Consider the following 55851-nt stretch of genomic DNA (forward strand, 5'->3'; position numbering starts at 1 on the left):
GGAGCGGAATCTGGCTGGACAACAACTCTTCCTCCGGAAAGAACTTCTCGCGGGAACCCGCCCGGTCCTTGGTGCAGGAGTGGACACTTCAGGGCCGGGCGGGTGGGAACAGGTCCGCGTTGGAGTGCCTCTGACCTTGGGACACCACCTCCGTTTCCCGTGGTGCAACGGGGTCTTGCTGAATCACCGCACCGGTCGTCGCGGGCGGAGTACTCGGAGCAGGAGGATCGTGAGGACCGCTCCCGCTGCGGTGACCGTGAGGATCACCCACATGTTCGGCCCCTCACCGGAGGCCAGGCTGGCGTTGATGATGCCGCCGGCGGGCTGGGGTTCCGCGAACGACGAGTCGGCCGCGAGACCAGTGCTCTCCAGCAACGTCATGTGCTTCATCACAACGTCGATGCCGGCCTGCGCGAACCCGCGGATCGTGTCGTTGCGGGTCTGCGTGCGCACCTTCGCGATGAAGTTGAAGACCTGACCGTGCGCGGCACGCAGCCGGGCGACGAAGGCGTTGTCGAACGCGTCTCCTTCGAGACCGTTCAGCTCGTCCATCCACGACTGCTGAGCCGGGTTCGGCACGTCCGGGGTGGTGAGCCCGAACTGGGCGGCCGTCTTCTTCGTCAGGTTGTCGAGCATCATGTGGTCGAGCATGATCATCTTGCCGATCTGCTTGACCCTGGCGTTCGACGCCTTGGTGGCCGTGAGCTCGCCCATGGGCATTTCCCACAGGCCGGCCTGGCGCACCTTGTTCAGCAGTTCCCGGTCGTTCGCGGTCAGCGGTCCTGTCGGGGTGTCCATCACTCCCCCGGTGTCCGCGGGCTGCGCTGCAGCCGTCACGGTCAGGCCGGAGAAGAGGAACAACATCGCCAAGACGGTGGCGAGGGCTCTGGTCATCGTCTTGATGTCCTCGTTGTTCAAGGGGAGTCGGTCGGGGGATTTCGGGGGCTCGAGCAGCAGGGCTCAGTAACCGGGCGCTGCCGTGGGTGGCCCGGACTGCGGTGTCTGGGCGCCGGGGCTGGGGGACGTGCTCGGCGTGCTGCTGCTCTTGTTGCTGTTGTTCTGGGCTTTTCCGCCGGTGATCTTGGCGCCGTTGGGGGCGGTGACCCACCAGGTCCCGCCCTTTCCCTGCCCCTTCATGTCACCGGCCGCCTTGTCCTCGGCATAGATGTACTGCGGATAACCCGCGATGGTGAGCTGCTTGGTGCCGTCCGGCCTGGTCAGGACCCCCATGGAGATCGGATCCACACCAGTCGCCATCGGCGTCTTGTCCGCGAGCACCGGCTTCCACGCCTTGAGACACTCGCCCTCGCAGTTGGACTTGGACGGCTTGGGCGTGTCCTTGTCGAAGCGGTAGAGCGGGAGCCCGTCGGCGTCGGTGACGAACCACCCCATCTGCTCGGTGTTCGCGATGAAGTACAGGTTCACATCGCCCAGATCAGCGGGTTTGGCCTTCAGGCCGCCAGGAGCGGCCTCCCCTCCAGGAGGGGTCTGGCTGCCGCACGCCGTGAGCGAGATAGCCAGTGCCGCCAGGGCGGTGATCGCTGGTCCACGTCGCATCGGCAGGTCCTTTCTCAACTGGGGTACCGAGGAGTACGGACACGATCAGGCAACGGTTCACGGGGTTCGTGAGGAATATTTGCCTCTCGACTTGAGACGGTTCTTGAGGCAAGGATGTCCCCCGTGGCGCGGCATAGACGTCAACGCGAGTTAGACGAACAATCACCAAGACCGGGGTCTCTCGAAGAAGAGTTGATCCGTCGGCTGTACGAGGAATTCGGTAGTGCCCTGCTGGGACACTGCATGAGGTTGACTGGCCATGATCGTCAATGGGCAGAGGACATCGTGCAGGAAACCCTGGTCAGGGCATGGCGCAACGCCGAAAAACTCGAGCGTGACCCGGTGCTCCTGCGGTCGTGGTTGTTCACGGTGGCAAGGCGGTTGGTCATTGACGACAGACGTAAGAGAAGCGTCCGTCCGCAGGAGTTCGAACTGACCCCTTCGGACGAGTCGCCTTCGGGCGGCGAGGAGGATCGCACCCTCGCAGCGATCGTCGTCGCCGAGGCGATGAACGGTCTCTCTGAGGAACACCGGGAGGCTATTCTCGAGACCTATCTGCGGGACCGCACCGTCGGTGAGGCCGCGGCGGCACTGGGTGTGCCACCGGGAACGGTCAAGTCGAGGGTGTACTACGCGCTCCGTGCGTTGCGGCGTGCGTTGCACGATCGGGGAGAGACGCGGTGACAACGGCACCAGATCACCTCGACGTAGCCGCCTACGTGCTCGGCATCCTCGATGCCGATGAGGTGGAGGCGTTCGAGAACCACCTGACGGAATGTCGCAGGTGTGCCCTTGACCTGCGCGACTTCGCGGTGGTGCCCGACCTCATCGACGAGGCCGACGCGGGTGGAATGCTGCGCGGAACAGCGCCGGAGCGCCCGGACGGCAAGTCGGTGCGGGTCATGCTCGACGCCGTAGCGGCGCGCAGGAAGCGCCGCCGGTGGTTCGTCGCCCAGGGTGTCGCGGCCGCCGCCGCCGGCATCGTGGCGGTGACGATAGTCGCGACGACGCTGGTCGTGCGCGGCAGCGGTGACGGCTCCAACCAGGCCGCCGGCCCGAACCCGAACACGACGACGACGTCGCAGACGCGGGTGGCGAACAACTCCACCGACTCGTCGATGAAGGTGCAGCAGCAGGATCCGAACAGCGGTGTCTTCACCAAGATCACCGCCTCGGACGAGGCGTGGGGAACCTCGATGGACATCGAGGTCAGCGGCATGTCCGGGCCCAGCCGGGGCTCGCTCGTCGCGGTCGGCCGCGCGGGCCGTGTCGCGCAGGTCACCTCGTGGTACGCACCGGAACCGGTGGCGGGCGACAAGAAGACCATTCGCCTGCAGGCGAACGTGGCCATGCGCTGGCACGAGATCGCTACGTTCCGGATCGTCGACGAGAACGGCAAGACGCTGCTCGAGGCCGTCGCTTCCTGACCCTTCCCGACACCAGCCCACTGCCCCTGCGGGATCCGTGAGATCCTGTAGGGGCAGTTGTCGTTTTGGGGAGGCAGTACACGTGGCTATAGGCCCGTCAGCGATCGAACGCTGGCTCGATCTGTCCACTGAGGAGCTGCGCGCGCAGGTCAAGCAGCTCGTGTCCGCCCGGCTACCGGACGATCACGCGGTGTGGCAGGCGATCCGGCGTCATCCGGCTCTGGTTCCACGCATCCGCGGTGTCCTCTCCGGACTCAGCGCGACGGCGGCCGGGAGCAAGGACGAGGCCATGCAGAAGGTGTGGATCTCCAAGGCGCGCGCCGCCCTGGACACGGTCACGCCGCCGCCGGTGAAAGCCGTGCGCAAGCCGAAGGTTGAAGAGGCTCCCGCCGAGGAACCCGAACCCGTGATCGAACTGCGGGAACCCGAACCGCCACAGCTCAGGCAGCCCCACAAGGCCATTCCGACGATGCTCTTCCAGGAACCGAGCTAGGGAGCGGTAGCAGATGGTCGTCTTCGGATCGCTCATCTCCCTGTCCGGCCTGCTGATCCTGTTGTTCCGCACCGCGAGCCTGGGTGGGCTCAGCCCCGCCGTCGTCGGCTGGGTGATGATCCCGCTCGGCCTGGTGTTCGTGGTGCTGGGCGTCCTGCGCAACCGGCGCAAGCGCTCGCGGAAGGGTCCCGGCCCGGTCGGCAACCCGATCCAGCGCGCGAAGGCGTTGCCGCGGCTGTGGAAGGCCTGGCGCAGCGGCAACTATCCCGAGTTGCCGCGCAGCCAGGTGGTGATGTGGGCGGTGGCGCTGGTCTACCTGGTGTCGCCGATCGACGTCCTGCCGGAGTTCCTGCCGGTGATCGGTGTGACCGACGACGCTGGTGTGCTGGTGTGGCTGCTCAGCAGCCTCTCCATCACCTCAGGCACGTTCCTGCGCTGGGAGAAGGATCATCGCGACCCGAGTCGCGGGATCGAGTCCCCTTGAGGCCTCCGCGCGCATGACTTCGGTCAGGCCGGGAGAAGTCTCGGTCACGGCGCGGAATCCCAGGCGCTCGTAGTACGGCTGGTTCCACGGCACGTCGCGGAACGTCGTCAGCGTCACCGCGCGCTCGCCGCTGGTCACGTACTCGATCAGCGCCGCGCCGATCCCCTGACGGGCGTGCGACGGATGCACACAGACCTGGTGGACGTGCGTGGCGCCGTCGACGTCGCCGACCGCGATGAACGCCACCGGCACGCCTTCCGCGCCGATGGCGACCCAGACTTCGCTGGCGGCGAGGTCCTCCAGGGACATCGGGTCGTCGTCGGCGATCTCGGGCATTCCGACGTCGCGGAACGGCTCTCCGGAGGCGATTTCGATCTCCTGGAGGTACGGCAGTTCGGCTGGTTGGGCGAGACGGATCAACACGCCCGTCATCCTGGTAGGTCGGACTCGGACCGCGCAGCCCAATAACGTTAAAGTCCGACTCGATGCGAACCAAGACCGTGCGCGTCCTCCTGGTCGAGGACGACGATGGCGACGCCGTGCTCGTCGAGGCGCTGCTCGAAGAAGCGAGCGCGCCGTTCATCCTGTCCCGCGCCGGAACGCTGGCGGAGGCGGAGCGCAAGCTCTCCGACGCCGAGTGCGTGCTGCTCGACCTCGGCCTGCCGGACTCGCAGGGGCTCGATGGCCTGCACAGGTTGCTCGGCAAACCGAACGCCCCTGCCATCCTCGTGCTGACCGGGCGCGACGACGAACGCGAAGGCATCGAGGCGGTCGCGGCGGGCGCCGAGGACTACCTGATCAAGGGGCAGGTCGACGGCGAACTGCTGCTGCGCGGCGTCCGGTACGCGGTCGAACGGCGCCGCGCGGAGGACGCCCAGCGCCGGCTGCGCGAGGCCGAACTGCTCGCCGCGGAACGGGGCCGCCTCGAACGCGGCCTGCTCCCTCCCCCGCTGCTGCAGAACTCGGACGTGAACCTCGAGGTCCGCTACCAGCCCGGCGGTCAGCGGATGCTGCTCGGCGGCGACTTCTACGACGCGGTCGGCATGCCGGACGGCACCGTCCACGCGATCATCGGCGACGTCTGCGGGCACGGCCCGGACGAGGCGGCGCTGGGCGTCTGCCTGCGCATCGCGTGGCGTGCGCTGGTGCTGGCCGGGGAGCCACCGGAGAAGGTGCTGCACACGCTCGACCAGGTGCTGGTCGCGGAACGGCACGGCGCGGGCATCTTCACCACGGCGTGCATGGTCACCGTGGCACCGGACCGCCGGTCGGCCCGCTACTTCCTGGCCGGGCACCCCGAGCCGTTGCTGATGGTGGGCAGCCAGATCGTGGACCTGCCCCAGTCGAAGATCGGCGTGCCGCTCGGCGTCCTGCCCGACTACGCGTGGACCGGTGTGGACGTGCAGCTGCCGTCCGGCTGGTCACTTGCCTGCTACACGGATGGATTGATCGAAGGCCGGGTACCTGACGACACGGACCGGCTCGGCGTCGAGCGCCTGTGCGACATCCTGCAGGGGCACCTGCGGGCCGGACCGAACTGGATGGACGCCGTCATCGCGGAGGTGACGGAGCTCAACGGAGGGGCACTCGACGACGACGTGGCCATCCTGCTGCTGAAGGACGGACATTGAACCTGCCGCAAAGGTTGCCGGCAAGCCGCCTGCTGGCCGCCATCGTCGTCGTCCTGCTGGCGATGACCGCGGTCGCCATCTCCTCCACGGTGGTCGCCCTGGACGCGCTGGGGGACTCGCGATCGCAGTCGGTCGACAAGATCGAGCCCGCCGGACGCCGCGCGAAGGACCTGAACCGCGCGCTGCTGGACGAGGAGACCGGGCTGCGCGGTTTCGTGCTGACCGGCCAGGACGACTTCCTCAAGCCGTACCTGGACGGGCGCAGCGCGGAGGTCGAGGCCTCGGAGAGCGTCCACACCCTCGTCGGCGACCTCAACGGCCGGGTGAGCCGCATCGAGGAGCTCGCGCGGCAGTGGCGCTCGCAGTACGCGGAGCCGACGATCGCGGGCATCCGGCTGTCCGGGCCCGCCATCAGTCCCACCCGCGACATCGACCGGGGCAAGGTGATCTTCGACCAGCTCCGCGCCGAGGTGGCACAGCTGCAGACCGACATCGGCGAACTCTCCCGGCAGGCGCGCGAACAGCTCGACCACGCGGCGAAAGTGGTGCGGTGGCTGGTGATCGGCATGGGCGCGCTGCTGGTCGTGGTGATCGGCGGGCTGTCCCTGCTGCTGCACCGCCTGCTGATCGCACCGCTGGCGAACGTCGCCGAACACACCCGCCAGGTCGCGTCCGGCGACTTCCAGCACGAGATCGACGCGGACGGTCCCCGCGAGATCGTCATGCTCGGCGAGGACGTGAACGCCATGCGCCGCCGGATCGTGCAGGAACTCGCGACGCTCGACGAGGCGAAGACCGAGCTGCAGCGGTCCAACTCGGAGCTGGAGCAGTTCGCCTACGTCGCCTCGCACGACCTGCAGGAGCCGCTGCGCAAGGTGGCGTCGTTCTGCCAGTTGCTGCAACGGCGCTACGGCGGCCAGCTCGACGAACGCGCCGACCAGTACATCACCTTCGCCGTGGACGGCGCGAAACGCATGCAGGTGCTGATCAACGACCTGCTGGCGTTCTCCCGCGTGGGCCGGCTGACCCGCGAGCAGACGGTGATCGACCTCAACGAGATCGTGCGCCAGGTCGTGGACAACTACTCCGAACGCATCGAGGAGACCGGCGCCCGCCTGGAGATCGCGGAACTGCCTTCCGTGCGGGGTGAGGCTTCTCTGCTCAGCGCGGTGTTCCAGAACCTGATCAGCAACGCGTTGAAGTTCAAGGGCGCGGACGAACCGGTGATCGCCGTCGAGGTCGAACGCGACGACGAGATGTGGAAGTTCACCGTGCGGGACAACGGCATCGGAATCGAGCCGGAGTACGCTGACCGGATCTTCGTCATCTTCCAGCGCCTGCACCCGAAGGACGCCTATCCGGGTACTGGCATCGGGCTGGCGATGTGCCGCAAGATCGTCGAGTACCACGGCGGCACGATCTGGCTGAGGACCGACGTGGACTCGGGAACGAGCTTCGAGTTCACCCTGCCCGCGATCCCCGCCGCACCCGAACTCGTCCCCGAAGCCGAGGAAGTACATGTCTGAGTCACCGCTGAACGTGATCGACGTCCTGCTCGTCGAGGACGATCCGGGCGACGCCCTGATGACGCAGGAAGCGTTCGAGCACCACAAGATCCGCAACACCCTGCACGTGGTGAAGGACGGCGTGGAGGCGCTGGAGTTCCTGCGCCGGCAGGGCCAGTACGAGAACGCGCCCCGGCCGGGGCTGATCCTGCTGGACCTGAACCTGCCCCGCAAGGACGGGCGCGAGGTGCTCAGCGAGGTCAAGGCCGACGCCGAACTCCGGTCGATCCCCGTCGTGGTCCTGACCACCTCGGAGGCGGAGGAGGACATCCTGCGCAGCTACAGCCTGTACGCCAACGCTTACGTCACCAAGCCGGTGGACTTCGACCGGTTCATCGAGGTCGTTCGTCAGATCGACGACTTCTTCGTCACTGTAGTGAAGCTGCCCCGCTGATCACCGCGGCGCTGAAGTCGAGGCACGACCGGCAGATCCTCGCTTCGGCGCCCTCGTGCACCGGCGCGGTCGCGCTGCAGAACGAGCAGTCGCCGACCTCGGCGACCTGAGCCTCGGTGATGCAGACGTTGCAGATCAACGCGGCGGGCCCGGCCATCATCTTGTCGACCTCGTCGGCGACGCGCCCGCAGAACCAGCACCGCTCGGTCCGCTTGGACTGCTCGACGATCTGGTGCACGCGCTGGTGGCTCATCTTGAGCGCTTCCGCGATCTCGCGCATCGAGCCCCCGGCGCGGTGCAGTCGCAGCACGCTGTGGTGGTAGACGGCCTTGGAGATGTCGGCCTGGTCCTGAGCAGCAGCAGCGAGCGTGCCCGCCTTGCGGGCCGCTGCCAGCAGTTCTTCGTCAAGCGTCATGGCGTCTAGCGTAGCTAGACGCGTCTAGGGTGTCTAGACAGTGCGGCGGATCAGTCCACGCTTCGCACGATGGCCGGGTCGTCGTCGGCCTGCACGACCCACTGCTGGGGTTCACGCGGCTCGGGGACGACCGGCGCCCAGATTCCCGTTCCGCCCGGACGGACGACGTCCTTGCTGGCAAGTACTTCCTCTAACGCAGTCATGCTTTTTGGCTACCCGTTTGCGCGGAACGTATGCCCGACAGCATGGTCGTGATGGCGTCCATGACCCGCGTCGTGGCCTCGTCCAGCACTTCCGCCGTCAACTCCAGGTCGTACAGGTCGGACAGGTCGACCGGAGCACCCGCCACGACCTCGACGTTCTTGCGCGGCAACAACCTCGGCAGGATCGTGCCCTTCGGCAGGAGGTCCTGCGTGCCCCACTCGGCGACCGGCACCACCGGCACGCGGCTCTCCAGCGCCATCCGCGCGACCCCCGACTTGCCCTTCATCGGCCAGTGGTCGGGATCGCTCGTGAAGGTGCCCTCGGGGAACACCATCACGCACTCGCCGTTCTGGAGCGCCTCCACAGCGGGCCTGAGCGCCTCCGAGGCCTTCACCGTGCCACGCTCGACCGGGATGTGACCTCCGGAGCGCATGACCCAGCCGATGACCGGTGTGCGCCACAGGGAGGCCTTCGCGAGCACCCGCGGCACCCGGTGCGACATCAGCGCGAACACCACGGCCGCAACCGTGTCGGAGTTGGACAGGTGGTTGAACGCGAGGATCACGCCGCCGTTTCCCGGCACGTGCTGCCTGCCGCGCACCTTGAGGCGCACGAACAGCACGACGATCGGCCACAACACGTCGATCGCGAGCGAGAACCAGAAGCCCCGGCCACGGCGAGGCATCTTCCACGTCCAGGCGGCCAGCTCAAGCGGTGTCACACAGCCCCCATGCGGCACTCATGGCAACCACTCCACTACGCTGCGTGCCGTGCGAACGGCGTACAAGTGCCGGGCCTACCCGACTCCCGAACAAGCCGCGATCTTGAACCGCACCTTCGGATGCGTGCGTCTGGTGTGGAACAAGACGCTGGACGAGCGGAACCTCCGCTACCGCACCACCGGAACGCGCACGTCGTACCGCGAAACCGATGCTGAACTGACCTTGTGGAAGCAGACTCAGGAGCTCGCCTTTCTTTCCGAGGTTTCCTGCGTGCCCTTGCAGCAAACGTTGCGCCACCAGCACACCGCGTTTCAGAGGTTCTTCGACGGGCATGCCCGGTACCCGAGGTTCAAGTCCCGAGCTGGTCGGCAACGCGCGCACTACACGCGCTCCGCGTTCCGGATGCGCGCAGGTGCGCTCACACTGGCGAAAATCAACACGCCTCTGCGGTTCGTCTGGTCGTTCAATGATGTCGACGTCGCCGCGCTCAGCCCGACGATGGTCGTCATCGGCCGTGAACCCGACGGACGGTGGTACGTGACGTTCGCCGCCGACGCCGAACCTCCGGCTCCCGCTGAGCCGACGCACCACGCAATCGGTGTCGACCTCGGCCTGACCGAGTATTTGGTGACAAGCGATGGCGAGCGGATCACCAATCCGAGGCACCTCGCGCGCAAAGCCAGGAACCTCGCGCGCTACCAACGCCGAATGGCCCGATGCCAGAGCGGCAGCAACAACCGCAGCAGGGCCAAGTCCAAGGTTGCTCGCTCGCACAGAAAAGTCCACAATGCCCGGCTGGACTTCTTGCATCGCACGACTACAAGACTGGTACGCGCGGCAGACCTGATAGTGATCGAGGATCTCAACATCGCCGGCATGGTTAGGAACCGCAGCCTCGCCCGCGCGATCTCCGACGCCAGTTGGGGAGAGTTCCGGCGGCAGTTGCAGTACAAGTGCTCTCGAGCAGGCCGCACGCTGGTCGTGATCGACCGCTGGTACCCGTCCAGCAAAACGTGCTCGTCCTGTGGACACCTGCTCGCTGAACTGAAACTCTCCGCCAGGCACTGGTCGTGCCCGGCCTGCCGCACCCGGCACGACCGGGACCTCAATGCGGCGAAGAACATCCTTGCGGCTGGTCGAGCCGTAGCCCGAGGCGACTCGGTCGATGCCTGCGGAGCTGATGTCAGACGGCAAGGGCCCTCCCTTCCGCAGTCGGCGTTGAAACAGGAAACCCTCGCCGTGAGACGAAGCTCCTAGGAGCTGGTCGCCGCAAGGCGGCCGGGATTCCCGCCTTCCTAGGCGGGACGAAGTCAAGTCTGGTATTCGAGCACGCCGCCGTTCTCCGTACGGGTCAATTCACCACGTTCGACCAGAACGTCGAGGTGCGCGGCCGTCTCACCGATCGCCAGCACCTGGTTGAACATGTCGAGGTCGTCGAGCCGGCGCTGACGGCGGGTCCAGCCGATCTTGCGGGCGGTCTCGAACGCGCTGCCGCTCGCGGCCTTGAGGATCTCTTCGAGGCGCTGCTCGTGGAACTGCAACAGCTCGTCGACGCGGGCGTGCGAGCTGTCGGTCACCGGGCCGTGCGCGGGCAACAGCTTGAGGTCCGGCAACGCGCGCGTGAGCCTGAGCGACGTCATGTAGTCACCCAGTGGCAGTTCGGGACGCAACGGCTCGAAGCCGATGGACGGTGTGATGTGCGGCAACACGTGGTCTCCGGAGAAGAGCACCTTCGCGGTGTGGTCGACGAACACGACGTGGCCACGGGTGTGACCTGGCGTCGGGACGACCTCCAGCCTGCGGTGTTCGAGGTCGAGGGTCGACGCCGTGAGCCACTCGTCGGGCTCCTCGTAGTCGCGCAGGGCGTCGCCGCGGTCGACGTGGTGCATGATCCTGATCCACGTCTCGGCCAGCTCGCTCGCGCCCCATTTGCGCAGGTCGTCGACGTGCTGGTCGCTCTGCCCGTGCAGCATGTGCAGCAACGACGGCTGCTCGCCCAGCCCCAGGCCGATCTTGCCGCCGAACAGCCTGCGCAGGGACACGGCCATCGTGTAGTGATCGCGGTGCACGTGCGTGACGAGGAACCGGCGGATGTCCTCGAAACCCTTGTTCAGGGTGCCGAGCGCGGCCTCCAGCTGGTCGCGGGCCTCGTCGAGCGCCCAGCCCGAGTCGACCATGACCAGGCCGTCGCCGTCCTCGATCGCGTACACGTTGACCGCGCGCAGCCCGTCGTTCGGCAACGGCAGCGGGATGCGGTGCACACCTGGTGCCACCTCGAACGCGCCCGGCTCACTCCACACGCTCGCCACCTCATTGTTAGCGACCACAACTATCTACCGGACGGTAACACGGTATTCGGGGTGCTTGTCGATGTACTTCGCCACGAACGGGCAGATCGGAGAAATCTTGACATCGCGGGCTTGTGCGTCGTCAAGAGCGAACTTGGCGAGCTGGGCTCCCAGGCCCTGCCCGGCGTAGGCCTCGTCGACCTCGGTGTGCACGAGCGCGAGGACGTCGCCGACGGTCCGGTACTCCAGGAACCCGGCGAGCGCGCCGTCGACGTGGATCTCGTAGCGGCTTTCAGCTTCGTTGTTGGTGACCACGTCAACCATCTTGCCCCGGACAGATGGAAAATGACGGCCATGGACGTCTACCTGCTGATCCTGGGAGATCACCTGCCGAACCCGTGCACGGGTGAGGAAGTGCCCCAGGCCGACCGGCTGCGCGCGATGGTCGAGCAGGCCGTGGTCGCGGAGGAGGCGGGGTTCGCGGGCGTCGCGATCGGCGAGCACCACTTCACCCGCTACATCGTGTCGGCGCCCGAACTGCTGCTGGCGGCCGTGGCGGCGCGGACGTCCACGTTGAAGCTCTCCACCGGCGTGACGCTGCTCGCCCACCGCGACCCGGTGCTCGTGGCCGAGTCGCTGGCGACGCTGGACGTGCTGTCGGACGGTCGCGCCGAGCTGATCGTGGCGCGTGGCGTCGACCAGCAGACCGACGCGGCGTTCGGGGTGCAGCCGGGTGAGCTGCGGGCGCGGTTCGAGGAGCACCTGCGGTTGCTGCTCAAGCTGCTGGAGGAGCCGTCGGTGAGCTGGGACGGCCGGTTCCGCGGCCAGCTCAGCGGGGTGACCACGACGCCACGGCCGGTGCAGACGCCGCGGCCGGTGGTGTGGATCGGGTCGGGGTCGGCGGTGTCGGCCGATCTGGGTGCCGAGCTGGGGATGCCGTTGATGCTGCCGTCGACGTTGCGGGATCCGTCGATCTACCTCGAGGTCGTGCAGCGGTACCGGGAGCGTTTTCCGTCCGGACGGGTCGGCGTGCCGAGTCACGTGTTCGTGGCACGGGACAACGCGCGCGACCGGTGGCGGCCACACCTCGCCGAGTACGCGCGGTTCGCGGATCCGTGGCGCGGGGACGGCGGCATCGACGTCGACGCGATCATGGACGGCGCGGCGGTGTGCGGGACGCCGGACGAGGTGGCACAGCGGCTGAACGCGCTGGCGGCACACCTTTCGATCGACACGCACCTCGTGATGGTGGACATCGGGGGCATGCCACACGAGTCGGTCATCGAGACGATCCGCCTGTTCGGTGCGGAAGTGCTGCCGAAACTTGTTTAACGCCGGCGCTGCCAAGGGTTAACACTGGTTCGCCAGGATGGTGTCCGTGGGCATCAACGTCATCGGAGTCACGCATCCTCGGCAGGTCGGGGCACTCCCCGGCGGCACGAACGTGCTGGTGCTGGCCGATGACGGCACGTGCGCCGACGAGTTCCTCGACACCGACTTCCGGGCGCACCAGCTGGTGGTGCGCGCACACGGGCACGGGTCGGCGTTCTTCGGGGTGGCGGACATCGCCCGTGAGTTGGGTGCGAGCAGGGTCCTCTTCGGTGGCTTCCGGGACGTTCCCCAAATGAACGTCACAGCCGAGGAGGACCCTGTGCTCGTGCTCGGCGACGTGATCGCGTTCAACTCGTCGTTCGCCCAACGGATGCACGACTGGATCCGGCCGGCGAGCGCGTACGGTGACGGCCTGGTCACCTGGCTCACCGAGAACGCGGCGAAAGCCGGTCTCCGCGTGCTGCGGCCCCAGCCGACCTGGAATCCATTGAGGACTGATGCAGTCCCGATGCGACGGAAGTTGACGGCGTAGTACTCCTAAGGCTGAAGACTCAGTGGCAGCAATGAAATAACGTTTCCTCCAACGCACCGTCGCGCGTACGCGGCGCAGCTGAGAGTTCTCTCAGCGTGGCGGCTCGGAGCGGGGGCACCGGGGTTAATCTCAGGGTCTATCTCAGTGAAGAACCTGACCCTTCGGTGTGTCCGTGTCGCCGAAGATGGTGCGCACGATGACCCACAGGAGGGGACTGCAAGTGAGCGCGTCCGATGGAGTCGCGGCCAGAGCCGTTGACGTGTGGAAGTCTTACGGGTCCGGCGATGCCGCCGTGACCGCGCTCGCGGGGGTGAGCGTCGACCTGGAGAAGTCCAGGTTCACCGCGATCATGGGCCCGTCGGGGTCGGGCAAGTCGACGTTGATGCACTGCCTCGCGGGGCTGGACGACGTCACGAGCGGTGAGGTGTGGATCGGTGACACCAAGGTCACCGGGCTGAAGGACCGCGGGCTCACCGAGCTGCGCCGCGACCAGGTCGGCTTCATCTTCCAGCAGTTCAACCTGCTGCCGACGCTGACCGCGGAGGAGAACATCACGCTGCCGCTGGCGATCGGCGGCAAGAAGGTCGACAGGGCGTGGTTCGACGTCGTCGTCGACACGGTGGGTCTGAGGGACAGGCTGACCCACCGGCCGACGCAGCTCTCGGGTGGCCAGCAGCAGCGCGTGGCGTGTGCGCGTGCGTTGGTGTCGCGCCCGGACGTCGTGTTCGCGGACGAGCCGACCGGCAACCTGGACTCGCAGTCCGGTGCCGAGGTGCTCGGGTTCCTGCAGCGGTCCGCCCGCGAGTTCGGGCAGACGGTCGTGATGGTCACGCACGACCCGAACGCCGCTTCGTACGCCGACCGCGTCATCTTCCTCAAGGACGGCCTGATCGTCCGCGAGCTGCTGTCGCCGTCGTCCGAAGAGGTCCTGGAGACCATGAAGCACCTTGACGACGTCGTGGTGCCGCATGTTTAAGGCGACTCTCAAGAGCTTGCTGTCACGCAAGCTCCGCCTGGTGCTGTCCGCGCTCGCGGTGGTGCTGGGCGTGATGTTCGTGTCCGGTTCGTTCGTGCTGACCGACACGCTGCAGCGGTCGTTCACCGACCTGTTCTCGTCGGCTTTCGCCAATGTGGACGTTTCGGTGTCGCCGAAGACGGAGAAGGGCAAGGCGCCGGAACTGCTGACGCCCCAGGCGATCTCCGACGTGAAGTCGGTGCCGGGCGTGGCGTCCGCCGTCGGCGACGTGCAGGGTTCCGCGCGGCCGATCGGCAAGAACGGCAAGGTCATGACCACGTCCGGGTCGCCGCGGTTCGGCTCCAACTGGACGGGCAACGGCCTGGAGAAGATCCGGGACGGCCGCGCGCCGCAGGCCGACGACGAGGTCGTCGTGGGCGGCTATCTCGCGTCGACCGGTGGCTTCAAGGTGGGCGACGAGATCGGGCTGCTCACGCTGGAGCCCAAGAAGACCTTCAAGATCACCGGCATCTACGAGTACGCGGGCGGCCGCGACTCGCTGGGCGGCGAGCTGTCGGTGGCGTTCACCGAGCCGGTCGCACAACAGTTGTTGCTGGGCAAGAAGGACGCCTACTCGTCGATCACCGTGACGGCGGCTCAGGGCACGACGGACGACGCGTTGCGCGACGCCGTCGCGGCCAAGCTCGGTTCCGGTTACGACGTGAAGACCGGTGCCGTGCTGGCGAAGGAACAGGCCGACCAGATCAACGAGGGCCTGAAGTTCTTCAACTACGTGCTGCTCGGGTTCGCCGGCATCGCGTTGTTCGTCGGCATCTTCATCATCCTCAACACGTTCTCCATCATCGTCGCCCAGCGCACCCGTGAGCTCGCGCTGCTGCGGTCGATGGGCGCCTCGCGCGGCCAGGTCATCGGGTCCGTGGTGCTGGAGGCGTTGGTGATCGGCCTGATCGCGTCGATCGTCGGCCTCGGGGCGGGCATCGGCGTCGGGGCGTTGCTGGCCAACATCTTCAGCTCGCTCGGCGGCGGCAACCTGCACCTGGCGGGCATCGGCGTGCCGCTGTCGGCGATCATCTCGTCGTTCGCGGTGGGCATGATCGTCACCGTCGTCGCGGCCGTCCTGCCGGCGCTGCGGGCGTCGCGGATCGCGCCGGTCGCGGCGATGCGGGAGGCGGCGACGCCGGACCGCCCGCTCACGAAGATCACGATCTTCGGCGCCGTCGTCATCGCACTGGGCGGCACGAGCCTCGGCTTCGGGTTCAAGCAGGCGTCGCTGCCGTTGATCTTCGGCGGCATCCTGGTGGCGTTCGTCGGTGTCGCGTTGCTGACGCCGTTGCTGTCCAAGCCGATGGTGTCGCTGATCGGCCGCCTGCTGTCGTGGTCGATGCCAGGCCTGCTGGGCCGCCGCAACTCCGCGCGCAACCCGCGCCGGACCGCGATCACCGCGGCCGCGCTGATGGTCGGCATCTCGCTGATCACCGGCGTGAGCGTGGTGCTGACGTCGGCGACCAAGTCGATCGAGAAGCTCGCCGCCGGGCAGATCCAGACCGACCTGATCATCTCCGGCGAGGGCCAGATGGAGGGTCAGCCGGCGACGTTCAAGCGGGACGTCCTGACGAAGGTCGAGCAGACCGACGGTGTGAGCTCGACGTTCGGCTGGGCGTCCGACGGCGTGCTCTCCGGCGAGGACCAGTTGTTCGCGGTCGGGGTCACCGACGTGCCGGCGATGAAGCAGATGTTCGGCCTCAAGCCGTTCTCCGGTGAGATCGCTCCGCTGCGGGACGACCAGCTGGCGCTGTCCGAGGGCCAGGCCGCGGAGAAGGGCTGGTCGGTCGGCTCCAAGGTGTCGCTGCAGATGGCCAAGGCGAGCGAGCCGAAGACGTTCACCGTCGCGTTCATCTGGGCCAAGACGCAGGTGTTGCAGGGCGCGCTCGTGCTGCCGGAGTCGGCGAGCAAGGACTTCCGCTCCGACCAGATCGGCCAGGCGTTCCTCCAGGTGAAGCAGGGGACGTCGGCCGCGGACGTGCAGAAGCGCATCGAGCCGTTGTTCGCGGACAACCCCGAGATCACCGTGCAGGACCGCAGCGCGTTCGTGAAGCAGACGACCTCGCAGTTCGACACGGTCCTGCTGATGATCCAGATCCTGCTGGCGCTGGCGATCCTGATCGCGGTGCTCGGCGTCATCAACACCCTGGCGCTGTCGGTGATCGAGCGGACCCGTGAGCTCGGTCTGCTGCGGGCCATCGGCATGCGGCGGTCCCAGGTGATGCGGATGATCACCGTCGAGTCGGTGGTGATCTCGGTGTTCGGCGCGGTGCTCGGCCTCGCGGTCGGCGTGGCGCTGGGACTCGCGACCGTGCAGGCGTTGAAGGACCAGGGCATCTCGGAGATCGGGTTCCCCTGGGTCACCATGGTCCAGTACCTGGTGGTGGCCGCGTTCGTCGGTGTGATCGCGGCGATCCTGCCCGCGATCCGGGCGGCCCGGCTGAACGTGCTGGACGCGATCGCCTACGAGTGAGTGCCTCCTACGAGTCGTGTCCAGGTCTCGGCCAGCCACGACTCGTAGGCCTCGACGCTCCACCCCGTGGTCTTGGTGAGCAGCAGGTAGGTCTCGGCCTGACCGAGCACCGCACCGGTCTCCGCGACCCAGTCCACGTTCTCGTTCGGCATCAGGCCATCGGCGGCCAGCTTCCGGAAGAAGCCGCCGATGGCCTGATGCGTCATCTCGCGGCCCGCCTGGGCACGGTCGGCGATCTCGGGTTCGAGCGCCTCCGCCTGCTGTGACACCTTCAGCAACGGCCCGGTGCGCCCCATCAGCTGTCCGCTGATCTCCGCCATCCGCGCGATGCGTTCCGCGGCCGTCGGTGCGTTCATCGCCTTCTGGAACCAGTCCCGGTCCGGCACGGCCACGCGATGATGGTCCCCCGCGATCGCCACGTCGAGGCACCGTTGCAGCAGCACGGCTTTCGAGTCAAACCGGACGTACACCGTGCGAGCCCCCACACTGGCCCGCTTGGCGACGTCGGCGAGCGTCGTGGCGACGTAGCCGCGTTCGATGAACAGCTCGGTCGCCGCCTCGATGATCCGGACCTCGGTGTCCGCCCGGCGCGCCGCCCGCAAATCCCTGTTGACGTCCTCTGTCACATGTTGCAGTCTAACTGCATAAATGCAGTCTCACTGCAACCAAGGGGTAACGATCATGAGCGCACCGCTGCTGGACGGCATCCACCACCTGAAGCTGCCCGTGTCCGACCTGGACAAGTCCCTGGACTGGTACACGACGAACCTCGGCTACGAGCTGATGGTGAACTTCGTCGAGCAGGGTGTGCGGATGGGGGTGTCCCTGGATCACGCCCGCGGCGGACCGCCGCTCGCGCTGCGGCTCGACCCCGATCGGGCGGCCGCGTCGGCGGGGTTCGACTACTTCTCCATCGGCGTGCCGGGCCAGGAGGCCATCGAGGCACTCGCGGCGCATCTCACCGAGCGCGGTGTCGAGCACGACGGCGTCATCAGGACGCCGGTCGGCTGGGTGCTGGTCGGGGTGCACGATCCGGACGGGCACGAGGTCCGCTTCTACACGGTCCCGCTGGAACTGCCGGAGGGCTTGCCCCGCCCGTTCACCAGAGAGTCGTAGGTGCTGTGCCAGGCCGTCGCGAGCAGGCACAGCACCCGTCAACGGTCAGGCGTGCGGACAGGTGTCGCGATACTCCGAGATGAGCGTGTTCGGCGCCGGGGCAGGACACAGGAACTGGTCGTAACGCAGGTCGTCGTCGACGAACCTCTTGAGCCACGACAACGTGTACTTGCGGACCGTCACGTTGTCACTGCGGGGCGTCGAGTGGTCGCCGCCGCGCAGTTCGAGGAACGCCTTGTCGGGTGCCGCCGTGATCGAGTTGTAGAACGGCACCGAGTGCTGTGCGTCGGGGGCGGTGGGGTCGTTCTGGCCACCGAGCAGCATGGTGGGCACCTTGACGCCCGGCCAGCTCTTGGTGGTGTGCCAGCCGGCCATCGGAATCGAGGCCTGCAGGGCGGGACGTGTCGCGGCGGCGCGCAACGCTCCGCCACCGCCCATCGAGTGGCCCATCACGGCGAGGCGCGAGGCGTCGACGCTGGGGCTGGTGCGGACCACGTAGTCGAGGGCCGCGAGCAGCTGGCGGCCCCGGCTGTCCGGGTCGTCCCAGCCGGACAGGGTGTTGATGGTGATCACCACGAACCCGTAGGACGCCAGCCGCGGACCGAAGTGCGCGACGGACGACTGCGTGGCGGTGAAGCCCGGTGAGATGGCGACAGCGCCGAACGTGAGATCACTGGTCGGGGTGTAGACCGTGCCGCCGCCGAAGTCCGACTGACGGGCGACGGTGGCCTGCGTCACGGCGAAGGTGCCGCGCGAGGCCTCGACAGATGCGGCCGTGGGTGCCGGGCCGCGTTCGTAGGGGTTGGCCGCCGCGGTGGCGACGGCGGGGGTGGTGGCCGGGATCAGCGCCAGAACTAGCGCCGCAAGCACAGGTTTGATGCGCACGACGATGTACACCTCAATTGGTTGCAGGGGAACCAAAAGCGACGGCGAGAGTCACGCTACCGCCCAGTAGCCCCGCGAGGGTTCGGCCACTCGGATGGTTGCCTGGACGTTTCGACGCCGTTCGACAGAAAGTCATCGCCCTGGCGCCGGTTACCCAACGCAGCCGACCGGGACGTTGTCGTCCGGTTCAGTCACCGCAGCGGCGGTATGCGGCCAATCAGACGGCGCACGAAGGTGATCGACGTGCCCACTCGGAGACAGTTCCTCGTTCTGAGCTCGACCGCGGCTCTCACCAGTCTGCTGTCCGAGACTCCCGCGTCCGCTGAGGCGATCGCCCAGCCGTACGCGTCCTACTGGCATCCGGCCACGATCCTCGACTGGGACCCGTCGACGGACCGGGACGCCCGGTACAACCGCGGCACCGTGCCGCTGGCGAAGCGGGTCGTCCCGGCCAGACCGGCCAACGCGCACGCCCACGCCGGCGAGGCGCGGGTGCAGGCGCTGGTGGCGTACGCGCCGACGAGCAACAACCCGGCGCAGGGCTCGCTCGACATGAACTACTACGCCACGAACTACTGGCAGTACATCGACGAACTGGTGTTCTGGGGCGGTTCCGCGTCCGAGGGCCTGATCCTCGCGCCGAACCCGACCGTCACCGACGCCGCGCACCGCAACGGTGTGCGCGTGATCGGCAACGTCTTCCTCCCGCCCACCGCGTACGGCGGCCAGATCCAGTGGGTCCGCGACTTCGTCAAGCGGGAGGGCGACAGGTTCCCCGTGGCGGACAAGATGATCCAGGTCGCGCGCCACTACGGGTTCGACGGCTGGTTCCTCAACCAGGAGACCGCCGGCGGCAACACCCAGCTCGCCGCCGACATGCGCGACTTCATCGTCTACCTGCGCAGGAGCGGGCTGCGGGTCATCTGGTACGACGCCATGACCGACTCCGGCAGCGTGTCGTGGCAGAACGCCCTGACCGCGCGGAACCAGATGTTCTTCGCGCAGTCCGACGAGATGTTCCTCAACTTCTGGTGGAGCACGCAGGGTCTGGCGAACTCGGCCGCACTCGCGAAACAGATGGGTCGCAGCCCGTACGACCTGGCGTCCGGTGTGGACGTCGAGGCGAACGGCTACAACACCAGCGTCGGCTGGGCCTCGGTGTTCCCCGAGGGCAAGCCGCACACGACCTCGCTCGGCTTCTACCGTCCGGAGTGGACGTTCAAGTCCGCGTCGAGCCCGGCCGACTTCTACGCCAGGGACAACAGGTTCTGGGTGGGCCCCAACGGTGACCCGGCGAACACCACGACGACGGCGAACTGGAAGGGCGTCGCGCACTACGTCACCGAGCTCACGCCCATCACCTCGCTGCCGTTCGTGACGAACTTCAACACCGGCCACGGCAGGAAGTTCGCGGTCAACGGCATCCTGCGGTCGTCCCAGGCGTGGAACAACCTGTCGTTGCAGGACGTGCTGCCGACCTGGCGGTGGAGCGTCACCGGCACGGGCACGAAGGTGACCCCGTCGCTCGACTGGGACGACCCGTACGACGGCGGCACCGCGCTCAAGATCACCGGCACTCCCCTGTCCTCCAACGACGTCAAGCTGTTCGCGACGTCGCTGAAGCTGACCGGCGACAGCCAGTTCGAGATCGTGCACCGCACCGGCACCGGTCCGTCACGGCTGCAGGCGGTGCTGCGGTTCGGGGCGGTGGAGAAGGTTCTCGACCTCGGCGGGGTGTCCGGGGCGTGGCGGCGCAGCGTGTTCCCGCTCGGCGAGCACTCCGGGTCGACCCTCACCGAGATCTCGCTGCGGGTGCTGCCCGGTGCCGCGATCACCGCGCTGATCGGCCGGATCGGTGTCACGAACCCGGTCCTGACGCCACCGGCGGCACCGTCGAACGTCCAGGTGGAGCAGGTGAGCCGCACCAACGCCACGACGGTGTCGGCACGGCTCACCTGGACGCGCTCGCCCGGCGCGGTCCGGCAGTACCGGGTCCACAAGTGGACCGGGACCGAACGGATCTTCCTCGGCGGCACGGCGAACGACGCGTACTTCGTGCCCGCGATCCCGCTGGCGGCCGGGGAGACCGCGCAGATCGAGATCGAGGCGGTCACCGAGGCGTTCGACGTCTCACCGCCCGCGAAGGTCTCTCTCACTGGAACACCCTGACGTGGTCGGGCACCATGTCCAGAAAACCGGGACTTCTGAACGTTTCTTGCGGATTGACGACCTGTTGCGGCCTGCGCCATGCTCGAATCTGCGTGAGAGCGCTCTCCCAATCCTGCTGCGGAGAGGAAAGCTTCAATGAGGAAGCCTGTTCTGCACTTAGCCGCCATCGTTGGACTGATAGCCGCCGCACTGAGCATTCCGGTTGCGGCGCAAGGAGAACCGGTACGGGTCGCCGAGTTCCTCGCGGAGTGTCCCATCAGCCACCGCCTGCCGGACGACCCGATCGTCCTGCCGAACCTGGCCGGTGCCTCGCACTCGCACGACTTCTTCGGCAACCACTCGACGACCGCGCGCTCGACCACCCCGCAGTCCCTGGAAGGACAGACCGGCAACTGCAACCCGGTCGCGGACATCTCGTCGTACTGGGTGCCGACCATGTACCGGGACAACACCGCGATCGCCCCGAGCGGGGTCACCTTCTACTACCTGGGCGAGGGCGTGAACAACCCGGCGGCGATCCAGCCGACGCCGTACGGGCTCAAGATCGTGGCCGGCAACGCCAAGGCCACCGGCGACAACGACAGCATCGCGCGCTGGTCGTGCCTGCACGCCGGGCACGTCAACCCGTCCAAGAACTTCGTGGAGTGCCCGGCGGGCACGATGCTGGAGACCTACCTGGACTTCCCGCAGTGCTGGGACGGCCGCAACCTCGACTCGGCCGACCACAAGTCGCACATGTCCTACCCCGTGGCCGGCGGATGCCCGTCCTCGCACCCGGTTCCCGTGCCGAAGCTGAGGATGGTCCTGCGGTATCCGGTCAACGGCAGCACGGCCGGGCTGCGCCTGGCGTCGGGCACCGGACAGACGATGCACGGTGACTTCTTCAACGTGTGGCCGCGCGCCGAGATGGAACGCCGCGTCCGCAACTGCATCAACGTGGTGATGAAATGCGATCACGCCGGCAACCACGGCTGATCGCGGTCCTGCTGGCAGGCCTTCTCGCGGCCTGCCAGCAGGAACCCCCACCTCCCCCGCCTGTCACGTCCGCCGCGAGTGGTTACGGCGCAACGGAACGCGCGTTCGTCGAGCTGGCGATCGCGACCGACGAACAGGCGTTGAAACTGGTCGAGCTCGACGGAAACAGTTCACTGGTCGAGAACCGCAGGACCGAGCTCACCGCGTTGCGGAAACTGCTCGACGCGCCGTACGTGAACAACCACGCGGGCCACGACATGCCGGGCATGCCGACGGATGCCGAGATCGAGCTCGCGTCGACCAGCCCGGACGCGCTCAGGCAGTTCGTGCACGCGCACCTCACCGAGTCGCTGGAGGTTCTGCGTTCGGCCGGTGCCGCGATCACCCACCCGCCGACCGCCGACGTGGTCAGGCTGATGGAACGCCACCGCGCCGCCGAACTCGGCGCCGGGTGACCGTCACGTCCGCACGCGAACCGGCATGGTCCGCGCGACCGCCCACGTGACGGCCATGGTGACCATCCACGCGAACAGCGACACCACGTGCCAGCCGTTGCCGAGCCATTCCGGGGCGTCCCGGAAGAAAGGCAGGTCGTCGGTGCCGGGCATGGTGACCCCCGGCACGGCCACCAACGCCAGACCGACGGGCAGGGTGAAGACCCCGGCATAACCCCACCGGTCGAACGCCGCGGTCACGAACATGCCGACCCCGCACCACACCGCGAACATCAGCACGTACCCGAGCGGCGATCCGTGCGGCGTGGTCCGCCAGCCCATCAGGTCGTAGACGACGTCCTCGACGAGGAACCCGAGCCACACCAGCAACGACATCGCGAGGGCGAAGACCGCGCTGAAACCGGTCGCCGCGCCGAGGAACTCACGGCGCGTGCGACCGTGCGCGATCGCGATCGGCAACATGTTGTGGATGGTGTACACCCCCACCCAGAGCACGAACCAGCGTGCGATCTGCACGGTGACGAGCATCCACCCGCTGAACGCGATGTGGCCGAGCCTCGAGATCACGAACGAGACGGCGAGCGTCAGCAGGAAGACGCAGGCGGCCACGATCGCCCCGTACGTCACCAGCGTCACGGTCAGGTGCCGGAAGATCTTCACAGCTTGTCTCCGACCGGTTCGGTGAGGTGGACGAACAGGTCCTGCAACGCGATCGGCCCGAGCTCCAGCCCGAGCTGACGCGCCCGGACCAGCCGCGAGTCGTCGAGAGCGCCGTAGACCATCGCGGACTTGGTGCGTCCCAGCGACTTCTCGCCAAACACGGTCAGCCCGAGGGTGAACTCGTCGACGTCCGAGGCGTTTCCGGTGACCTCCGTGCCGCGCGCCCGCAGCACGTCGACTTCTTCTTGCAGCACAAGGCGTCCGCGGTCGATGATCACGACCTCCTCCAGCAACGAGGCGAGCTCCTCGATGAGGTGGGTCGAGATGATGATCGTGCGCGGGTGGGCCATGAAGTCGTTGAGCAGCGCGTCGTAGAACGCGTACCGGGTGGGCGTGTCCATCCCGAGGTGCGACTCGTCGAGCATCGTCAGCGGCGACCGGCTGGCGAGCCCGACGACCACGCCCAGAGCGGATCGCTGCCCCAGCGACAACGCGCCCACCTTGCTCTTGAACGAAATCCCGAACAGGTCGGTCAGCTTGAGCGCGTAGTCGTTGTCCCAGGTGTCCCGCCACGCTGCCCCGCACTCGAGGACGTGCGACACCTTGTCGCCCTTGTCCGCGGCGTCGGCCGTGTGGCGCACCAGGCACACCTGGCGCATCGCGGCGGCGTTCTCGAAGACCGGCGCGCCGTCGAGCAGCACCGAGCCGATCGGCTTGCGATAGCCGGCCAGCGCGGACATCAGGCTGGTCTTGCCGGACCCGTTGCGGCCGAGCAGCCCGTAGACCTTGTTGCCGGACAACGCGAAGCTCATGTCGTCGACAGCGGTCACGTCCCCGTACCGCACCGTCAGGCCCTGCACCTCGACACGCATCACACGTCCCCCTTGTCGTGCTGCTCGATGCGGCGGATGACCTCCGCGAGCGGAATGCCGATGGCGCGCGCCTCCGCGACCATCGGGTCCACGACCTCGCCGAAGAACGTCTCCCTGCCCTGCGCCCGCAGCATGTCGCGAGCCTGCGTGCTCACGAACATCCCGATCCCCCTCTTCTTGTAGAGCACCTGCTCGTCCACGAGCTGCGCGAAGGCCTTCGCCGCCGTCGCCGGGTTGATCCGGTAGTACGCGGCGTACTGGTTGGTCGACATGACCTGCTCGTCCGCCTTCAACGCTCCGCTGAGCACATCCGCCTTGATCCGGTCGGCGATCTGGCGGTAGATCGGGCTCCGGTCGTCGAACATCGCTACTTCCTTGGTTCATTACTCATGTAATGAACCATAGCAGTGGAGAGGTAGCATTGACCACGTGGTCGGGATCGCGATTCTGTGCGCGGCGCTCGCCGCCGCGTGCAGCGCACTCGGCGCGATGTGGCAACACGCCGGCATCCGGGAACTGCCCGATCTGAAGCTGACCTCGGCCCACCGCCTGCTGTCGTCCCGCCGCTGGGTCTACGGCTTCCTGATCCTCGTCGCCTGCGCGATCCTGCAGATCATCGCCCTGGCGCTGGCCCCGGTCTCGGTGGTCGCACCCTTGAACGCACTCGCCATCCCGATCATCGCCGTGGCCAAGGCGCGCCGCGTGACCAGCCTCCTGGCGATCGCGGTACTGGTCGCCACCGCCGGAATCGTCGTCTTCGTGTCCATCACCGCGGGCGAGGCCGTACCGACCGACGTCTCACCGAAAGTGGCTCTCCAAGCGGGCCAACTGGTCGTCGCGGGCGTCCTGGTCTGCACGGTGGCGGCGACGTTCACCACCGGCGCGGTCCGCTCACTGGCATTGGCGGTGGGCGCCGGCATCCTCTACGGCCTGGTGGCCGTCCTCGTCCGAGACGTCACCACAGCCCTGCCCGTGATCGAGTGGGTGTCCCTGATCGGCCTGGTCACCGCGTTCCTCACCGGCGCCTGGTTCATCCAGCTCGGCTACGCCGCGGGCCCACCCGACCTGGTCGTGGCGGGCCAGACCGTCGTCAACCCGATCGTCGCCGCCTGGATCGGCATCAAACTCCTCGGCGAGGGCACCGGCATGAGCGGCCTGAACCAGGCCGGCCTGATCATCAGCGCGATCGCCGCGGTCTCCGGCACCGTCGTGCTCGCCTACTACCACCGTCTGAGGGTGGGGGCATGACCTTCGTAGTCACCGGCGGCACCGGCGCCCTCGGCAAACACGTGGTAGCCGCACTCCCCGGTGCCAAGCCGGTTTCCCGCTCGACCGGCACAGACCTGTTGCGCGGCACCGGCTTGAGCGCGCTGCGCGCGGACGTGATCGTGCACTGCGCAACGTCGTTCCGGCACGAGGTCGCCATGACCCGCGCGGTGCTGGCCGCCCGACCCGCGTACCTGGTCTACATCTCGATCGTCGGCTGCGACAAGGTCCCGCTCCCGTACTACAAGCAGAAGCACGCCGCCGAACGGTTGATCGCGGATTCCGGTGTGCCGTACACGATCCTGCGCGCCACCCAGTTCCACTCGTTGCTGCGCAGGATGTTCGACAACCTCTCGAAGCTGCCGCTGATGCCCGTCCCCGGCTTCGCGTTCCAGCCGATCGACGAAGCCGAGGTGGCCCTGGAACTGGCGACCCTGGCCCAGTCGGCACCTTCTGGCACCGCCCCGGAACTGGGCGGCCCAGAAATCCAGGAAGCCACCACCTTCGCCCGGACCTACCTGACCGCAACGGGAAAGGCCCGCAAACTCCTCACCCTGAAGGTCCCGGGAGCCACCTACCGCGCCTACCGCGCGGGCGGGAACCTGACCCCCACCCGCGCAGTAGGCCACCGAACCTTCGCGGACTACCTCAACGGATAGACGCCGGACGCAGGTCCGTCCAGTTCTCCTCCACGTAAGCCAGGCAGGCCTCGCGGCTCTCCTCGCCGAACACCTTGCTCCACCCGGCGGGCACCTCCGCGAAGGTCGGCCACAGCGAGTGCTGCTGTTCCCCGTTGACCAGCACGAAGAAGCGGCCCTGCGGGTCCTCGAACGGGTTGGTCATGACAATCCCTTCCTCACCACTGCTTGACTGCCTGAAGCGCCGGCACCGGCTCGGCCCCCACCACCGGCCGCCGCAGGATCGACTCGAGAATCTCCCCCACCCGCACCGCCGTGTTCGACAACAGCGACGACGTGATGCCGTGCGTGTGCTCGGTGCCGCCCTGCAGGTAGATCCCGCCCGGGACGTCCTTGCTCGTGACCACGCGGTAGTCCCGCGTGACCTTCAACCGCCCGCGCTCGTCCCGCTCACACGCGTCCGCCACCTCACCGAGCAACCCCACCGGATTCGCCGGCCGATACCCGGTCGCGTACACGATCACATCGGCATCCACCGGCAGCTGCCCACCATCGGCCAGCGACTCGATCACGCACTTGCCGTCCGGGTTCACCTCCGTGAGCCGCGAGGTGTTGTGCAGCGACAAGCGCTGCCGCCCCACCACCTTCTCCCGGTAGACCCGCCGGTACAGCTCCTCGATCAGGTCCTGGTCCACCACCCCGTAGTTCGTGTTGGCGTGGTAACCCATCAGCTTCCGCTTGACGTCCTCCGGTGCGGCGTAAAAATCATCCACCGCCGCGGGATCGAAGATCCGGTTCGCGAACGGGCTGTCGTCAGCCGGGCTGTACCCGTACCGCGCGAAGACCCCGTGCACCTCGGCCTCGGGGAACCGGTCGTGGAAGAACGCCACCGCCTCCGCCGCGCTCTGCCCTGCCCCCACCACCACGACGTGCCGCGGGTCCCGCAACCCCTCGACCCTCGTCAGCAGGTCCTTGTTGTGCCAGATCCGCTCGCCCGCCTCGATCCCCTCCGGCAGGTTCGCCTCCAGCCCGGTGGCCAGCACCAGGTTGCGAGCCCGGACCGACTCCTCCCCCGCCACGATCTCGAACCCGTCACCATCAGCCCTGACCTGACTGACCGGCACCCCGTACGACACGTGGTGGGCAACCCGCTCGGCAGCCCACTCGAAGTAGTCGTGGAACTCCTTGCGCAGCGGGAACAGGTTCTTGTGGTTGACGAAGTCGATCAACCGCCCGCGGTCCCGCAAATAGCACAGGAAGCTGAACGTGCTGGTCGGGTTGCGCAGCGTGACAAGATCCTTGAGGAACGACACCTGCATGGTCGCGTCCTCGAGCAACATCCCCCGATGCCACCCGAACCGCGCCTGCCTCTCGAAGAACCGCGCCCGGACGGGCAGCGCGTGCTCCTCCACCGCGATCGCGAGAGCGAGGTTGGACGGCCCGAAGCCGATTCCGGCCAGGTCTAACACCGGTTCCATCGCGATCCTCTCCAGGCACTCCCAGGCAGCGTAAAGTAACCCTAACTTAACTAAGGCATACCTTAGCTAGTGCTTTCGGACGTGATCTACACCGCTGGAGCGCCGTTCGACTCGTCGTCGAGCACGACCACACGAGCGTCCTGGGCGAGCAACGCGCTCGCGGTCAGCCCGAACATGTCGTGGAAGGTGTCGCTGAAGTGGCTGGGCGAGGCGAACCCCGCCGCGGCGGACGCGGTGGTCAGGTCCGCGCCTTCGCCCACCGCCGCCGCGACCCGCAGCATCCGCGCCCACAGCCGGTAGCGGCGGAACGTCGTGCCCGCGTTGGCCGAGAAGAGGTGCAGGAACCGCGACGTCGACAGGTTGATCTCGGCCGCGACCTGCGGCGCACTGAGGCCGGGGTCGGCCAGCAGAGTGGTGAGCGCGAAGCGGATCCGGTCGTCCGTGAGGCCGGGGTCCAGGTAGCGGAACAGCATGCGGCCGCCCTCCGAGACGACCTGGTGCCGGGTCCGCGCCGGGACGAGGGCGCTGCGGACCCGTCGTTCACCGGTGGCCGTGCGCAGCGTGAACGGGCCGTCGACACCCAGCACGAAGCAGTGCACGGCGCCGGAATGCGGGTCCAGCTGGAGCGAAGGCCCCAGGTAGGCGGCCTGGCCCGGCCAGAGCCAGATCGTCGCCCGTGCCCGCGCGCAGCACGTTTCCGGAAGCGGTGCCTGGTCCACCCCGCCGATGATGTCACGCGTGCAAACCACGATCATCGTCCTCGCCGGGGTGTTCTTCCTCGGCATGGGCGGGTACGCGCTCGCCGCCCCCGCCGCGCTCGCCAGGCCGTTCCGCATCGTCGTGGACGCGCCGGAGAGCCGGTCGGAGATCCGTGCGGTCTACGGCGGCTTCGGCATCGCGATCGCCGCCGTGCTGACCGCGGCCGCGTTCGACGTCGGCGGCATTCGCACGGGCGCGGTCGTCACGGTCGCGGCGGCGCTGGCCGGCATGGCTCTCGGGCGGCTGCTGTCGCGGCTCGGTGACTCGGGCACCGCGTTCTACCCGGTCTGGTTCTACTTCTGGGTCGAGGCCGTCACGGCCGCGCTGTTGTTCCTCGCGACCCGGTGATCAGGTCCCGGTACCACCGCCCGCTCTGCTTGACCGTCCGCACCTGGGTCTCGTAGTCGACCCGCACGATCCCGAACCGCTTGGCGTACCCGTACCCCCACTCGAAGTTGTCCATCAGGGACCAGGCGAGATACCCGCGCACATCCGCCCCGTCCCGGACCGCGGCGGCCACCGCCGAGATGTGCGCCGCCAGGTACTCGACCCGGTCGGCATCAGCGACGTACCCGTCCGACACGTCCAGGTCGTCGAACGCCGCCCCGTTCTCGGTGATCACCATCGGCACCCCGTAGTCCTGCTGCAACCGCACCAGCAACGAGGTGAGCCCCTCAGGCACGATCTCCCACCCCATGGCGGTGACCGGCGCTCCCTGCGACACGACCTCGGGCACGGCCGGGTCGTCAGCCGCCTTCAGAACATGCGACGTGTAGTAGTTCACCCCCAGCACGTCCAACGGCGCGGAGATGATCTCCAAATCACCGGGCTGAACCGGAATCGACGCCCCACGAGCAGCGATGTCGGCGAGAACGTCCTCCGGATATCGCCCGTGCACCAACGGATCCAGGTAGATCCGCGTGCCCAGCCCGTCAGCCCGCCGAGCCGCGTCCACATCACGAGGATCATCGGAAGCAGGTGTGTGGACCCCCATGTTCAAGGTGATCCCCGACGATCCCGCCCCACGCGACCGCAGTTCCCGAACAGCGAGCCCGTGCCCCAGCAACAGGTGGTGCACGGCCCGCATCGCCTCGTCGAAGTCCCGGCGACCAGGAGCATGCCGCCCGGTGTCGTACCCGAGCATCGCCGAGCACCACGGCTCGTTCAGCGTCGTCCAGGTGGGCACCCGGTCACCCAGCGCGTCGTGCACCAGCCCCGCGTACTCGGCGAACCGGTGGGCGGTGTCGCGGTGCGGCCACCCGCCCGCGTCCTCCAGCTCCTGCGGCAGGTCCCAGTGGTAGAGCGTCAACCACGGATCAACCCCCTGCTCCAGCAGCTCGTCGACGAGCCGGGAGTAGAAGTCGATCCCCTTGGGGTTCACCGGCCCGCGCCCACCCGGCTGCACCCGCGGCCACGACACGGAGAAGCGGTACTTGTCCACGCCCAGGCTCGCGATCAACGCGACGTCCGCGGGCATGCGGTGGTAGTGATCGCAGGCCACGTCGCCGTTCTCACCGTTCGCGACGGCACCAGGACGGCGGGCGAACGTGTCCCAGATGGACGGAGTCCTGCCGTCCTCGTCGTGCGCGCCCTCGATCTGGTACGCCGAAGTGGCGACACCCCAGAAGAAGTCGGCCGGCAGCCCGGCGGTCACCTCAGACACGCACACCCTCCAACCAGCACGCCACGAGACGACGCTCCTCGATCGGCTCCAGCGACGGCATCCGCTCCCCGCAGACGTCCATCGCCGACGGACAGCGCGGGTGGAACGGGCACCCGGACGGCATGGACCGCAGGTCAGGAGGCGAGCCGGGGATGCCGCGCAGCTCCCGGCGAGGCCCGCGCAACGCCGGGAACGACGACAACAGGCCCTGGCTGTACGGGTGCTTGGCCGCGCGGTAGATCTCGGCGGCCGGAGCCTCCTCCACCACCCGCCCGCCGTACATGATCGCGATCCGGTCGGAGAACTCGACCAGCAACGAGATGTCGTGCGTGATGAAGATGACGGAGAACCCGAGAGTCTCGCGCAGCCTCATCATCTGCCCGAGGATCTGCCGCTGCACCACCACATCCAGCGCGGTGGTCGGCTCGTCCATGATCACGATCTCGGGTTCCAGCGCCAGCGCCATCGCGATCATCACCCGCTGCCGCATGCCACCGGACAGCTGGTGCGGGTACGCCGACAACCGGTCGACCGGAATCCCCACCAGCGACAACAGCTCGCGGCCGCGCGCCGTCCGCTCGGCACGGGTCATCGAAGGCCGGTGCGTGCGCAGCACGTCGTCGATCTGCGTGCCGACCGAGATCACCGGGTTCAGGGCGTTCATCGCGCCCTGGAACACGATCGCGATCTCGTTCCACCGCAACACCCGCAGCTGCTTCTCCGAAAGACCCAGCAGATCCTGCCCCTTGAACAGCACCTCCCCGGACGGCACCCGTCCTGGCGTCTGCAGCAACCGAGTCGCCGCATAGGCCAAAGTGGACTTCCCGCTGCCGCTCTCCCCGGCCAGCCCGAGTACTTCCCCGGCACCAAGGGACAGCGAAACGTTGTGCACGGCTCGCAACGAACCGTAGTCCACCGAGAGATCGCGGATCTCCAGCACCGGGCTCATGCGCGCACCTTCCGCAGCCGGGGATTCGCGTACTCGTCGATCCCGAAGTTGATCAAAGCAAGTGCGGTGCCCAGCAAGGCGATGCACAGCCCGGCGGGGACGAACCACCACCACGCGCCCTGGCCGAGCGCCTGGTTGCTCTGCGCCCAGAACAGGATCGTGCCCCAGTTCCAGGTCGACAGCGACACGACGCCGACGAACGACAGGGTGATCTGCAGCATGACGGCGAAGATCACCGTGCCGACGAACCCGGACGCGATCACCGCCATCAGGTTCGGCAGCACCTCGAACACGATGATGCGCCAGGTCGACTCACCGGACGCCCGCGCGGCCTCCACGAAGTCGCGGCGGCGCAACGACATCGTTTGCGCGCGCAGCACCCGAGCGCCCCACGCCCACGCGGTCAGCGAGATCACCGCAGCGATCAGCACGGTGTCCGCGGACGGCAGCATCGAGGCCACGATGATGATCAGCGGCAGCGCCGGGATCACCAGGAAGACGTTGGACAGCATCGACAACGCCTCGTCGGCCGCGCCGCCCAGGAACCCGGCGGTCACTCCGACCACAATGGACAACACCGTCGCGAGCACGCCGCAGACCAGCCCGACGATCATCACTCCCCTGGTGCCGACGAGCACCTGGGAGAAGATGTCCTGCCCGGTCATGGTCGTGCCGAACCAGTGCGCGCCCGAGGGCGGCGACAGCAGGTCGTCGCCCATCGCGGACGGGTCGTACGGTGCGATCCAGTCGCCGATCACCGCGATCAGCGCGAAGAAGGCCAGGATGCCCAGGCCCAACCGAGTCTTGAAGTTCATCGCGGCTTCACCCCTCCCGCCGGGTGCGCGGGTCGAGCAGCAGGTAGCCGACGTCCGCGAGCAGGTTCGCCACCAGCACCGCCAGTGTGATCACCAGGAACACGCCCTGCATCAACGGGTAGTCCTTCGCGCCGATGCCCTGGAACAGCACGTAGCCCAGGCCGGGATAGGAGAACACCATCTCCACCAGCAGCGCGCCGCCGACGATGAAGCCCAGCGACAGCGCGAAACCGGAGATCGACGGCAGCACGGCGTTGCGCGCGGCGTAGGCGAACATGATCCGCCGCTGCGACAGGCCCTTGGCCCGTGCGACCAGCACGTAGTCCTCGGCCGCGACGGTCACCATCATGTTGCGCATGCCCAGGATCCAGCCGGCCACCGAGCTCACCACGATCGTGATGCCGGGCAGCACGGCGTGCTCCAGGACGCTGCCGACGAACTCACCGGACCACTCCGGCACCAGCCCGGCCGCGTACCCGCCGGACGCCGGGAACAGCGGCCACGTCACGGAGAACACCGAGATCGCGATCAGCCCGAGCCAGAAGTACGGGATCGACGACAGGAACGTGGTCACCGGGATCAGCGAGTCCAGCCACGAACCGCGCTTCCACCCCGCGTAGACGCCCATCAGGGTGCCCAGCAGGAACGCGATGACCGTGGTGACGCCGACCAGTCCGAGGGTCCACGGCAACGACTGCGACAGCACGTCGGCGACCGGGGTCGGGAAGAACGTGAACGACAGCCCGAGGTCACCGCGCAGCAGCGAACCCCAGTAGTCGACGTACTGTTCCCAGATCGACTTCTTGTCGTCCAGCCCGAACAGGATGTACAGCGAGGCCATCGCATCGCTGTTCAGCCGGCCGCCGAGCTTGGTGATCATCGCCTGCACCGGGTCGCCCGGCAGCAGGCGCGGCAGCAGGAAGTTCGCCGTGATCGCCGCCCACAACGTGACCAGGTAGAACAGTGCTCGGCGCACCAGGAACGTCATGCCGCCGCCTCCACGTACAACCAGCACGCCGCCCAGTGCCCGGAGGAGTCGACCTCGGTGCGCGGGGGCGCCTCGGTCCAGCACCGCTGCTGCACCTTCGGGCAGCGCGGCGCGAACTGGCAGCCGGTGGACACCGCCGCGACCTCCTCCAGCGGGGCGTCCAGCGCGACCACCGACCGTTCCGGATCGGGTGCGGACTCGATCAGCAGCTGCGTGTACGGGTGCGCCGGCCGCTGCGTCACGGACTCGCTGTCGCCGCCCTCGACGATCTGCCCGCCGTACATCACGAACGTCTCGTCCGCGAAGTAGCGCGCCGACGCGATGTCGTGCGTGATGTAGAGGACCGCGAGCTTGAGCCGTTCCTTCAGGTCCAGCAACAGGTTCAGCACGCCGAGCCGGATGGAGACGTCCAACATGGACACCGGCTCGTCGGCCAGCAGCACCTCGGGGTGTGCCGCCAGCGCTCGCGCGATCGCCACGCGCTGCCGCTGCCCGCCCGACAGCTCGTACGGGAACCGCGAGGCGAAGTCGGCGGGCAGGTTCACCCGTTCCAACAGCTCCTCCACCGTCTCCTGCCGTTGATGGATCTTCAGCGGCCGGGTCAGGTGGTAGCGGATCGTGTGGATCGGGTTGAGCGATGCGAAGGGGTCCTGGAACACCATCTGGACCTTGCGCCGGTACTCCCGGACCCTGCGCACCTTCTCGCCGTCCAGCAGGATCTCGCCGGAGGTGGGTGTCACCAGCCGCGCCAGCAGCTTCGCCACCGTCGACTTGCCCGAACCGGATTCACCGACGAGGGCGGTCACGCGCCCGCGGCGCAGGACGATGGAGACGTCCTGCACCGCGCGCACGCGCTTGTAGGTCTTGACCAGACCCTTTGCTTCCAGCGCAACCTCGTTCATCAGCTACCCGCGGGCTTCAGCTTCATGACGATCTGCAGGGCGTTCGGCAGGGTCGCCTGCGGCGGACCGTACGGGTCCTCGTCGGACGGCCAGCCGACCCAGCTCTTCGTGCTGTACTCAGCACCGATCGGGCCCGCCGAGGTCGGGATCATCGGCACCTGCTCCACCATGATCTTCTGCAGCACCGCGAGGCTCTTCGCCCGCGTCGCGTCGTCCGCCGCGTTCGCGTACTCGGCCAGCGCCGCGGTCGCCTCGGGGCTGTTGTAACGGCCGAAGTTCACCGCCGCGGTCTGCCCGACCGGCTTGATCTCCGCGCCGTCCATGATGTTCTGGTACATCTCGTACGGCGTCGCGCCGGTGTTGGTCCAGCGCAACGAGCCCTGGAACGCGCCGTTCGCGAAGTCGGTCGTCCACGCGTCCGCGGTCTGCGTGCGCACGGTCGCCTCGATGCCGATCTTCTTCAGGTCGCTCTTGATGATGTCGAGCACCGTCAGGTAGTCGGACCAGCCGGACGGGTTGGTCAGCTCGATCGTCACCGGCTTGCCACCGGGCGCCTTGAGCACCCCACCGTCCACGGTGAACCCCGCGGCGGTCAGCTTCTGCTTGGCCTTGTCGACGTCGACCTTGAACCGCGCGTCCTTGTACTCGGGTGCGAGGAACGAGTCACCGGCGGGCAACGGCATGCCGGTGGGCGACTCGAGCTTCGGGAACAGGCGGGCCTCACCGCGGACGAAGATCGTCTCGCGGTCGATCACGTCGCTCATCGCCGCGCGCAGGGCCGGGTTGTCGAACGGCGCGACCGTGGTGTTGAGCCACAGGCCGTGGATGCCGAGCCCCGCGGGGAACCACAGCTTGTGGTTCGCGGGGTCCTTGTCGACGTAGAGCTTCTGGTAGTCCGGGATGAAGACGTACGACCACTGGCTCGCGCCCGACGCCAGCGCGGTGGTCTGCGCCGTGTTGTCGTTGTACGAGGTGTACTGGATCTCCGGCACCTTGGGCAGTTCCTGCCAGTACTCGGTGCGCCGCGCGATCGTGACGGTCTGCGAGGTGAACGACTTCAGCTGGTACGGACCCGTGCCGACGGGGTTCGGGTTCGTGTAGGTCGTCGGGTCCGGGACGGTGCTCCAGACGTGCTGCGGAACCACCATCGCGCTGATGACCTTGTTGCGGTTCACGAACTGCGGCGAGGCGAACGTGACCTCGACCTTGCCGTCCGGCGTCGCCGTCGCGGTCTCGACCTTGAGCGAGTCGCGGTTGTTGAGCGCCGGCCACTTCTTCAGGATCTCGTACGAGAAGGCGACGTCAGCGGCCGTGAGCGGCTTGCCGTCGGACCACTTCACGTTCTCCCGGATCGTGAAGGTGACCTTCTTGTAGTTGTCCGTCCAGTCCCACTTCGTCGCGAGCCACGGCACCGGTTCCTGGGCCGGGCGCGTGTTGTTCACGAACGCCAGCGGCTCGTAGATCTGGTAGCGGTAGCCGAGCGAACCCGCCGCCGACGTGGGCAGGAACGGGTTGTGGTTCTCGGTCAGCGGCCCGTTGGGCATGCCCACGGTCAACACTCCGGAGGCCTTGGTAGCACCGCCGGAGGAGCAACCGGTCGCCGCGAGCGCCAGTGCCAGCGCGACGATGATTGTTCTGCGCATGGGGGAATCTCCCGATACGACGATGCATGAGAGCGCTCTCTCATGCGTACGGCGAACTCCGCCAGGCCGCGTGCGAAAGCCTGGCGGGTTCGTTTCAGTTGTGGTGGAGCGGGTGGGTCAGGGCGCGGATTCGCGCACGATCAACGAGGTGGGCAGCACCAGCGGGTGGTCGGGCATCGGCTGCCCCTCGAGCGTGGAGAGCAGCATCCGCGCGGCGGCGGCACCCATCTCCTGGCCGGGCTGGCGGATCGTCGTCAGCCGCGGTTCGGTGTGGTTCGCGACCGGGACGTCGTCGAAGCCGACCACGGACACGTCCTCGGGGACGGACCGGCCGGCCTCGCGCAGCGCCCGCAGCACGCCGACCGCCGAGAGGTCGTTGTGCGCGAACACGGCGTCGAACGGGACACCGCTCGCGATGAGCTTGTCGACGGCGACCTCACCACCCTCGGTGGTGAAGTCGCCGTCGACGATGAGGTCCGGGTGCAGCGTCAGGCCCGCTTCCGCCAAAGCGAGCCGGAACCCGTCCAGCCTCGCCTGAGTGCACCCGAAGTGCGGAGGTCCGGTGACGACGGCGAACCTGCGGCGACCAGCCGCGACGAGGTGCCTCGCGACGTCCGCGCCTCCCTGCCGGTTCGTCGTCGTCACCGAAGGGAACTCCGGGTGCGAGCCGCGATCGTCGATCATGACGACCGGCAGTCCCGCCCGGTAGAGCGTGGAGATGTAGTGCAGGGTGTCCGGCGGCTCGACCACGAGCAGGCCGTCGAAGGCGTTGGCGGACACGTGGTTCGCGAACTGGTTCAGCGACTCCGGCCCGCGGTTGATCGTGTAGAGCAGCAGCCCGTACCCGTCGGCTTCGAGCGTGTCGACGATGCCCTGCAGGACCTCGCCCATCCACGGCCAGGTGAGCGACGGCGCGAGCATGCCGACCGTGCGAGTGCGCCCCCGTGCCAGGCCGACCGCACGTGCGCTGGGCACGTACCCGATCTCGTCGATGACCTTGCGCACGCGCTGCGCGGTGGAGGCGTCCACGTCCGGCTTACCGTTCAGCACACGTGACACGGTCGCTTTGGACACCTGGGCGCGTTGGGCGACCTCTGCGATCGTGACACGCATGCCGAACTTCCTTCCGCCGCCTCTGAAACCGGTTTCGGTACCGGTTCCGACGAGGTGTGACGGAGTCAACAGCCTGACGTGAGCATTAGTCAAGACTCTTACCCGAAGTTCGTGGGAGCGTTTCCACGGCTGATCACATCACCGCAGGTGAGACCGGATCACATGGCTGTGATCGGGAAATCTTGATCGAGCCCGCGTTTCCGGTATCACTGCTCCGAACGGAGCACTGAAACGCTCCCCAGGTGATCGTGCACAATCATGGGCATGGGGGTTGTCACGGCAGTAAGCCGCAGCGAGGAGTACACGTTCACCAAGCCCGCCCGTTCGAGCATCACCCTGCTCGCGGGACTGGGCGTCGAGGGCGACGTCCACCAGGGCGTCACCGTGAAGCACCGGTCCCGGGTCGCACAGGACCCGACGCAGCCGAACCTGCGGCAGGTGCACCTGATGCACGCCGAGCTGTTCGACGAGTTGCGGGACAAGGGTCACGCGGTCGAGCCGGGTGAGATCGGCGAGAACGTCACGACGCGCGGAATCGACCTGCTCGGCCTGCCCACCGGGACGTTGCTGCACCTCGGGCCCGAGGCCGTGGTCGAGGTGACCGGCCTGCGCAATCCGTGCGTGCAGATCGACGCGTTCTCGAAGGGGCTGCTCAAGGAGGTCGTGGGCAAGGGCGCCGACGGCGAGCTGATCCGGCGCGCGGGCATCATGTCCGTGGTGCTGGTGGGCGGGGTCGTGCGCCCCGGCGACGAGATCCGGGTGGAACTGCCGGCCGAGCCGCACCGCCCGCTGGAGAAGGTCTAACCATGAACGGCGCTTTTGTGGACCTGTGGTCCACAAAAGCGCCGTTCATGGCCAGCGCCAGCGGTTAGTTGCCGAAGTGGTCGTCGAGGATCACCGAGATCGTTCTCGGCGCCTCGACGACCGCCAGGTGCGCCGCGTCCCCGACGATGTAGAGCTCCGAGTCCGGCAGGTCGTCCGCGATGTGCCGCGCGCACTCCGGTGGCGTCGAGTGGTCCTGCGCCGCCGCGACCACCACGGTCGGCACGTCGATCTTCTCCAGGTCCGGCCGCAGGTCCATGTCCCGAATCGCTTCAGCACAGGCGATGTACGACGCGACGTCGACGTTCAGCAACTCGGCGCGGAACCGGGCCACGACCGCGGGCGAGAACGCCGGCGTGAACCAGCGGGACACCACCGCGTCCGCGATCGCCGGCATCCCCCGCGAGCGCAACGCGCTGATCCGTTCGTCCCAACCGGACTTGTCCGGATACCAGGCCGTGGTGCAGACCAGTGCCAGCCGGGAGACCCGGTCGGTGTGCGCGGCGAGCCACATGCCCACCATGCCGCCGAGGGACACACCGCAGTAGTGCACCTGGCGCAGTCCCAAGTGGTCCAACAGCTCCACGACGTCCGTGGCCAGCGCCTCGATCGTGCACGTGCCGGGAACCGGCGCGCTGGAACCGTGACCTCGGTGGTCGAAGCGCAGGAGCCGGAACGGGAGCGAGAAGTCGCGCCACAGGTCGGTGCTCGTGCCGAGCGCGTTCCCGAGCACCAGCACCGGTGCGTCTTCCGGTCCGGTCAGCGTGTGATGCGGGATCACCGGGGTCACCTCCCTGCTCCGACGGTTGCGAGTCTGCAGGGAGTTTTCCCAGGCCGCACCCCGAATCCACATCGGACGGCACCGGTCGGGCTCGGCCGTAAGCGTGATGAGACGCGGACAGCTTCACGTTCTTTGACAACCACCGGCCTGGCCCCCGCCGTAACGCCGTTACGGGGAGCAGAATGAGGGCTTGCCTCCGCCACCGACCTCACCGGGAAGCCGATGAACTCCGTTGCTCCGTTCGCGCACGAGGCCCTGTTCTACCGGGACGAGGACGACTTCCTCTCCGGTACGACCAGATTCGTGGCGGACGGTGTGCACAGAGGCGAGCCCGTGCTGGTCGCTGTGCCGGAGCCGAGCATCGCTCTGCTGCGCGGACGCCTGGGCGGGCAGGCGGACCAGGTGCACTTCATCGACATGACCGAGGCCGGCCGCAATCCCGGCCGGATCATCCCCGGCGTGCTGATGGCGTTCAGCGCGAGCGCCCCGCAGAGCCGGGTGCGCATGGTGGGCGAGCCGGTGTGGCCAGGACGCACCGAACTCGAGTATCCGGCGTGCGTGCAGCACGAGGCGTTGATCAACACGGCGTTCGAGGGGCGCAGCGGCACCTTGATGTGCACCTACAACGCCGGCTCGCTGCCGGACCACGTGCTGGAGGACGCCCGGCGCACGCACCCGGTCGTGATCGACGGCGCCAAACGGATCGCGAGCGAGTGGTACACCGACCCGGCCGGCCTGGCCGACATCTACAACGTGCCGTTGCCACCGCCACCGGCGACGGCCGAGGAGCACAACTTCTCCGTCGGCACGCTCGCGCACATGCGCAAGCTCGTGTCGGCGTACGCGTCGTGGCTGCGCCGTCAGCAGGTCGAGGATCTGGTGCTCGCGGTCAACGAGCTCGCGACGAACAGCATTCTGCACGCGTCGGGCCGCGGGGTGCTGCGCATGTGGCGTGAGGGCGACACCGCCGTGTGTGAAGTGAGCGACTCGGGCAGGGGGTTTCCGCCGTCGTTCACCGGCCTGTCCGGCTTCGGAATCGTGATGGTGAACCTGTTGTGTGACCTGGTTCGCACCCACACGAGTCACAGCGGTACCACCGTTCGAGTGTACTTGGGCCGGTAGAGAGTCAGCGCCATCTCATAGAAATGCGTTCGACACGCGAACCTGGTTGCCTGACACACCTATGACAGACCACCTCTCCCCCCTCGACATCGCCTTCCTCGCCATGGAGGGCAACAGCAATCCGTTGCACCTCGGCGCGGTCGCGACCTTCGCACCCTCCACTCCGGTGCATCCGGCTCGCATCGCCGCCGTGCTGTGCGAACGGGCGCAGGAGATTCCGCGCCTGCGCCAGCGCGCCCGCACGTCGTTGCTGGGTGGCGCGCGCTGGGTGGAGGATCCCGGCTTCGCGCCGGAGGATCACGTCTTCACGCACCACGTGCGCGGCCGGGAACGGTTCGCCACCTTGGTCTCCCACCTCATGGCGCAGCCGCTGGACCTCGCGCGCCCGCCGTGGGAGCTGCACGTCGTCACCGGCCTCGCGGGAGGCCGGTTCGCCGTCGTCGCCAAGCTGCACCACTCGCTGTGCGACGGCATGAAGGCCGTTGGCCTGGGGATTCAGCTGTTCGACCCGTCGCGGCTGTCCATTCCGGACGTTCCGCCCCAGCCGGAGAGGTCGATCATCCCGTCGATCCCGTCGCTGCGCGGGATCAAGGACACCCTCGACATCGCCTCGTCGGTGCTGCTGAACACCCGCCCGCCGACGTTGAACTCGCCGGTGCTCACCTCGTCGACCCGGCCGCGCCGCGTGGTGATGTCCAGGCTGGATCTCGCGGACGTGCACCGAATCCGGCGCGCACACGGCGGCACGGTGAACGACGTGCTGCTCGCGCTCGTCACGGGTGCGTTGCGGCACTGGCTGTCCGCGCACGGCAGCGCCGGACCGTCGTCGGTCGTCCGCGCCCTGATCCCGGTTAACCAGCGCTCACGCTCCGGTGACGCGGCGTCGGGCAACCAGATCTCGGGGTTCCTGGTGGCGCTGCCCGTGGGCGAGCCGGATCCGGTGGACCGACTGCGCGACATCCGCCAGCAGATGGAGTCGGCGAAGGCGGCCGGACCCGACCGCGGCGCGGGCGCGTTGCCCCGCCTGGCGGACAAGGTGCCGCCACTCGTGCACCGCCTGGCCGCGCCGGTGGCCTCCCGCTGTGCCCCGTTGCTGTTCGACACGCTGGTCACGTCGGTGCCGCTGCCGTCCGTGCCGCTGTCCCTCGACGGCGCCGCGCTGTGCGAGATGTACCCGGTGGCCCCGGTCGCGCCCGGCCACGCGGTGGGCGTCGCGCTGTCGGTGTACCGGTCGTCCGTGCACGTCTGCCTGAACACGAACCAGTCGTGGATGTCCGACGCGCAGTGGCTCGACGGCGTGCTGCGGCGCGAGGTGGCGTCCCTTCAGGACGCGCGCGAGCTGGTGGGTTTGCCGAGGTAGAGCCCCGGGAAAACCTGGCGGCATGAGCAACACCCTGGTCCTCGACGTCGACGGCACCCTCGTCGACACCAACTACCACCACACGGTGGCGTGGCTGCGCGCTTTCGGCAGCGTCGACGTCACCGTGCCCGCGTGGCGCGTGCACCGCGCGATCGGCATGGGCGGCGACAAACTGGTGGCCGCCGTCGCCGGCGACAAGGTGGAGCAGGACCACGGCGACGCGCTGCGGGCCGCGTGGGAACGGTGCTTCGACGAGATCATCGACGAGATCCAGCCGCTGGAGGGCGCGCACCGCCTGGTCCGTGCCGCGACCGAGATGGGCCTGGCCGTCGTGCTCGCCAGCTCGGGCAAGCGCAAGCACATCGAGCACTACCTCAAGCTGATCGATCCGGGTGACGTCGCGTGGACGTCCTCCGACGACGTCGACGACAGCAAACCGGCGCCCGACCTCATCCAGGTAGCGCTGGGCGAGGTGAAGAGCTCCCGCGCGGTCGTGATCGGCGACTCGGTGTGGGACTGCGAGGCCGCCGGCCGGGCCGGGCTGCCCTCGATCGGGCTGCTGACCGGTGGGTTCAGCGAGGACGAGCTGTTCGACCACGGGGCCTCGGCGGTGTACCCGGACCTCGACTCGCTGCGGGCCGAGCTGGCCGACCTGCCGTTCGCCGAGGTGAACGAACCCGACGCCTAGGGCTTGGGATCGGGCGCCGGGCGCGCGTCCGACGACTTGGGCCCCCGATCCTTGCTCTTGCTGGGCTTGACCGGATCCGAGGTCGGCTCCTCCGTGCTCCCCGACGACGTAGGCGACGTCGACGAACCCGGCGTCGCCGTCCCCGTCGGCACCACGGCCCCTGGCTGCGGCGCACCCGGCGCGTCCGGATCACCCGGCGTCCGCACCACGGTCACCGTGGAAGGCGACACCGTCACCACGTGGGTCTGCGCGTCCGGCACCACCGGCTGGTCAGCAGCAGGCACCTCGCCCCCGCCGAGGTTCGCCACCGCGACCGCCACCGCCGTCGCGGCCGCCGCGCAGGCCGCGGTGATCGCCAAACGTTTGCCCCGCCGCGGCCGCGGCACCCCGTCCGCCGCCACTGAGTCCGCCACAACCGCGTCCGCGTCCGGCACCGCCGGGTCCGCCACCGCCGCGCCGGGTAACAACGCCGGCAACCCCCGGCTCGCCTCGTGCGCGGCCGACAGCGAGCGGGCGCACTGGGCAGCGGTGGGCCGGCGCGCCGGGTCCATGTCCGTCATCGCGGACAGCAACGACACCCACGCCAACGGCAGGTCGACCGGGATCCGCGGCGCCCGCGCCAACCTGGCCAGCGCCGCCTCGGCGTCACCGCCGGGGTATTCGGGCCGCCCGGTCAGGCATTCGAGCAGCACCAGGCCGAGCGAGTACACGTCCGCCGCCGGCCCGACGTCACCACCGCGGACCTGCTCCGGCGACAGGTAGCCGGCGGTCCCGACCAGGACTCCGGACGTCGTCACCCGCGTCACCTCGGCGACCAGCGCGAGGCCGAAGTCCGCGAGGTACGCCTGCTTCTCGGTGTCGTCCAAAAGAATGTTCGACGGCTTGATGTCGCGGTGCACCACGCCCAGCGCGTGCACGTGGTCGAGCACGAACGCGATCTGACCGCCGAACCGCGCCACGAACCGGGGCGGCAGCGGCTCGCGCATGCGCTGGCGCAGGGTGCCGCCGGTGATCTCGCGCATCACGAAGTACGGGCGTCGCGACACGGCCCCGGAGTCGTACACCGGGATGAGGCCTGGGCAGTCCAGCGACGACAGCATGGTCGCCTCGCGCCGCAACCGCAGCTCGTCGTCGGGCAGACCGGGGCCCGCGAACACCTTGATCGCCACCGCGGACGTGGTCGAACGGTCGTAGGCCCGATAGACCTCGGCCATGCCACCAGACCCGAGGAGCGTTCCCACGACGTAGCGGTCGTCGATCACCGCTCCCGTCAGGTCGCCGTCCCAGGGTGCGCTCATGGGCCTCCGCTCGTTGCGCAGCAACCTAACGGGTCGCGTGGAATTCCGGCTACCCGGCCAACCTGAAGATCAAACTACGATAAGCCCGGCTTCGATCTCCCTGACCACCGCCACGTCCCGTTCGAGCTGGTCCGGATCGGTCGTCGCCAGCACCACGTAACCCAACGACGTCCACAGGTCATCGGTACGCGGCACCCGCGAACCCTCCCGATACGGCAGCACGTCGCGTTGGTAGCTCGGCAGCAACTCCGCCAGCTCGTCGAACCGCACCGCGTTGCCCAGCTCGCCGGCGGCGGGCGACGACAGGTACACCGACTTCACGTGCTGGTGCCGGGTGTACCGGCCGACCGAGGTGTCGCCATCCACGCGGTGGCGCACCATCCGGGTGATCTGGCTTTCCCGTGCGCCGAGCATCGACAGTTCCTGCTGCTCGGCACCGGCCAGCCGCGCGCCGATCTCGATCAGCCGCGGACCCTCCGCCGTGATCATGACCTCCACGTGCGCCGGCCCGTTGCGCACGCCGGTCGCGTCCAGCACCCGGCAGACGTAGTCGAACAGCACGTCGACCACCGGGTCGTCCGCCGAGACGAACGTGTTGGAGAGGTAGATGCCGAGCCGATCGCCCCGGCACTCCTTGGCGTAACGCCAGACCGCGGCCAGGCCGTGCCGGCCGTCGATCGAGTAGGTGTCGACCTCGTACTCGGTGCCGACCGCGAGTTCCTGCACGAGAACCTTGTCGTTGCGAAGGTTCAGCTTGTTAACGCTGCCGAGAATCCGGTCGAACTTGGCCCGCCAGTCGTCGCCAGGCCGCGCCACGAACACGTCGTCGGTACCGCCACTCTCCTGCGGCTTCAGCACGATCGGCGAGTTCTCCAGCCCCTCGCGCCGCAGCCACCCGGCCACCTCGTCGGCGTGGTCGGAGCTGATCTGCCGCAGGTGCGGGACGTCGGCGGACCGCAGCGCCACGGCCATCTGCCACTTGTCGCGGCGCGCGGACGACAACGTCAGCACGTTCGACCGGCCCGGCACGATGAGTTCGGACAACGCCTCGGCGGCCTCGACACCGGTCTCGGTGCCCGGCACGACGGCGATCAGGTCGTGCCCGGCGAGCTTCGCCGCGAGTTCGTCCAGGTCGGACAGGACGTGCACCTCGCGGTAGTCGCCGGGGGTCCACGTCTTCGCGAGCCCGGCGGGTGGTTCCGGAGTCGTCAGCACCGCGATCGCCTCGACGCCACGCTCGGCGAAGGCGGGCGCGATGCCCTTGCCGGCCGAGTACGGATCCACCACGACGATGCTGTCCGCCACCACTGCTCCTCTAGATCGTAAAGATGTTTGCCGAATGAGGAGCACAACGACAGAGGCGTGACCAGGCATTCCTGTCTCGATTGGGTCGAGACGACCGTCACTCGAAACGCAGCTTCTCGTAGACCGCAGCTGTCACCAGACAGCCGGAAGACGCTCGCCACAGCCGCGCGAGCCGGCTGCGCAGGTCCGTGCCGCCGCTCAGTGCCTGGGCCACGAACTGCAGCCCGAGCAGCTCCGCGACGATCTGCTCGGCCGCGTGCCGCACGTTGACGTCGGCCCGCAGCTCACCGCGTTCCTCGGCCAGCGAGAGCAGGTCCCGCACGACCGCGATCCAGCCGACGACCTGCGCGGCGGCCACGACGTCGAAGAACACGGCCTCCCGCAACAGCTTCGAGCTCACCCGCACGGTGAGGTCGGTCTCCAGCCTGTGGACGAACTCGAACGACATCGCGATCAGCGCCTGCACCGGCGACGCCTCGATCGCGAGCTGTTCGTCGCGCAACCGGTGCCAGAGCAGGGACTGCTCCTCGATGATCGCGACGCCGAGTGCCTCTTTGGACCGAAAATGGCAATACAACGCGCCTTTCGACACGTCCGCTCGGGCGCACACGGCGGTGAGGCTGGATCCGGCGAAACCTTCACGGTCGAACACCTCGGCCGCGGCCCGCAGCAGTCTCGCTCGTGTTTGCACAGATCTCCCGTGCTTCGCGCCCATCACCCGGTCCGTGCGACGCCGGTCGCGACGGCCGCGACCAGGGTGTCCTGCATGTGCCAGTACTGCTCGATCTCTCCCAGGTGCACCGAAAGCACCGCGGCGAAACGCGATTCCACCGGGTCACCGGTGGCGCGGACCCTCCAGCGCGCCGAGCCGATCACGGCCGCGTCTCCTCCGTCGACGATCACCTGGCGCACCGAGAGCTGCTCCAGGTCGAACGTGGCGAACAAGGTCAGGAACTGGGACTCGACCTCACGGCGGGTGCGCGGGCCGAGCGTCCACCGGGCGCCGTTCGGTTCGGGCGCCTCCCATTCCACGGTCGGTGCGCACAACCGCGCGATGCCAGGTGCGTCCTGTGCCGCCAGCCGCGCCAGGAACAGCTGCACCACTTCGACCGTCGAGAACATTTCTGCCACCTTACTCAGGCCGGTCATTGCTGCCGCAACGATCACGGTGCAGTCACACTAGCGAGGCGCTCGAAATGTGAGAACACACCCCCCGTTGGACCAGTTGCGTTTACCCCAAACATCCGATCGGGCGATTCCATCGGTACCTGAACTTTCAACGACCGCCGGTATCACCGCAATGCACGGCACGAACATCCGGACTTTGCGGCAGGGTGGATGACGCACCCGCCATCTCACCGAAACGGAGCAGAACCGTGCTCAAGGCAGTCCGTGAAGCCCACGAGCACCAGGACACCCCGCCGATTACCGCCTTGATTCCACAGGCGCGGCGAGAGCAGGGCCTCACCCAGCGCGAACTCGCGGACCTGTTGTGCGAGATCTCACAAAACGACAGCGTCACCCGTGAAGAAGTGTCGAGATGGGAACGCGGTAAACGCATTCCCGGGCCCTACTGGCGCTCCTGGATCAGCGCGGCCCTCGACGTGCCGCACGCCGAGATCGACAAGGCCGCGATGCTGGAACGCGAATGTCGGAGGACGAGGACAGAAGACCACTACCACTAGCGGAGCGCGGGTAGACGGCAGGGGTCTACCCGCCCGCGAAAGAAGGGAGGGCGGCACTGCGACACCCCTCCGGGACGGCCGCCGCCAGTGCTGCCCTCCCCACAAGTCCCTGGCAGCAAGGACCTTTGGCCCCCTGTGCGTCCGCGCACAGGGGGCCAAACTGCGTAACGTGGCACCTTTTGGAAACTCCGTCGTAACGCTTCTACTACTCGCCGGTAGCACGTTCGGCAGCACACCGGGGGTTTCCCCGGTGAAGGTGAACGAGATCACCCTCGGATCCGCCGGATTCGTCGAGCTGCGCAACACCGGCGCCGCGACCTCAGACATCGGAGGATGGTCGGTGCAGTCCTGCGTCGGCGGTACCGCGCGAATCCTCGCCACCATCCCTCCCAACACCGTCCTACCACCGGGTGAATACTTCGTGATAGTCGGCGCCGCGTTCAGCGGAACGGTGTCGAACGGTCTCGTCGTCGACAGTGTGGACGGAAGCGGCGTAATCGCCCGGAACCGGCACGGCGCACACACCGACAGCGTGGGCCTGAGCTCGTCCTCACCATGCAGGGAGGACGGTCCCGCGACCCCCTGCGACAATTCCTCGCTCGGCCGCGACAGCGACTCGCGCGACACCGATCACAACTCGGCTGACTTCACGTGCCGAATTCCGTCTCCAGGCGAAACCAATCCCTGACGAATCATTAATGGCCCCTTTCGAACCCGAACGAATGCGAGCAAAGTCAGTCCCAGCGGCAAGACAGGTCGTTCCCCTCGACCAGTCGGCCGCCACGAGAAATACCCCGAATTCACTTTCTCGAAGGGACAAGACAATGCGTCGACTGCTGAGCGGAGCTGCTGCGCTCGCAATCGCGAGCACCATCGCGTTTGCGGGAATGGCCTCGGCCGCCGAGGAGCCTGAGGCTCCCGAGGCCATGCAGCTGCCGGCAGTGCTGATCAACGAAGTCTCGACGATGGGCCCGAACGGGGCGCTCGACGAGGCGATCGAGATCATCAACACCACGAACGAGCAGGTGGACCTGTCCAACTGGGTCATCCGGATCTACAACCAGCGCAACGAGGTCATCCAGACGATCCCGCTGTTCGACCCGCTCGGTGCGCCGATCACGCTGGCGCCGGCGAACAACGTCGGCAGCACGCTCGTGCTGACGGGTGCCGAGTTCTCCGGCACCACGTCGACCCCGAACGTTGTCCCGGTTCGCTTCCTCGGCGCCGAGGGCATCCCGACGCTCGGCGGCGTCGCGATCTTCGGCAGCGCTGCCCCGAGCGCCTTCAAGATCGACGGTGTCGCATTCTCGGCTCCGGTGAACGCCGCCAAGGAAGGCGTTCACGCCCAGCCCGAGAACCAGCGCACCGCGCAACTCGCCGGTTCGAACACGCGCAACCTGCTGAACCAGGACACGAACAACAACCAGCGCGACTTCTCGCTGCAGGAACGCACCTTCTGATCAACCCGCGCCACCTCCCAAGCGGGTGCACCCAACCCAGTGCCCGGACCGCCACCCCTCGGCGGTCCGGGCACCTCCGCGTCTGGCGCGAAGTCGCCAACGGCGACTAACCGCCGCTTTTTCCTGTTTCCCAACGTAATCCGGCCCCTCATCCTGCTCTGACCTGATCACCGAGGGAGGGCGCCGTGATTCGACAAGTTCTGGCACTTGCCGTTGCCGCCGCAACGCTCGTCGCACCAGGCGCGTCCGCCGCGCCGCCATCGCCACCGGCGCAGACATCCGAGGCTTCTCACCGGATCACGCTCATCACCGGTGACGTCGTCGACTACACCGAACGGCCGGACGGCCGGAAGATCGCGCAGATCCACGCCGCGCCACGGGACGGCGAACCGCCCGTCTTCCACACCATGACGACGGCGAAAGGCCTCTACGTCTACCCGTCGGACGCGATCGGCGCCGTCACGTCCGGCACCGTCGAGCGCACCCTCTTCAACGTCACGGAACTGGTCCGCACGGGCCAGGCCGACAACCGCACCGCCACCGTGCCGGTGCTGATGACAGGTGGTTTCAGCGCGAGCGCGCACACCAGGATCACCAGCCTCAACGCGTCCGGCATCCACGTCGAGAAGGCCAAGGCGCAGGAGTTCTGGCGTTCCTTGGACATGAGCGCGAAGTCGGGCGTGCGGCTGAAGTACGACCGGCCCGTCCGGATCACGCTCGACCAGACGACGAAGCAGATCGGCGCACCGACGGCGTGGGCGCAGGGCCTGAACGGCACCGGTGTCACCGTCGCCGTCGTCGACACCGGCATCGACGCCCAGCACCCGGACGTCACCGGCAGGATCCTCGCGGCGGAGAACTTCTCCGACGAGCCCGACGTCACCGACCGCCACGGCCACGGCACGCACGTCGCCTCGACCATCGCGGGCACCGGAGCCGGATCGGGCGGCAGGTACAAAGGCGTTGCCCCGGAAGCGAAACTCGTGATCGCCAAGGTGTTCAACGGCGCGGGTGAAGCCGACACCTCCCAGGTGATGGCTGGCATCGACTGGGCGGCGCACTCCGGCGCGAAGATCGTCAACCTGAGCCTGGGCGGTGACGTCACCGACGGTTCCGACGAGCTCAGCGCGCAGGTCGACCAGCTCGCCGCCGAGACGGGCGTGCTGTTCGTGGTGGCGGCGGGCAACAACGGCCCGGCCGGCCGTTCGGTCACCTCCCCCGGTGCCGCGGCCGCCGCGCTGACGGTCGGGGCGGTCGACCGGCAGAACAAGCTCGCACCGTTCAGCAGCACCGGGCCGCGCATCGGTGACGCGCACGTGAAGCCCGAGATCAACGCGCCGGGTGTCGGCGTGGTGGCCGCGCGTGCCGCCGACACGTCGATGGGCGCGCCCGTGTCCGACCTCTACACCGCGTCCTCCGGCACCTCGATGGCAACGCCGCACGTCGCGGGTGCGGCCGCGTTGCTCGCCCAGCAGCACCCCGACTGGTCCGCGCAGACGATGAAGAACGCGCTCGTGACGAGCGCGGCCGACGTCGGAATGCCCTGGTACGAGCAGGGTGCGGGACGGCTGGACGTCGCGAAGGCGATCACCCAGAAGGCGACCGCCACCGCGTCCGCGAGCTTCGAGCGCTACGAAAGGGGAACCGGCGGGACGCTCACCCGCGAACTCGGCTACGCCAACGACTCCGACACACCGCTGACGCTCGATCTCGTCGCCACGATGAAGGGCTGGGACGGCAAACCCACCACGGCCTTCAAGCTCAGCACCGCCCGGCTGACCGTTCCGGCCCGTGCCAAGGCGACCGCCACGCTGACCCTCGATCCCGAGGCGGGCCCCGCGGGCGTGTACGGCGGCATCGTGACGGCCACCGGGCCGGGCACCGCCTTGCGCACACCGGTGAGCGTTTACGAGGCGCCGCAGACGTTCCCGATCGCGGTGCACGTCCGGGACACCGCGGGCAAGGCCCCCGCGCCGGCGTTCGGCCAGCTGATCGACGACTCCAACGGCGGGGACGACGTCAACGACCCGTTCGACGACACCGTGAACTACGTCTTCGACGTCGTGAACGGCGAAGGCATCACGAACGTGCCGAGCGGCCGCTACTCCGCGGTGAGCTGGGCGACCGAGAACACGGCGGGGGTGCGCCGCTGGTCCGCGCTGGCGGCATCGGAACTGACCGTGACGGGTGCTCAGGACGTCTCGCTCGACGCGCAGCGAACCGTCCCGATCGAGGTCGTGCCGCCGGGCCCGGCCGAGCAACGCGACCGTACCGTCACGATGCGCCGCGTCCTGCCTGCCGAGGGCGACGCGTCTCCTTCCATCACCGAGACCGGGGCCGCGCTCGGCACCGCGCCGTGGGAGATCCGCGCGACCCCGTCCGCCGCCGCGAAGAAGGGCGCGATCTCGTTGCAGGACAACGTGACCCTGCAGACGGCCACGGTCACGCTGACCGCGGCGGGCCGGACGTTCCAGACCGACGGCGACGTCGGCGTCCTGTCCGCGAAGTGGCCGGGCGAGCTGACCGACGGCTTCAAGGTCGTCAAGATCAAGCCGGACACGCCCCCGAACATGGTCAAGGCCGCCAACGCCGCCGCGACCACCGCCGCCCAGGAAGGCAAGAAGGCACTGGTGTCCTATGTGGACCAGCCGGGCGCACTTCCGCTGACCGGGCTGGCGAGCACCGCGCTGCCGTCGTTGAGCGTCGGCAACGCCGACGGGGTGTTCCTCGCCGGGCAGACGTCGCTGAAGCTGAGCATCAAGCCCAGCCCGGAATCCGTGTTCAACCTCAGCTTCCTCGACGCCAACGGCATCCCGGCCGGCCATCGCACGACGGTCGATCCGGCGAAGCTCGTGCTGCGCAAGACCGCCTACCACGCCGACAAGCCGGGCCTGTCCGTGCAGAAGACGTGGTACCCGTTCCCGACCGGGCTGTGGCAGACGCAGATCCTGCGCGGCACCACGTTCACGCCGCCCGCCGCGTGGAACGAGTACATCGGTCCCGGCGACGACCGGATCGTCTGGAAGCGGCACGTGACGCTGAGCGGCACCGATGCCAAGGGCCAGCGCGCGGCGATGACCATGTTCCAGGAGAACGTGTTCCGCGTGGGCGCCGCTCCGGCCGTCGAACGGTGGTTCGCGGGACCGATGCACAGCACCGCGATCGACCTGCAGTCCGACCACCCGGCCCGCTACCCCGCCGCCGGCGGGGCGTGGCACCAGCTCTGCTCGAACTGCCGCGCCGGTGACACCTTCGTCCCGGCTCTGCAGTGGACGGACGGCACCCCTGGCCACTACACGAACCCCTACCAGAACAGCAAGTTCTTCACGACGACGAAGGTCCGACTCTTCCAGGGCGACCGCGAGATCCCGGCGAACCAGGAACCGCTGGCGTTCTACCCGACCTTCCCGATGTCCCCGAACCCGGCCACCTACCGCCTCGAAACCGTCGAGACGCACGCACCAGGAGCCGTCGCGGGCGCGGTCAACCCGATCCTGTTCGACCTCGCTCCGCGCACCGAAACGACCTGGACGTTCCAGTCCCGGCCGTCGCTCAACCCACCGCCCCGCGGCTACACCTGTCACCAGAGCCAGCCCACCTGCCAGCCGCAGCCGCTCATCCAGCTCCGCCACGACCTCCCGCTCGGCCTCACGAACTCCGCTCCGGCCGGCAAGCCGTTCGTCTACCACGTGCACGCGACGAACAGCGCACCCATCACGACGGTCAAGGTGCAGTGGTCGGTGGACGGCTTGTCGTGGCAGCCGGCGGCGATTCAGCCCTCAGGAGACCGCTGGGAGGTGACGATCACCAACCCTGCCGGTGACGTGTGGCTGCGCACGGAAGCCAGGGACGGCGCCGGGAACACGGTCACGCAGACCATGCAGAAGGCTTTCCGGACTCACTCCGGCGGCTGAGGCGGCGGGAGCAGGGACCCGGCACCTCGTGCCGCGGCGCGCAGGCCCGCCTGAAAGCGGGTCTGCGCGCCCAGTTCGTCCATCAGCCGGTGCAACCGCCGCTGGAACGTCCGGTAGCTCAGCCCGAGCTGCTTCGCGATGCTGCGATCCGGCAACCCGGTGGCCAGCAACGCGAGCAGCCGCGCGTCCGCGATCGAGATCTCGTTCGAGGTGGGCTGGCCCGGCAACGACAACGGCACCGCGTCCTCCCACAGCTTCGCGAACAACGCCCCGAGCGAGTCGAGCAACGCCGACCGGTGCACGATGACCGCGCTCTCCAGGGTCGTCTCCGTGCTGTGCAACGGGATCAACCCCAGATGGCCGTCCGCCAGGATCATCTTCGTCGGCGCGACCGCGACCACCCGCGCCTCCTCCCCGAGCGACAGCCCCATTTCCAGGTCGGCTCGCAGGTCGTGCAGCTCCAACGCCTGACGTTCGTAGATCCCGCGAAACCGCACACCGCGGTTCAGCAGCTCCTCCTCCACCGGGTGCAACGACGTCGGCGGCGTGGCGTACGGCGGCTTGTCCACGAACCGCACCTCGTGCCGCGCCGTGCGCATCACCTGGTCGACCCGCTGCGAGATCGCCTCGGCCCCGTGCACCACCTCGACGAGGTCGGCGGGAGCGCGCAGGCCCGCCGCGCGTTCGTACCGCACCTGCAACTCACCGGCCAGCAACCGGTCCCGCCGCAGCTCGTCCTCGTGGCGCAGGAAGTACGTCGCCAGCGCGACGTCCGGGGCCACGGCCGTGTGCAGACCGTTGACGTGGTGGACGAAACCGAGATCGGTCAAGGTCCTCAGCGCGGCGCGAACGGCCCGCTCAGCCAGGTCGGTGGCGAGACAGAGCTCGGTCACACCCAGTTGATACGAGTCCACGAGCGTCTCGTAAACCGCGAGTTCCGGCGGGCGCAATCCGAGCACGCAAGCCAGTATGCCGACTTCGGGCAGCCGTTGACGCGGGGCCAGACCCAGGTGTAGACCTATTTTGAAAAGGTTTACAACTCGTTTCACAGATGTGACCACGCCGCCGCCGCTCGCTGTTGTACCAACGCCTGCGCGCGAAAGGACGGCAATGGAGACCAACCGCCGCGACTTCCTCAGGGTCGCCGGGGCCACCGCTGGTGTCACGATGTTGTCGGGCTCGTTCCTGAACGCGCCGGTGGCGGCCGCGGAAGAGCACGCGGCGATCCCGCTGGCCGAGTCGCCGTGGGACCAGGTGCCCGCGATCCTCGCCAGGATCGTGCCGCCTGTCTTCCCCAGCGCCAGGTTCGACATCACCGCGTACGGCGCCAAGGGCGACGGCAAGACCAAGAACACCGAGGCGTTCAAGAAGGCGATCGAAGCCTGCACCGCGGCGGGTGGCGGCCAGGTCGTCGTGCCGAAGGGGACCTTCCTCACCGGCGCGATCACCCTGCTCAGCAACGTGAACCTCGTGGTGTCCGAGGGCGCCACGATCAAGTTCTCCACCGATCCCAAGGACTTCCCCTCGGTCTACACGCGGTGGCAGGGCATCGAGTGCATGAACTTCTCCTCGTTCATCTACGCCCGCAAGGCCGAGAACATCGCGATCACCGGCTCCGGCCTGATCGACGGCCAGGGCCCGTCCGGACCGTGGTTCGACTACGACGGCAAGCGGCAGCCCGACTGGGAGCAGCTGCAGAAGTGGGCCGTGGACAACAAGCCCGTCACCGACCGCAAGTTCGGCCTGGGTCACTACCTCAAGCCGAACATGGTCACGTTGTACGAGTGCAGGAACATCCTCATCGAGGGCGTGCAGCTGCGGAACTCGGCGATGTGGAACGTGCATCCGGTGCTGTGCACCAACGTCACCATCCGCGACATCTTCGTCTACAGCCGCGGCGGCATGGTCGACGGCTGTGATCCCGAGGCCTCGCAGTACGTGCACATCACCGGCTGCCGGTTCGACTGCGGTGACGACGGCATCGCGATCAAGGCCGGCCGGGACATCGACGGCAGGCGCGTCGGTGTGGCCAGCGAGAACATCGTCATCGAGAACTGCTCGTTCGAGGGCCGCTGGGGCGCGCTGACGGTCGGCAGCGAGATGTCCGGCGGCGTGCGCAACGTGTTCTTCCAGGACTGCACGGTGAAGAAGGGCTCGTCGTACAAACCGTTCCACGTCCTGTACATCAAGACGAACAAACGGCGCGGCGGCACCGTCGAGAACATCCACGCCCGGCGGATCAAGGCGACCGACGTCGACCGCGAGGCGATCATGGTGACGCTGAACTACAGCCTCACCGGCCCCGGCTACGGCCCGATCGTGAACCCCAAGGTGCAGAACATCACCGCCGACGGCTTCACCGTCAACGGGGTCAAGAAGACGGCGGTCACGCTGGACGGCATGTCCGAGTCGCACATCAGGAACGTGCAGATCTCGAACAGCACCTTCACGAACGTCACGACCGCCAAACCGTCGATCAAGAACGCGGACGGCACCACGTTCACGAACGTCACCATCAACGGCAAGAAGGTCTGAGGGGAAGTCCTGTGTCCTTGTCACGTCGTGATTTCGCGCGTGTGTCCGGCCTGACGGCCGCCGGTCTCCTGCTCCCGGCAGGCGTGGCGGCCGCCGTTCCCGCACAGGTCCGGGACCCGTGGCGGGAGGTGCCCCAGATCCTGGCGCGCATCTGTCCGCCGCGCTTCCGCAGGAAGGACTACGACGTCACCGCGTACGGCGCGAAGGGTGACGGCCTCACCAAGAACACCGAGGCGTTCCACCGCGCGATCACGGCGTGCAACCGAGCCGGTGGGGGACGTGTGGTCGTTCCCGCGGGCACGTTCCTCACCGGCGGCCTCCGGCTTCTGTCCAATGTGGAGCTCCAGGTCAGCGAGGGCGCCACGATCAGGTTCTCCACCGATCCCGACGACTACCTGCCGCTCGTGCTCACCCGCTGGGAGGGCACGCTCTGCTACAACTACCAGCCGTTCATCTACGCGTTCGAGCAGAAGAACATCGCCATCACCGGCCGCGGCACCATCGATGGCGACGCGCCCAGCGGCAAGTGGGCGAGTTGGGGCGCCGGCTCGACGGCGCTGCTGCGGCAGTGGGGCGAGGACGGTGTGCCCGTCGAGCAACGCGTCATGGGCCCCGGCAGGAACATGCGGCCGAACATGATCCAGTTCTTCCGCTGCCGGAACCTGCTCGTCGAGGACGTGCTGATCCGCAACCCGGCGATGTGGTCGCTGCACTTCGTGTTCTCGCGGAACATCACCGTGCGGCGGATCGAGATCTACTCGACGAACTCGCAGGGCGACGGCGTGGATCTGGACTCCTCCAGTTACGCGCACGTGCACGACTCGAAGTTCAACACCAACGACGACTGCGTCGTGGTGAAGAGCGGACGGGATGCCGACGGACGGCGGGTCGGCATCCCGTCCACCCACGTCGTGGTGGAGCGCTGCAAGTTCTCCGGCCGCTGGGGCGGGATCACGATCGGCAGCGAGATGTCCGGTGGCGTCGCCAAGATCTTCTGCCGCGACTGCGAGATCAACGCGCCGGACTTCCCCGGCCGGTACCCGGTCAAGCACGCGCTCTACATCAAGTGCAACCAGGACCGCGGCGGCGTCATCGACGGCGTGCACCTGCGCAACGTGGTCGGGCAGAACGTCGAGCGCGAGATCCTGTTCGTGTCGATGTACTACCAGAACGGCGGCACCAAGGGGCACTTCCCGCAGATCAACAACATCACGGTCGACCGGGTGCGGATCAACGGCGGCCGGATCGCGGCGACCTTCCGCGGGTTCCCCGAGCAGCACGTCAAGAACGTGCTGATCTCGAACTCGACGTTCACCGGGATCACCGAGCCGAACCTGATCGAGAACACGGACAACCTGGTGTTCCGCAACACCACGATCAACGGGGTGGTGCCGGCATGAGGTTCCTGCTGGCACTCCTGCTCGTCGCGGCCGGACTGTCCGCCGGTTCGCCGGTCGCGGTCGCTGGTTCCAGGCTGTCGTGGAAGGCGGTGAACAATCCGTTCTCGCTGGACTTCCAGGACGGCCGGCGGACGTTGACCGGCCAGCGCGAGACGTTCTACCGGCTCACCGACGGCACCCAGCACTCGTTGACGAACATCGTTGCCCAGAAACGGGTTCCAGGTGGCGTGCGGTACGTCGTGGCGACCACGGAGGCTTCCCGGACCGCTGCTGTGGTCGTGACGCGGACCTCTCGTGGCCTGCGGGTGGGCTGGACGCTGGAGCCCTCCACCGGTGTCGCCCAGGTGTCCGCGAACCTCACCGGATCGCTGGAGGAGCACTTCCTCGGCGGCGGTGCGCACACGATGTTCGTTGACCTGCAAAGACGTGTGCTGCTCAACAAGGCGGTGTTCGTCGGCGCCTCGACGTTCGGCAAGTGCAACAAGAACGGCGCGCCTTCGACGTTCTTCATGTCCAGCGCGAGTTACGGCGTCTACGCGGACACTCGCGCCATTGGCCGGACGGCGTTTCCTGGCGCTCTCGCCGACGACCACTGCGCGGACAAGCCGGCGCCGTGCCCGGTGACGTTCGGCGTGCCGGACCGGATCCAGTTGTGCTTCAAGACCTCCCGGCTGGACTACGAGGTCTACGCGGGCTCGCCGGCGCAGGTCAACTCGGCGTACTTCCAGCGCGTCGGCACACCGACGCTGCCGCCCGCGCGCCAGTTCGCGCTGACGAAGTGGCGGGACAAGTACAACCACTCCGACGAGATCGTCGAGGACGTCACGCAGTTCCAGGCGCGCGGGGTTCCTTTGAACACGCTGTGGGTCGACAACCCGTGGGAACAGGGTCCCGTCGGCGCACGGCCGACGTACGCGTGCATCGGCGCGTTGAAGTTCGACAAGACGATGTACCCGGACGCGCAGGGCACGATCGACTGGATGCGCTCGCGTGGCGTGAACATGGGTGTGTGGGTGGCGCCGTTCCTGAACAAGACCTCTGACGGCAAGGAATGCCCGCACGACTACCCAGCTGGTTCGTTCGCACAGTCCGATCGCACGAACGTCTGGGACATCGACCTCACGAACCCGGTCGCGCGCGCTCACTACGAGGCGAAGCTCGAAGCCGTGTTCCGGATGGGCGTGAACTTCGTCAAGGGCGACCGCGGCGAGGAGCACAACTTCGAGGAGACGACGTTCGCGGGCGGACCCGGTACGTTGATCCACAACCAGTACCCGTTGCTGTACGCGGAATCCGTGGTGAAGATGCTGCGGAAGGTGCACGGCGACGACTACACGACGCTGTTCCGCGCGGGCGGCGACGGGATGCCCACGCTGTTGCACGGGTTCTGGCAGGCCGACGCGGACATGAGCTTCGACGGGCTGAGGCTCACGACCAGGCGCGGCATCAACTCGTGGATCTCCGGCCACCCGGTGCACGGCTCGGACATCGGCGGCTATCGGAACCTGGGTGGCGGCCCGTCGGAGTCGCTGTTCGTGCGATGGGCACAGCAGTCCGCGGTGACCCCGGTGTTCCAGGTCGGCAGCTCCGGCCGCAACTC

General features: G+C 67.9%; 59 protein-coding genes (1 of these 59 only partly in view). 30 read left to right on the forward strand and 29 right to left on the reverse strand.

What is annotated here, in order from left to right:
• Nucleotides 1–183: 183 nt before the first annotated feature.
• The gene (locus tag B0F77_RS41980; RefSeq protein ID WP_086668649.1) at nucleotides 184–918 is read right to left on the reverse strand and encodes a DUF4142 domain-containing protein; all 735 of its coding nucleotides are present in this window, start codon (nucleotides 916–918) and stop codon (nucleotides 184–186) included.
• A 42-nt stretch (nucleotides 919–960) separates the two neighbouring features.
• Nucleotides 961–1557, reverse strand: a complete 597-nt coding sequence (locus B0F77_RS41985) for a hypothetical protein (RefSeq protein ID WP_086668650.1) — start codon at nucleotides 1555–1557, stop codon at nucleotides 961–963.
• Between the two features lie 114 nt (nucleotides 1558–1671).
• On the opposite strand from B0F77_RS41985, the gene B0F77_RS41990 reads away from it, so the two are divergent.
• The 4 genes from B0F77_RS41990 (at nucleotide 1672) to B0F77_RS42005 (ending at nucleotide 3961) form a co-directional block, all read left to right on the forward strand.
• Nucleotides 1672–2241, forward strand: coding sequence for a sigma-70 family RNA polymerase sigma factor (locus B0F77_RS41990; protein WP_030468711.1), 570 nt, complete (start codon nucleotides 1672–1674; stop codon nucleotides 2239–2241).
• Nucleotides 2238–2984, forward strand: coding sequence for an anti-sigma factor family protein (locus B0F77_RS41995; RefSeq protein WP_086668651.1), 747 nt, complete (start codon nucleotides 2238–2240; stop codon nucleotides 2982–2984). The genes B0F77_RS41990 and B0F77_RS41995 overlap by 4 nt, the downstream gene beginning before the upstream one ends.
• 82 nt (nucleotides 2985–3066) lie before the next feature.
• Nucleotides 3067–3477 carry a hypothetical protein gene (locus tag B0F77_RS42000; RefSeq protein ID WP_086668652.1) on the forward strand — a complete coding sequence of 137 codons (411 nt, stop codon included), beginning with the start codon at nucleotides 3067–3069 and terminating at the stop codon, nucleotides 3475–3477.
• Between the two features lie 13 nt (nucleotides 3478–3490).
• Nucleotides 3491–3961, forward strand: coding sequence for a YkvA family protein (locus B0F77_RS42005; protein ID WP_086668653.1), 471 nt, complete (start codon nucleotides 3491–3493; stop codon nucleotides 3959–3961).
• Here B0F77_RS42005 and B0F77_RS42010 read toward each other — a convergent pair.
• Entirely contained in the window at nucleotides 3896–4381 is a 486-nt protein-coding gene (locus tag B0F77_RS42010; protein WP_211294307.1) for a GNAT family N-acetyltransferase, read from the reverse strand. The two genes, B0F77_RS42005 and B0F77_RS42010, sit on opposite strands and share 66 nt — an antisense overlap.
• A 65-nt stretch (nucleotides 4382–4446) precedes the next feature.
• Between B0F77_RS42010 and B0F77_RS42015 the strand changes: the two genes are divergently transcribed.
• The 3 genes from B0F77_RS42015 to B0F77_RS42025 are packed head-to-tail and all read left to right on the forward strand — an operon-like array spanning nucleotide 4447 to nucleotide 7551.
• Nucleotides 4447–5592 (forward strand): PP2C family protein-serine/threonine phosphatase, encoded by a 1146-nt coding sequence (locus tag B0F77_RS42015; RefSeq protein WP_086668654.1) that lies wholly within the window; start codon nucleotides 4447–4449, stop codon nucleotides 5590–5592.
• Nucleotides 5589–7118: a sensor histidine kinase gene (locus tag B0F77_RS42020; RefSeq protein ID WP_086668655.1), complete on the forward strand. Its 1530-nt coding sequence runs from the start codon at nucleotides 5589–5591 to the stop codon at nucleotides 7116–7118. Before B0F77_RS42015 ends, B0F77_RS42020 begins: the two co-directional genes overlap by 4 nt.
• Nucleotides 7111–7551, forward strand: a complete 441-nt coding sequence (locus B0F77_RS42025; RefSeq protein WP_086668656.1) for a response regulator — start codon at nucleotides 7111–7113, stop codon at nucleotides 7549–7551. The genes B0F77_RS42020 and B0F77_RS42025 overlap by 8 nt, the downstream gene beginning before the upstream one ends.
• Here B0F77_RS42025 and B0F77_RS42030 read toward each other — a convergent pair.
• Genes B0F77_RS42030 through B0F77_RS42035 form a run of 3 tightly spaced genes read right to left on the reverse strand, consistent with a single transcriptional unit; the run spans nucleotide 7526 to nucleotide 8891 of the window.
• On the reverse strand, nucleotides 7526–7966 hold the full coding sequence (locus B0F77_RS42030) for a ClpX C4-type zinc finger protein (RefSeq protein ID WP_086668657.1): 441 nt from the start codon (nucleotides 7964–7966) through the stop codon (nucleotides 7526–7528). The two genes, B0F77_RS42025 and B0F77_RS42030, sit on opposite strands and share 26 nt — an antisense overlap.
• Before the next feature lie 50 nt (nucleotides 7967–8016).
• Nucleotides 8017–8169, reverse strand: a complete 153-nt coding sequence (locus tag B0F77_RS48340; protein WP_158102976.1) for a hypothetical protein — start codon at nucleotides 8167–8169, stop codon at nucleotides 8017–8019.
• Nucleotides 8166–8891, reverse strand: a complete 726-nt coding sequence (locus tag B0F77_RS42035; protein ID WP_245849356.1) for a lysophospholipid acyltransferase family protein — start codon at nucleotides 8889–8891, stop codon at nucleotides 8166–8168. Before B0F77_RS42035 ends, B0F77_RS48340 begins: the two co-directional genes overlap by 4 nt.
• A 49-nt stretch (nucleotides 8892–8940) precedes the next feature.
• On the opposite strand from B0F77_RS42035, the gene B0F77_RS42040 reads away from it, so the two are divergent.
• A complete protein-coding gene (locus B0F77_RS42040; protein WP_086668658.1) occupies nucleotides 8941–10149 on the forward strand; it encodes an RNA-guided endonuclease InsQ/TnpB family protein in 1209 nt (402 codons plus the stop codon).
• Between the two features lie 53 nt (nucleotides 10150–10202).
• Here B0F77_RS42040 and B0F77_RS42045 read toward each other — a convergent pair whose 3' ends face one another.
• Nucleotides 10203–11192, reverse strand: a complete 990-nt coding sequence (locus B0F77_RS42045) for an MBL fold metallo-hydrolase (protein ID WP_245849358.1) — start codon at nucleotides 11190–11192, stop codon at nucleotides 10203–10205.
• Nucleotides 11193–11225: 33 nt separating this feature from the next.
• The gene (locus tag B0F77_RS42050) at nucleotides 11226–11495 is read right to left on the reverse strand and encodes a GNAT family N-acetyltransferase (RefSeq protein WP_169731061.1); all 270 of its coding nucleotides are present in this window, start codon (nucleotides 11493–11495) and stop codon (nucleotides 11226–11228) included.
• 39 nt (nucleotides 11496–11534) lie between these two features.
• Here B0F77_RS42050 and B0F77_RS42055 point away from each other — a divergent pair, with 39 nt between their 5' ends.
• The 4 genes from B0F77_RS42055 to B0F77_RS42070 all read left to right on the forward strand — a co-directional run bounded on the left by B0F77_RS42055 (nucleotide 11535) and on the right by B0F77_RS42070 (nucleotide 16535).
• Nucleotides 11535–12512 (forward strand): LLM class flavin-dependent oxidoreductase, encoded by a 978-nt coding sequence (locus B0F77_RS42055; protein ID WP_158102977.1) that lies wholly within the window; start codon nucleotides 11535–11537, stop codon nucleotides 12510–12512.
• 46 nt (nucleotides 12513–12558) lie between these two features.
• Nucleotides 12559–13044, forward strand: coding sequence for a hypothetical protein (locus tag B0F77_RS42060; protein WP_143467206.1), 486 nt, complete (start codon nucleotides 12559–12561; stop codon nucleotides 13042–13044).
• 220 nt (nucleotides 13045–13264) lie between these two features.
• Nucleotides 13265–14020 (forward strand): ABC transporter ATP-binding protein, encoded by a 756-nt coding sequence (locus B0F77_RS42065; RefSeq protein ID WP_425435807.1) that lies wholly within the window; start codon nucleotides 13265–13267, stop codon nucleotides 14018–14020.
• Complete coding sequence (locus B0F77_RS42070; protein ID WP_086668663.1) at nucleotides 14013–16535, forward strand: ABC transporter permease; 2523 nt, start codon at nucleotides 14013–14015, stop codon at nucleotides 16533–16535. The genes B0F77_RS42065 and B0F77_RS42070 overlap by 8 nt, the downstream gene beginning before the upstream one ends.
• Here the strand turns inward: B0F77_RS42070 and B0F77_RS42075 are convergent.
• On the reverse strand, nucleotides 16526–17161 hold the full coding sequence (locus tag B0F77_RS42075) for a TetR/AcrR family transcriptional regulator (protein ID WP_158102978.1): 636 nt from the start codon (nucleotides 17159–17161) through the stop codon (nucleotides 16526–16528). The genes B0F77_RS42070 and B0F77_RS42075 overlap by 10 nt on opposite strands.
• 55 nt (nucleotides 17162–17216) lie before the next feature.
• Between B0F77_RS42075 and B0F77_RS42080 the strand changes: the two genes are divergently transcribed.
• Nucleotides 17217–17651: a VOC family protein gene (locus B0F77_RS42080; RefSeq protein ID WP_086668665.1), complete on the forward strand. Its 435-nt coding sequence runs from the start codon at nucleotides 17217–17219 to the stop codon at nucleotides 17649–17651.
• 45 nt (nucleotides 17652–17696) lie between these two features.
• On the opposite strand, the gene B0F77_RS42085 is transcribed toward B0F77_RS42080, so the two are convergent.
• Nucleotides 17697–18536, reverse strand: a complete 840-nt coding sequence (locus B0F77_RS42085; RefSeq protein ID WP_245849361.1) for a dienelactone hydrolase family protein — start codon at nucleotides 18534–18536, stop codon at nucleotides 17697–17699.
• A gap of 243 nt (nucleotides 18537–18779) precedes the next feature.
• Between B0F77_RS42085 and B0F77_RS42090 the strand changes: the two genes are divergently transcribed.
• From B0F77_RS42090 to B0F77_RS42100, 3 genes are all read left to right on the forward strand, one after another.
• The gene (locus B0F77_RS42090; protein ID WP_158102979.1) at nucleotides 18780–20705 is read left to right on the forward strand and encodes an endo-beta-N-acetylglucosaminidase; all 1926 of its coding nucleotides are present in this window, start codon (nucleotides 18780–18782) and stop codon (nucleotides 20703–20705) included.
• A 135-nt stretch (nucleotides 20706–20840) separates the two neighbouring features.
• The gene (locus B0F77_RS42095; protein WP_086668668.1) at nucleotides 20841–21680 is read left to right on the forward strand and encodes a DUF1996 domain-containing protein; all 840 of its coding nucleotides are present in this window, start codon (nucleotides 20841–20843) and stop codon (nucleotides 21678–21680) included.
• Nucleotides 21653–22135 carry a hypothetical protein gene (locus B0F77_RS42100; RefSeq protein WP_086668669.1) on the forward strand — a complete coding sequence of 161 codons (483 nt, stop codon included), beginning with the start codon at nucleotides 21653–21655 and terminating at the stop codon, nucleotides 22133–22135. Before B0F77_RS42095 ends, B0F77_RS42100 begins: the two co-directional genes overlap by 28 nt.
• A gap of 3 nt (nucleotides 22136–22138) precedes the next feature.
• Here B0F77_RS42100 and B0F77_RS42105 read toward each other — a convergent pair whose 3' ends face one another.
• The 3 genes from B0F77_RS42105 to B0F77_RS42115 are packed head-to-tail and all read right to left on the reverse strand — an operon-like array spanning nucleotide 22139 to nucleotide 24032.
• Entirely contained in the window at nucleotides 22139–22795 is a 657-nt protein-coding gene (locus B0F77_RS42105) for a hypothetical protein (protein WP_086668670.1), read from the reverse strand.
• A complete protein-coding gene (locus tag B0F77_RS42110) occupies nucleotides 22792–23667 on the reverse strand; it encodes an ATP-binding cassette domain-containing protein (RefSeq protein WP_086668671.1) in 876 nt (291 codons plus the stop codon). The genes B0F77_RS42105 and B0F77_RS42110 overlap by 4 nt, the downstream gene beginning before the upstream one ends.
• Complete coding sequence (locus B0F77_RS42115; RefSeq protein WP_086668672.1) at nucleotides 23667–24032, reverse strand: GntR family transcriptional regulator; 366 nt, start codon at nucleotides 24030–24032, stop codon at nucleotides 23667–23669. Before B0F77_RS42115 ends, B0F77_RS42110 begins: the two co-directional genes overlap by 1 nt.
• A 64-nt stretch (nucleotides 24033–24096) precedes the next feature.
• Here B0F77_RS42115 and B0F77_RS42120 point away from each other — a divergent pair, with 64 nt between their 5' ends.
• Together B0F77_RS42120 and B0F77_RS42125 are read left to right on the forward strand one after the other, a co-directional pair.
• A complete protein-coding gene (locus tag B0F77_RS42120) occupies nucleotides 24097–24915 on the forward strand; it encodes a DMT family protein (protein WP_086668673.1) in 819 nt (272 codons plus the stop codon).
• Entirely contained in the window at nucleotides 24912–25592 is a 681-nt protein-coding gene (locus B0F77_RS42125; protein ID WP_086668674.1) for an SDR family oxidoreductase, read from the forward strand. Before B0F77_RS42120 ends, B0F77_RS42125 begins: the two co-directional genes overlap by 4 nt.
• Here B0F77_RS42125 and B0F77_RS42130 read toward each other — a convergent pair.
• The 3 genes from B0F77_RS42130 to B0F77_RS42140 form a co-directional block, all read right to left on the reverse strand.
• The gene (locus tag B0F77_RS42130; RefSeq protein ID WP_086668675.1) at nucleotides 25582–25776 is read right to left on the reverse strand and encodes an MbtH family protein; all 195 of its coding nucleotides are present in this window, start codon (nucleotides 25774–25776) and stop codon (nucleotides 25582–25584) included. The two genes, B0F77_RS42125 and B0F77_RS42130, sit on opposite strands and share 11 nt — an antisense overlap.
• Before the next feature lie 13 nt (nucleotides 25777–25789).
• The gene (locus B0F77_RS42135; RefSeq protein WP_086668676.1) at nucleotides 25790–27049 is read right to left on the reverse strand and encodes a lysine N(6)-hydroxylase/L-ornithine N(5)-oxygenase family protein; all 1260 of its coding nucleotides are present in this window, start codon (nucleotides 27047–27049) and stop codon (nucleotides 25790–25792) included.
• An 86-nt stretch (nucleotides 27050–27135) separates the two neighbouring features.
• Nucleotides 27136–27798 carry a helix-turn-helix domain-containing protein gene (locus B0F77_RS42140; protein WP_245849362.1) on the reverse strand — a complete coding sequence of 221 codons (663 nt, stop codon included), beginning with the start codon at nucleotides 27796–27798 and terminating at the stop codon, nucleotides 27136–27138.
• Here B0F77_RS42140 and B0F77_RS42145 point away from each other — a divergent pair.
• Entirely contained in the window at nucleotides 27779–28156 is a 378-nt protein-coding gene (locus tag B0F77_RS42145) for a DUF4345 family protein (protein WP_425435808.1), read from the forward strand. The genes B0F77_RS42140 and B0F77_RS42145 overlap by 20 nt on opposite strands.
• On the opposite strand, the gene B0F77_RS42150 is transcribed toward B0F77_RS42145, so the two are convergent.
• The 7 genes from B0F77_RS42150 to B0F77_RS42180 all read right to left on the reverse strand — a co-directional run bounded on the left by B0F77_RS42150 (nucleotide 28122) and on the right by B0F77_RS42180 (nucleotide 35881).
• Nucleotides 28122–29471, reverse strand: a complete 1350-nt coding sequence (locus B0F77_RS42150; RefSeq protein WP_245849364.1) for a GH1 family beta-glucosidase — start codon at nucleotides 29469–29471, stop codon at nucleotides 28122–28124. The genes B0F77_RS42145 and B0F77_RS42150 overlap by 35 nt on opposite strands.
• Nucleotides 29464–30420: an ABC transporter ATP-binding protein gene (locus tag B0F77_RS42155; protein ID WP_086668679.1), complete on the reverse strand. Its 957-nt coding sequence runs from the start codon at nucleotides 30418–30420 to the stop codon at nucleotides 29464–29466. The genes B0F77_RS42150 and B0F77_RS42155 overlap by 8 nt, the downstream gene beginning before the upstream one ends.
• Complete coding sequence (locus tag B0F77_RS42160) at nucleotides 30417–31235, reverse strand: ABC transporter permease (protein ID WP_086668680.1); 819 nt, start codon at nucleotides 31233–31235, stop codon at nucleotides 30417–30419. The genes B0F77_RS42155 and B0F77_RS42160 overlap by 4 nt, the downstream gene beginning before the upstream one ends.
• Nucleotides 31236–31242: 7 nt before the next feature.
• Complete coding sequence (locus tag B0F77_RS42165; protein WP_086668681.1) at nucleotides 31243–32223, reverse strand: ABC transporter permease; 981 nt, start codon at nucleotides 32221–32223, stop codon at nucleotides 31243–31245.
• Complete coding sequence (locus B0F77_RS51015; RefSeq protein WP_086668682.1) at nucleotides 32220–33125, reverse strand: ABC transporter ATP-binding protein; 906 nt, start codon at nucleotides 33123–33125, stop codon at nucleotides 32220–32222. The genes B0F77_RS42165 and B0F77_RS51015 overlap by 4 nt, the downstream gene beginning before the upstream one ends.
• On the reverse strand, nucleotides 33125–34768 hold the full coding sequence (locus tag B0F77_RS42175; RefSeq protein WP_086668683.1) for an ABC transporter substrate-binding protein: 1644 nt from the start codon (nucleotides 34766–34768) through the stop codon (nucleotides 33125–33127). The genes B0F77_RS51015 and B0F77_RS42175 overlap by 1 nt, the downstream gene beginning before the upstream one ends.
• A gap of 117 nt (nucleotides 34769–34885) precedes the next feature.
• A complete protein-coding gene (locus tag B0F77_RS42180; RefSeq protein ID WP_086668684.1) occupies nucleotides 34886–35881 on the reverse strand; it encodes a LacI family DNA-binding transcriptional regulator in 996 nt (331 codons plus the stop codon).
• 264 nt (nucleotides 35882–36145) lie between these two features.
• On the opposite strand from B0F77_RS42180, the gene B0F77_RS42185 reads away from it, so the two are divergent.
• A complete protein-coding gene (locus tag B0F77_RS42185; protein ID WP_211294302.1) occupies nucleotides 36146–36685 on the forward strand; it encodes an MOSC domain-containing protein in 540 nt (179 codons plus the stop codon).
• Nucleotides 36686–36749: 64 nt separating this feature from the next.
• On the opposite strand, the gene B0F77_RS42190 is transcribed toward B0F77_RS42185, so the two are convergent.
• Nucleotides 36750–37484, reverse strand: coding sequence for an alpha/beta fold hydrolase (locus B0F77_RS42190; protein WP_086668759.1), 735 nt, complete (start codon nucleotides 37482–37484; stop codon nucleotides 36750–36752).
• A gap of 222 nt (nucleotides 37485–37706) precedes the next feature.
• Between B0F77_RS42190 and B0F77_RS42195 the strand changes: the two genes are divergently transcribed.
• The 3 genes from B0F77_RS42195 (at nucleotide 37707) to B0F77_RS42205 (ending at nucleotide 40654) form a co-directional block, all read left to right on the forward strand.
• Nucleotides 37707–38606: an anti-sigma factor RsbA family regulatory protein gene (locus tag B0F77_RS42195; RefSeq protein ID WP_086668686.1), complete on the forward strand. Its 900-nt coding sequence runs from the start codon at nucleotides 37707–37709 to the stop codon at nucleotides 38604–38606.
• A gap of 61 nt (nucleotides 38607–38667) precedes the next feature.
• Complete coding sequence (locus tag B0F77_RS42200) at nucleotides 38668–39966, forward strand: wax ester/triacylglycerol synthase family O-acyltransferase (RefSeq protein WP_086668687.1); 1299 nt, start codon at nucleotides 38668–38670, stop codon at nucleotides 39964–39966.
• Nucleotides 39967–39988: 22 nt separating this feature from the next.
• Nucleotides 39989–40654, forward strand: a complete 666-nt coding sequence (locus tag B0F77_RS42205) for an HAD family hydrolase (protein ID WP_086668688.1) — start codon at nucleotides 39989–39991, stop codon at nucleotides 40652–40654.
• Here the strand turns inward: B0F77_RS42205 and B0F77_RS42210 are convergent.
• The 4 genes from B0F77_RS42210 to B0F77_RS42225 all read right to left on the reverse strand — a co-directional run bounded on the left by B0F77_RS42210 (nucleotide 40651) and on the right by B0F77_RS42225 (nucleotide 44379).
• A complete protein-coding gene (locus tag B0F77_RS42210; RefSeq protein ID WP_086668689.1) occupies nucleotides 40651–41952 on the reverse strand; it encodes a serine/threonine-protein kinase in 1302 nt (433 codons plus the stop codon). The genes B0F77_RS42205 and B0F77_RS42210 overlap by 4 nt on opposite strands.
• A gap of 69 nt (nucleotides 41953–42021) precedes the next feature.
• Complete coding sequence (locus tag B0F77_RS42215; RefSeq protein ID WP_158102980.1) at nucleotides 42022–43257, reverse strand: ATP-grasp domain-containing protein; 1236 nt, start codon at nucleotides 43255–43257, stop codon at nucleotides 42022–42024.
• 97 nt (nucleotides 43258–43354) lie between these two features.
• On the reverse strand, nucleotides 43355–43948 hold the full coding sequence (locus tag B0F77_RS42220) for a ScbR family autoregulator-binding transcription factor (protein WP_158102981.1): 594 nt from the start codon (nucleotides 43946–43948) through the stop codon (nucleotides 43355–43357).
• 23 nt (nucleotides 43949–43971) lie between these two features.
• A complete protein-coding gene (locus tag B0F77_RS42225) occupies nucleotides 43972–44379 on the reverse strand; it encodes a nuclear transport factor 2 family protein (RefSeq protein ID WP_158102982.1) in 408 nt (135 codons plus the stop codon).
• A gap of 254 nt (nucleotides 44380–44633) precedes the next feature.
• On the opposite strand from B0F77_RS42225, the gene B0F77_RS42230 reads away from it, so the two are divergent.
• From B0F77_RS42230 to B0F77_RS42245, 4 genes are all read left to right on the forward strand, one after another.
• The gene (locus tag B0F77_RS42230) at nucleotides 44634–44942 is read left to right on the forward strand and encodes a helix-turn-helix domain-containing protein (protein WP_245849366.1); all 309 of its coding nucleotides are present in this window, start codon (nucleotides 44634–44636) and stop codon (nucleotides 44940–44942) included.
• Nucleotides 44943–45192: 250 nt separating this feature from the next.
• Complete coding sequence (locus B0F77_RS48345) at nucleotides 45193–45630, forward strand: lamin tail domain-containing protein (protein WP_158102983.1); 438 nt, start codon at nucleotides 45193–45195, stop codon at nucleotides 45628–45630.
• Nucleotides 45631–45766: 136 nt separating this feature from the next.
• Nucleotides 45767–46402: a lamin tail domain-containing protein gene (locus B0F77_RS42240; protein ID WP_086668694.1), complete on the forward strand. Its 636-nt coding sequence runs from the start codon at nucleotides 45767–45769 to the stop codon at nucleotides 46400–46402.
• Nucleotides 46403–46587: 185 nt separating this feature from the next.
• Nucleotides 46588–50316, forward strand: a complete 3729-nt coding sequence (locus B0F77_RS42245) for a S8 family serine peptidase (RefSeq protein WP_086668695.1) — start codon at nucleotides 46588–46590, stop codon at nucleotides 50314–50316.
• On the opposite strand, the gene B0F77_RS42250 is transcribed toward B0F77_RS42245, so the two are convergent.
• Nucleotides 50301–51275: a helix-turn-helix domain-containing protein gene (locus B0F77_RS42250; protein WP_245849368.1), complete on the reverse strand. Its 975-nt coding sequence runs from the start codon at nucleotides 51273–51275 to the stop codon at nucleotides 50301–50303. The two genes, B0F77_RS42245 and B0F77_RS42250, sit on opposite strands and share 16 nt — an antisense overlap.
• Before the next feature lie 151 nt (nucleotides 51276–51426).
• On the opposite strand from B0F77_RS42250, the gene B0F77_RS42255 reads away from it, so the two are divergent.
• The 3 genes in view from B0F77_RS42255 to B0F77_RS42265 are tightly spaced (at most 41 nt apart) and all read left to right on the forward strand, a layout consistent with a single transcriptional unit that may run on beyond the window.
• Complete coding sequence (locus B0F77_RS42255; protein WP_086668696.1) at nucleotides 51427–52851, forward strand: glycoside hydrolase family 28 protein; 1425 nt, start codon at nucleotides 51427–51429, stop codon at nucleotides 52849–52851.
• 41 nt (nucleotides 52852–52892) lie between these two features.
• On the forward strand, nucleotides 52893–54251 hold the full coding sequence (locus tag B0F77_RS42260) for a glycoside hydrolase family 28 protein (RefSeq protein ID WP_211294303.1): 1359 nt from the start codon (nucleotides 52893–52895) through the stop codon (nucleotides 54249–54251).
• Nucleotides 54248–55851: the 5' portion of a TIM-barrel domain-containing protein gene (locus B0F77_RS42265; protein WP_086668698.1), read on the forward strand. Its footprint extends 772 nt past the window's final position; only the first 1604 of its 2376 coding nucleotides appear in the window; its start codon is at nucleotides 54248–54250; the stop codon falls past the right edge of the window. The genes B0F77_RS42260 and B0F77_RS42265 overlap by 4 nt, the downstream gene beginning before the upstream one ends.

The organism is Lentzea kentuckyensis (assembly GCF_002150765.1).
In the GTDB taxonomy this organism is placed as follows: domain Bacteria; phylum Actinomycetota; class Actinomycetes; order Mycobacteriales; family Pseudonocardiaceae; genus Lentzea; species Lentzea kentuckyensis.

What these genes read in the sequence shown, in the direction of transcription:
- B0F77_RS41985 (WP_086668650.1), bottom strand. Translation starts at nt 1,557, where the DNA reads ATGCGACGTGGACCAGCGATCACCGCCCTGGCGGCACTGGCTATCTCG.
- B0F77_RS41990 (WP_030468711.1), top strand. Translation starts at nt 1,672, where the DNA reads ATGTCCCCCGTGGCGCGGCATAGACGTCAACGCGAGTTAGACGAACAA.
- B0F77_RS42005 (WP_086668653.1), top strand. Translation starts at nt 3,491, where the DNA reads ATGGTCGTCTTCGGATCGCTCATCTCCCTGTCCGGCCTGCTGATCCTG.
- B0F77_RS42015 (WP_086668654.1), top strand. Translation starts at nt 4,447, where the DNA reads ATGCGAACCAAGACCGTGCGCGTCCTCCTGGTCGAGGACGACGATGGC.
- B0F77_RS42025 (WP_086668656.1), top strand. Translation starts at nt 7,111, where the DNA reads ATGTCTGAGTCACCGCTGAACGTGATCGACGTCCTGCTCGTCGAGGAC.
- B0F77_RS42030 (WP_086668657.1), bottom strand. Translation starts at nt 7,966, where the DNA reads ATGACGCTTGACGAAGAACTGCTGGCAGCGGCCCGCAAGGCGGGCACG.
- B0F77_RS48340 (WP_158102976.1), bottom strand. Translation starts at nt 8,169, where the DNA reads ATGACTGCGTTAGAGGAAGTACTTGCCAGCAAGGACGTCGTCCGTCCG.
- B0F77_RS42055 (WP_158102977.1), top strand. Translation starts at nt 11,535, where the DNA reads ATGGACGTCTACCTGCTGATCCTGGGAGATCACCTGCCGAACCCGTGC.
- B0F77_RS42070 (WP_086668663.1), top strand. Translation starts at nt 14,013, where the DNA reads ATGTTTAAGGCGACTCTCAAGAGCTTGCTGTCACGCAAGCTCCGCCTG.
- B0F77_RS42080 (WP_086668665.1), top strand. Translation starts at nt 17,217, where the DNA reads ATGAGCGCACCGCTGCTGGACGGCATCCACCACCTGAAGCTGCCCGTG.
- B0F77_RS42095 (WP_086668668.1), top strand. Translation starts at nt 20,841, where the DNA reads ATGAGGAAGCCTGTTCTGCACTTAGCCGCCATCGTTGGACTGATAGCC.
- B0F77_RS42100 (WP_086668669.1), top strand. Translation starts at nt 21,653, where the DNA reads ATGCGATCACGCCGGCAACCACGGCTGATCGCGGTCCTGCTGGCAGGC.
- B0F77_RS42110 (WP_086668671.1), bottom strand. Translation starts at nt 23,667, where the DNA reads ATGCGTGTCGAGGTGCAGGGCCTGACGGTGCGGTACGGGGACGTGACC.
- B0F77_RS42115 (WP_086668672.1), bottom strand. Translation starts at nt 24,032, where the DNA reads ATGTTCGACGACCGGAGCCCGATCTACCGCCAGATCGCCGACCGGATC.
- B0F77_RS42125 (WP_086668674.1), top strand. Translation starts at nt 24,912, where the DNA reads ATGACCTTCGTAGTCACCGGCGGCACCGGCGCCCTCGGCAAACACGTG.
- B0F77_RS42130 (WP_086668675.1), bottom strand. Translation starts at nt 25,776, where the DNA reads ATGACCAACCCGTTCGAGGACCCGCAGGGCCGCTTCTTCGTGCTGGTC.
- B0F77_RS42135 (WP_086668676.1), bottom strand. Translation starts at nt 27,049, where the DNA reads ATGGAACCGGTGTTAGACCTGGCCGGAATCGGCTTCGGGCCGTCCAAC.
- B0F77_RS42145 (WP_425435808.1), top strand. Translation starts at nt 27,779, where the DNA reads ATGTCACGCGTGCAAACCACGATCATCGTCCTCGCCGGGGTGTTCTTC.
- B0F77_RS42155 (WP_086668679.1), bottom strand. Translation starts at nt 30,420, where the DNA reads ATGAGCCCGGTGCTGGAGATCCGCGATCTCTCGGTGGACTACGGTTCG.
- B0F77_RS42160 (WP_086668680.1), bottom strand. Translation starts at nt 31,235, where the DNA reads ATGAACTTCAAGACTCGGTTGGGCCTGGGCATCCTGGCCTTCTTCGCG.
- B0F77_RS42165 (WP_086668681.1), bottom strand. Translation starts at nt 32,223, where the DNA reads ATGACGTTCCTGGTGCGCCGAGCACTGTTCTACCTGGTCACGTTGTGG.
- B0F77_RS51015 (WP_086668682.1), bottom strand. Translation starts at nt 33,125, where the DNA reads ATGAACGAGGTTGCGCTGGAAGCAAAGGGTCTGGTCAAGACCTACAAG.
- B0F77_RS42175 (WP_086668683.1), bottom strand. Translation starts at nt 34,768, where the DNA reads ATGCGCAGAACAATCATCGTCGCGCTGGCACTGGCGCTCGCGGCGACC.
- B0F77_RS42180 (WP_086668684.1), bottom strand. Translation starts at nt 35,881, where the DNA reads ATGCGTGTCACGATCGCAGAGGTCGCCCAACGCGCCCAGGTGTCCAAA.
- B0F77_RS42185 (WP_211294302.1), top strand. Translation starts at nt 36,146, where the DNA reads ATGGGGGTTGTCACGGCAGTAAGCCGCAGCGAGGAGTACACGTTCACC.
- B0F77_RS42195 (WP_086668686.1), top strand. Translation starts at nt 37,707, where the DNA reads ATGAACTCCGTTGCTCCGTTCGCGCACGAGGCCCTGTTCTACCGGGAC.
- B0F77_RS42200 (WP_086668687.1), top strand. Translation starts at nt 38,668, where the DNA reads ATGACAGACCACCTCTCCCCCCTCGACATCGCCTTCCTCGCCATGGAG.
- B0F77_RS42205 (WP_086668688.1), top strand. Translation starts at nt 39,989, where the DNA reads ATGAGCAACACCCTGGTCCTCGACGTCGACGGCACCCTCGTCGACACC.
- B0F77_RS42210 (WP_086668689.1), bottom strand. Translation starts at nt 41,952, where the DNA reads ATGAGCGCACCCTGGGACGGCGACCTGACGGGAGCGGTGATCGACGAC.
- B0F77_RS42225 (WP_158102982.1), bottom strand. Translation starts at nt 44,379, where the DNA reads ATGTTCTCGACGGTCGAAGTGGTGCAGCTGTTCCTGGCGCGGCTGGCG.
- B0F77_RS42240 (WP_086668694.1), top strand. Translation starts at nt 45,767, where the DNA reads ATGCGTCGACTGCTGAGCGGAGCTGCTGCGCTCGCAATCGCGAGCACC.
- B0F77_RS42255 (WP_086668696.1), top strand. Translation starts at nt 51,427, where the DNA reads ATGGAGACCAACCGCCGCGACTTCCTCAGGGTCGCCGGGGCCACCGCT.